43 protein-coding genes and 1 pseudogene are annotated in these 49,337 nt (G+C 70.8%); 41 read left to right on the forward strand and 3 right to left on the reverse strand.

The genetic code is table 11. The features are described from left to right. The 3 genes and pseudogenes from ACWFR4_RS34315 to rpsD all read left to right on the forward strand — a co-directional run. Positions 1-188 (forward strand): annotated as a pseudogene (locus tag ACWFR4_RS34315) (vitamin K epoxide reductase family protein); the annotation flags it as partial. Between the two features lie 69 nt (positions 189-257). Continuing rightward, entirely contained in the window at positions 258-1,634 is a 1,377-nt protein-coding gene (locus tag ACWFR4_RS34320) for a replication-associated recombination protein A (protein ID WP_453655970.1), read from the forward strand. 364 nt (positions 1,635-1,998) lie between these two features. After that, positions 1,999-2,613, forward strand: coding sequence for a 30S ribosomal protein S4 (gene rpsD / locus ACWFR4_RS34325; RefSeq protein ID WP_100597404.1), 615 nt, complete (start codon positions 1,999-2,001; stop codon positions 2,611-2,613). Positions 2,614-2,643: 30 nt separating this feature from the next. Here the strand turns inward: rpsD and ACWFR4_RS34330 are convergent, their stop codons facing one another. Beyond that, on the reverse strand, positions 2,644-4,848 hold the full coding sequence (locus ACWFR4_RS34330) for an ATP-binding protein (protein ID WP_453655971.1): 2,205 nt from the start codon (positions 4,846-4,848) through the stop codon (positions 2,644-2,646). Between the two features lie 147 nt (positions 4,849-4,995). Here ACWFR4_RS34330 and ACWFR4_RS34335 point away from each other — a divergent pair, with 147 nt between their 5' ends. The 13 genes from ACWFR4_RS34335 to nusB all read left to right on the forward strand — a co-directional run bounded on the left by ACWFR4_RS34335 (position 4,996) and on the right by nusB (position 17,932). After that, positions 4,996-5,457, forward strand: a complete 462-nt coding sequence (locus ACWFR4_RS34335; RefSeq protein ID WP_453655972.1) for a DUF948 domain-containing protein — start codon at positions 4,996-4,998, stop codon at positions 5,455-5,457. 7 nt (positions 5,458-5,464) lie between these two features. Continuing rightward, on the forward strand, positions 5,465-5,824 hold the full coding sequence (locus ACWFR4_RS34340) for a DUF6167 family protein (protein WP_116503396.1): 360 nt from the start codon (positions 5,465-5,467) through the stop codon (positions 5,822-5,824). Continuing rightward, positions 5,824-8,493, forward strand: a complete 2,670-nt coding sequence (gene alaS, locus ACWFR4_RS34345) for an alanine--tRNA ligase (RefSeq protein WP_453466321.1) — start codon at positions 5,824-5,826, stop codon at positions 8,491-8,493. Before ACWFR4_RS34340 ends, alaS begins: the two co-directional genes overlap by 1 nt. Next, positions 8,493-8,957, forward strand: coding sequence for a Holliday junction resolvase RuvX (gene ruvX / locus ACWFR4_RS34350; RefSeq protein ID WP_116503402.1), 465 nt, complete (start codon positions 8,493-8,495; stop codon positions 8,955-8,957). Before alaS ends, ruvX begins: the two co-directional genes overlap by 1 nt. Positions 8,958-9,080: 123 nt before the next feature. After that, positions 9,081-10,790, forward strand: a complete 1,710-nt coding sequence (gene mltG / locus ACWFR4_RS34355) for an endolytic transglycosylase MltG (protein ID WP_453466323.1) — start codon at positions 9,081-9,083, stop codon at positions 10,788-10,790. Continuing rightward, complete coding sequence (locus ACWFR4_RS34360; protein ID WP_453466324.1) at positions 10,790-11,614, forward strand: shikimate dehydrogenase; 825 nt, start codon at positions 10,790-10,792, stop codon at positions 11,612-11,614. The genes mltG and ACWFR4_RS34360 overlap by 1 nt, the downstream gene beginning before the upstream one ends. A gap of 144 nt (positions 11,615-11,758) precedes the next feature. Beyond that, positions 11,759-12,943, forward strand: coding sequence for a chorismate synthase (gene aroC, locus ACWFR4_RS34365; RefSeq protein ID WP_453466326.1), 1,185 nt, complete (start codon positions 11,759-11,761; stop codon positions 12,941-12,943). Then, the gene (locus ACWFR4_RS34370; RefSeq protein ID WP_453466328.1) at positions 12,940-13,455 is read left to right on the forward strand and encodes a shikimate kinase; all 516 of its coding nucleotides are present in this window, start codon (positions 12,940-12,942) and stop codon (positions 13,453-13,455) included. The genes aroC and ACWFR4_RS34370 overlap by 4 nt, the downstream gene beginning before the upstream one ends. Beyond that, entirely contained in the window at positions 13,452-14,546 is a 1,095-nt protein-coding gene (aroB, locus tag ACWFR4_RS34375) for a 3-dehydroquinate synthase (RefSeq protein WP_266668377.1), read from the forward strand. Before ACWFR4_RS34370 ends, aroB begins: the two co-directional genes overlap by 4 nt. A gap of 123 nt (positions 14,547-14,669) precedes the next feature. Further along, on the forward strand, positions 14,670-15,656 hold the full coding sequence (locus tag ACWFR4_RS34380; protein WP_453655973.1) for a Pro-rich N-terminal domain-containing protein: 987 nt from the start codon (positions 14,670-14,672) through the stop codon (positions 15,654-15,656). 102 nt (positions 15,657-15,758) lie between these two features. Continuing rightward, positions 15,759-16,877, forward strand: coding sequence for an aminopeptidase P family protein (locus ACWFR4_RS34385; protein ID WP_453466332.1), 1,119 nt, complete (start codon positions 15,759-15,761; stop codon positions 16,875-16,877). Between the two features lie 51 nt (positions 16,878-16,928). After that, positions 16,929-17,495, forward strand: a complete 567-nt coding sequence (gene efp, locus ACWFR4_RS34390; protein WP_266566568.1) for an elongation factor P — start codon at positions 16,929-16,931, stop codon at positions 17,493-17,495. 2 nt (positions 17,496-17,497) lie between these two features. Further along, on the forward strand, positions 17,498-17,932 hold the full coding sequence (nusB, locus tag ACWFR4_RS34395) for a transcription antitermination factor NusB (RefSeq protein ID WP_100597416.1): 435 nt from the start codon (positions 17,498-17,500) through the stop codon (positions 17,930-17,932). A gap of 207 nt (positions 17,933-18,139) precedes the next feature. Here the strand turns inward: nusB and bldD are convergent, their stop codons facing one another. Then, positions 18,140-18,640 (reverse strand): transcriptional regulator BldD, encoded by a 501-nt coding sequence (gene bldD, locus ACWFR4_RS34400; protein ID WP_100597417.1) that lies wholly within the window; start codon positions 18,638-18,640, stop codon positions 18,140-18,142. A 243-nt stretch (positions 18,641-18,883) separates the two neighbouring features. Between bldD and pyrR the strand changes: the two genes are divergently transcribed. The 14 genes from pyrR (at position 18,884) to ACWFR4_RS34470 (ending at position 35,788) form a co-directional block, all read left to right on the forward strand. After that, complete coding sequence (pyrR, locus tag ACWFR4_RS34405; RefSeq protein WP_116503417.1) at positions 18,884-19,459, forward strand: bifunctional pyr operon transcriptional regulator/uracil phosphoribosyltransferase PyrR; 576 nt, start codon at positions 18,884-18,886, stop codon at positions 19,457-19,459. An 81-nt stretch (positions 19,460-19,540) separates the two neighbouring features. Continuing rightward, positions 19,541-20,518, forward strand: coding sequence for an aspartate carbamoyltransferase catalytic subunit (locus tag ACWFR4_RS34410; RefSeq protein ID WP_100597419.1), 978 nt, complete (start codon positions 19,541-19,543; stop codon positions 20,516-20,518). A 5-nt stretch (positions 20,519-20,523) separates the two neighbouring features. Next, positions 20,524-21,810, forward strand: coding sequence for a dihydroorotase (locus ACWFR4_RS34415; protein ID WP_453468151.1), 1,287 nt, complete (start codon positions 20,524-20,526; stop codon positions 21,808-21,810). Beyond that, on the forward strand, positions 21,807-22,436 hold the full coding sequence (locus tag ACWFR4_RS34420) for a PH-like domain-containing protein (protein WP_453468152.1): 630 nt from the start codon (positions 21,807-21,809) through the stop codon (positions 22,434-22,436). The genes ACWFR4_RS34415 and ACWFR4_RS34420 overlap by 4 nt, the downstream gene beginning before the upstream one ends. After that, positions 22,433-23,575, forward strand: coding sequence for a glutamine-hydrolyzing carbamoyl-phosphate synthase small subunit (gene carA / locus ACWFR4_RS34425; protein ID WP_453468153.1), 1,143 nt, complete (start codon positions 22,433-22,435; stop codon positions 23,573-23,575). The genes ACWFR4_RS34420 and carA overlap by 4 nt, the downstream gene beginning before the upstream one ends. Further along, on the forward strand, positions 23,568-26,876 hold the full coding sequence (carB, locus tag ACWFR4_RS34430) for a carbamoyl-phosphate synthase large subunit (protein WP_453468154.1): 3,309 nt from the start codon (positions 23,568-23,570) through the stop codon (positions 26,874-26,876). The genes carA and carB overlap by 8 nt, the downstream gene beginning before the upstream one ends. 57 nt (positions 26,877-26,933) lie before the next feature. Then, positions 26,934-28,043: a quinone-dependent dihydroorotate dehydrogenase gene (locus tag ACWFR4_RS34435; RefSeq protein ID WP_453468155.1), complete on the forward strand. Its 1,110-nt coding sequence runs from the start codon at positions 26,934-26,936 to the stop codon at positions 28,041-28,043. Next, a complete protein-coding gene (gene pyrF, locus ACWFR4_RS34440; protein ID WP_453468156.1) occupies positions 28,040-28,885 on the forward strand; it encodes an orotidine-5'-phosphate decarboxylase in 846 nt (281 codons plus the stop codon). The genes ACWFR4_RS34435 and pyrF overlap by 4 nt, the downstream gene beginning before the upstream one ends. 481 nt (positions 28,886-29,366) lie before the next feature. Beyond that, entirely contained in the window at positions 29,367-29,690 is a 324-nt protein-coding gene (locus ACWFR4_RS34445; protein ID WP_026246651.1) for an integration host factor, read from the forward strand. A gap of 58 nt (positions 29,691-29,748) precedes the next feature. After that, complete coding sequence (gene gmk / locus ACWFR4_RS34450; protein WP_116503433.1) at positions 29,749-30,306, forward strand: guanylate kinase; 558 nt, start codon at positions 29,749-29,751, stop codon at positions 30,304-30,306. Positions 30,307-30,397: 91 nt separating this feature from the next. After that, positions 30,398-30,670 (forward strand): DNA-directed RNA polymerase subunit omega, encoded by a 273-nt coding sequence (rpoZ, locus tag ACWFR4_RS34455; RefSeq protein WP_005319902.1) that lies wholly within the window; start codon positions 30,398-30,400, stop codon positions 30,668-30,670. A gap of 111 nt (positions 30,671-30,781) precedes the next feature. Further along, the gene (coaBC, locus tag ACWFR4_RS34460) at positions 30,782-32,032 is read left to right on the forward strand and encodes a bifunctional phosphopantothenoylcysteine decarboxylase/phosphopantothenate--cysteine ligase CoaBC (protein ID WP_453655974.1); all 1,251 of its coding nucleotides are present in this window, start codon (positions 30,782-30,784) and stop codon (positions 32,030-32,032) included. Between the two features lie 249 nt (positions 32,033-32,281). Next, positions 32,282-33,490: a methionine adenosyltransferase gene (gene metK, locus ACWFR4_RS34465; protein ID WP_453466533.1), complete on the forward strand. Its 1,209-nt coding sequence runs from the start codon at positions 32,282-32,284 to the stop codon at positions 33,488-33,490. Positions 33,491-33,637: 147 nt separating this feature from the next. Continuing rightward, on the forward strand, positions 33,638-35,788 hold the full coding sequence (locus ACWFR4_RS34470) for a primosomal protein N' (RefSeq protein WP_453466531.1): 2,151 nt from the start codon (positions 33,638-33,640) through the stop codon (positions 35,786-35,788). 137 nt (positions 35,789-35,925) lie between these two features. Here the strand turns inward: ACWFR4_RS34470 and ACWFR4_RS34475 are convergent, their stop codons facing one another. Continuing rightward, on the reverse strand, positions 35,926-36,465 hold the full coding sequence (locus ACWFR4_RS34475) for a hypothetical protein (protein WP_116503442.1): 540 nt from the start codon (positions 36,463-36,465) through the stop codon (positions 35,926-35,928). A gap of 260 nt (positions 36,466-36,725) precedes the next feature. Between ACWFR4_RS34475 and fmt the strand changes: the two genes are divergently transcribed. The 11 genes from fmt (at position 36,726) to ACWFR4_RS34530 (ending at position 49,226) form a co-directional block, all read left to right on the forward strand. Beyond that, positions 36,726-37,670: a methionyl-tRNA formyltransferase gene (fmt, locus tag ACWFR4_RS34480; protein WP_453466530.1), complete on the forward strand. Its 945-nt coding sequence runs from the start codon at positions 36,726-36,728 to the stop codon at positions 37,668-37,670. Between the two features lie 34 nt (positions 37,671-37,704). Continuing rightward, the gene (locus ACWFR4_RS34485) at positions 37,705-39,171 is read left to right on the forward strand and encodes an RsmB/NOP family class I SAM-dependent RNA methyltransferase (protein ID WP_453466528.1); all 1,467 of its coding nucleotides are present in this window, start codon (positions 37,705-37,707) and stop codon (positions 39,169-39,171) included. A gap of 629 nt (positions 39,172-39,800) precedes the next feature. After that, the gene (rpe, locus tag ACWFR4_RS34490) at positions 39,801-40,487 is read left to right on the forward strand and encodes a ribulose-phosphate 3-epimerase (protein ID WP_453466526.1); all 687 of its coding nucleotides are present in this window, start codon (positions 39,801-39,803) and stop codon (positions 40,485-40,487) included. Between the two features lie 78 nt (positions 40,488-40,565). After that, positions 40,566-41,609, forward strand: a complete 1,044-nt coding sequence (locus ACWFR4_RS34495; RefSeq protein WP_326776733.1) for a sugar-binding transcriptional regulator — start codon at positions 40,566-40,568, stop codon at positions 41,607-41,609. A 69-nt stretch (positions 41,610-41,678) separates the two neighbouring features. Continuing rightward, complete coding sequence (locus ACWFR4_RS34500; protein ID WP_453466524.1) at positions 41,679-42,107, forward strand: ribonuclease domain-containing protein; 429 nt, start codon at positions 41,679-41,681, stop codon at positions 42,105-42,107. After that, a complete protein-coding gene (locus ACWFR4_RS34505; protein ID WP_453466522.1) occupies positions 42,104-42,460 on the forward strand; it encodes a barstar family protein in 357 nt (118 codons plus the stop codon). The genes ACWFR4_RS34500 and ACWFR4_RS34505 overlap by 4 nt, the downstream gene beginning before the upstream one ends. A 109-nt stretch (positions 42,461-42,569) precedes the next feature. Beyond that, positions 42,570-44,012: a GuaB1 family IMP dehydrogenase-related protein gene (locus ACWFR4_RS34510; protein WP_453466520.1), complete on the forward strand. Its 1,443-nt coding sequence runs from the start codon at positions 42,570-42,572 to the stop codon at positions 44,010-44,012. Positions 44,013-44,325: 313 nt separating this feature from the next. Next, the gene (locus ACWFR4_RS34515; protein WP_453466519.1) at positions 44,326-45,798 is read left to right on the forward strand and encodes an amino acid permease; all 1,473 of its coding nucleotides are present in this window, start codon (positions 44,326-44,328) and stop codon (positions 45,796-45,798) included. A 10-nt stretch (positions 45,799-45,808) separates the two neighbouring features. Continuing rightward, complete coding sequence (locus ACWFR4_RS34520; protein WP_100597439.1) at positions 45,809-46,261, forward strand: Lrp/AsnC family transcriptional regulator; 453 nt, start codon at positions 45,809-45,811, stop codon at positions 46,259-46,261. Between the two features lie 389 nt (positions 46,262-46,650). After that, positions 46,651-47,448: a carbon-nitrogen hydrolase family protein gene (locus ACWFR4_RS34525; protein WP_453469383.1), complete on the forward strand. Its 798-nt coding sequence runs from the start codon at positions 46,651-46,653 to the stop codon at positions 47,446-47,448. 59 nt (positions 47,449-47,507) lie between these two features. After that, positions 47,508-49,226, forward strand: a complete 1,719-nt coding sequence (locus ACWFR4_RS34530) for a flavin monoamine oxidase family protein (protein ID WP_382482359.1) — start codon at positions 47,508-47,510, stop codon at positions 49,224-49,226. Positions 49,227-49,337 lie beyond the last annotated feature (111 nt).

A 49,337-nucleotide genomic window follows, 5' to 3' on the forward strand; every position in this document is an offset into this window, starting at 1 on the left:
TGGCGTGGGTCGCCACGATCGTCATGTTCTGGTACGTGACCTCGTTCAACGTGCGCAACGGGTTCCTGCCCGCGCCGACGTGGCTGCGGTCGTTCCTCGGTGAGTTCACGTGGGTCCTGCCCGTGCTGCACGTCGGGATCATCGGGATGCTGATCCTGACCCGCTGGTGGGACTTCTGGACCGGCTGAGCCGCGGTCGGGGCCCCTGCTTCACGGGGCCGGGCGGGATTGTCAGTGGGGTGACATAGGGTTTTCGACGTGGAGCCCGACCTGTTCACCGCCGCAGCCGAAGACCGCCAGGAAAAGGACCCGTCCAGCAGTCCCCTGGCCGTCCGGATGCGCCCGCGCACCCTCGACGAAGTCGTCGGCCAGCAGCATCTGCTGAAGCCCGGCTCACCGCTGCGCCGCCTCGTGGGGGAGGGCGATCGAGCCCACGGCGGGTACAGCCCCGCCGGGCCCTCGTCGGTGATCCTCTGGGGCCCGCCCGGCATCGGCAAGACGACCCTCGCGTACGTCGTCTCCAAGGCCACGAACAAGCGCTTCGTGGAGCTCTCCGCGATCACCGCGGGCGTCAAGGAAGTGCGGGCCGTCATCGACGGCGCCCGCCGGGCACTCGGCGGCCACGGCAAGGAGACCGTCCTCTTCCTCGACGAGATCCACCGCTTCAGCAAGGCCCAGCAGGACTCTCTGCTGCCGGCCGTCGAGAACCGCTGGGTCACGCTCATCGCGGCGACCACCGAGAACCCGTACTTCTCGATCATCTCCCCGCTCCTGTCCCGCTCCCTGCTTCTCACCCTCGAATCCCTCAAGGACGACGATCTGCGCTCCCTGCTCCGGCGGGCCCTCATCGAGGAGCGCGGTCTCGGCGGCGCGGTCACGCTCCCCGAGGAGGCCGAGGGCCACCTGCTGCGCATCGCGGGCGGCGACGCGCGCCGGGCCCTCACGGCGCTGGAGGCGGGCGCGGGCTCGGCCCTCGCCAAGCAGGAGAAGGAGATCACCCTCCAGACCCTGGAGGAGTCCGTCGACCGCGCCGCGGTCAAGTACGACCGGGACGGCGACCAGCACTACGACGTCGCGAGCGCCCTGATCAAGTCCATCCGCGGCTCGGACGTGGACGCAGCCCTGCACTATCTGGCCCGCATGATCGAGGCCGGCGAGGACCCCCGCTTCATCGCCCGCCGTCTGATGATCTCCGCGAGCGAGGACATCGGCCTCGCCGACCCGACGGCGCTGCCCACGGCCGTCGCGGCGGCCCAGGCTGTCGCGATGATCGGCTTCCCGGAGGCGGCGCTCACCCTCAGCCACGCCACGATCGCCCTCGCCCTCGCCCCGAAGTCGAACTCTGCGACGACGGCGATCGGCGCCGCCATGGAGGACGTCCGCAAGGGCCTCGCGGGCCCCGTCCCGCCCCATCTGCGTGACGGCCACTACAAGGGCGCGGCCAAGCTCGGCCATGCGCAGGGATACGTGTATCCGCACGACGTCCCCGGAGGAATCGCCGCCCAGCAGTACGCGCCGGACGCGGTCAAGGGCAAGCGCTACTACCAGCCCACCCGGTACGGCGCGGAGGCCCGGTACGCGGACGTGGCCGAGCGCGTCCGCGAGCGCCTCACCGGCGAGCAGCCGGGCAGCTGACGCCCCGCGTGACCCCGGTCCGCAGCACTCCTCGCCACCCTGTAAACTTCCCGAAGCGCTGCGTCTCGCGTCCGGCCCCGGCCGGCACCACCAGAGCGGGACATGCAGCCGGAACCCCGACGCCGCAAGGCATGGGGATCCAGGAGCGTCGCGCACCGTCGATAGGTGTCGCGGGCAGCCCACCACCATCCCGGACCCCCGGGAAGCGGCCGGTGGGCCACTCGCGTGCTGCACGTATGTGCCCAGACCAGGGAGCGGCTGCCTGCCCCGTCCGAAGGACAAGGCGGGTTTCCCCGGCTGCGGATGCGACCTCCCTTAACCCTGGTGAAGCCGTATCCACACAGAACAATGAGGTGTTTGGTTCATGACGAACCAGTCCCGCCCCAAGGTCAAGAAGTCGCGTGCCCTCGGTATCGCGCTGACCCCGAAGGCCGTCAAGTACTTCGAGGCCCGCCCCTACCCGCCGGGCGAGCACGGCCGCGGCCGCAAGCAGAACTCGGACTACAAGGTCCGTCTGCTCGAGAAGCAGCGTCTGCGCGCGCAGTACGACGTGTCCGAGCGCCAGCTCGTCCGCGCCTACGAGCGTGCCGCCAAGACGCAGCTCAAGACCGGTGAGGCCCTGGTCATCGAGCTGGAGCGTCGTCTCGACGCCCTGGTTCTGCGTTCGGGCATCGCCCGCACGATCTACCAGGCCCGCCAGATGGTCGTTCACGGCCACATCGAGGTCAACGGTGGCAAGGTCGACAAGCCGTCGTACCGTGTCCGTCCCGACGACGTCGTGATGGTCCGCGAGCGCAGCCGCGAGAAGCCGCTGTTCCAGGTCGCGCGTGAGGGTGGCTTCGCCCCCGACGGCGAGATCCCGCGTTACCTCCAGGTCAACCTGAAGGCCCTGGCCTTCCGTCTGGACCGTGACCCGAACCGCAAGGAAATCCCCGTGATCTGCGACGAGCAGCTCGTCGTCGAGTACTACGCCCGCTGATCATCCGGCGGACGTAGCACTTCCTGCGTTTCAGCCCGTCGTCTCCCCGCCCTGCACGGACGGGGAGGCGGCGGGTTCGCGCGTTTCCGGGGCCGGATGCGCGGTACGCGGCCCCGGCACCACCGTCGGCCGCGATGCGGTGTCCCGTCCGAGCGCCCGCTGAACGGCCTCCCCGGGCTCCAGGCGCGCCCCGGCCGCCACGAACGACTCGAACCGCGCGTCGCCGAGGATGGCCCGGGCGTCCGACGCACACCGCTCGTGCGGCGCGTTGTAGTGCGCCGAGCCGAACAGCGGCAGCCCCACGGACGGCCAGATCCGGCCCGCAGCGCCCTGCAGCAGCGCCGCCTCGCCCGCGTCCCCCTCCGTCACGGTGACGAGCGCCAGTAGCTCGATCGTCAGGACCGTGCCCAGCAGGTCGTGGAACGTGTCCCCGATGACGAGGCACTCGCGCAGCAGCTGCCGCGCCCGCACCAGATCGCCGCTGGTCCACTCCGCGTACGCCAGGACGTACAGCGCGTACGCCAGCGTCCACCGCTCGCCGTGGTCCTCGCAGACCAGCCGCACGTCCTCGCACAGCTCGACCGCCGCGGCCAGATCCCCCTGGAACGCCACGGCCATCGCCAGCTCGACCTGGCCCATCAGCACGCTGCTGTTCAGCTCACCGATCTCCCGGTACCCGGCGAGCGCCGTCCGCAGCAGCTCCTCGGCGCGCGGCAGATCATCCGTGACCAGCGCCAGACAGCCCCTGCGATGCACCGCGTACGCGACCGCCGTGCCGTCGCCGATACGTTCCGCCTCGTCGCGGCACTCCTGGAGCGCGGCCAGCGCGGGCACCGTGTCTCCCTGGAGGATCGCCACATAGCCGAGCACCCACAGGGCCTTCAGGCGGGACCGGGCGTAGTCGCCGTCCTCGGTCCCCGCGTCGAGCTCCACGCTGCGCTCCAGCCAGTGCCGCCCCTCCGACAGATGGCCGCAGCCCGCCCAGTAGAACCACAGCGTGCCCGCGAGGTACTGCCCCAGATGCGTCTCGCCCGGCTCCGTCAGACAGAACTCCAGCGCGGCCCGCAGATTCGCCAGCTCCGCCCCGATCTGCGCCGCCACCTGCGCCTGCCGCGGCGAGAACCAGTCCAGCTCGCACCACGTGGCGAGACCCATGTACCAGTCGCGGTGCCTGCGCCGCATGCGTGCGGTGTCGCCCGACACCTCCAGCCAGTCCGCGCCGTACGTTCTGACCGTGTCGAGCATCCGGTAGCGCACCACGGAGTCCGCCTCCTCGCGGACCACCACGGACTGCGCGATCAGCTCGGAGAGCACATCGAGGACCGCGTCGGCGTGCAGCCCGTCCCCGCTGCAGATGTACTCCGCCGCGTCCAGGTCGAACTGCCCGGAGAACACCGACAGCCGCGCCCACAGCAGCCGCTCCTGCGCCGTGCACAGCTCATGGCTCCAGCCGATCGCCGTCCGCAGAGTCTGATGCCGCGGCAGCGCCCCGCGCGTGGCGCCCGTCAGCAGCCTGAACCGGTCGTCTAGCCGGCCGAGCAGGTCCGCCGGCGACAGCGCCCGCAGCCGTCCCGCCGCCAGTTCCACCGCGAGCGGCAGACAGTCGAGCCGCCGGCACACCTCGACGACGTCCGTACGGTTCCCTTCGTCCAGGGCGAAGCCCGGCAGCAGCGCGGCGGCCCGGTCTGCGAAGAGCTCGACCGCGTCCGCCGTGCCGAGCGGCGCCAGCGGGAAGACGCGTTCCCCTTCGACCGACAGCGGCCTGCGCCCCACCGCGAGGATCCGCAGATCCGGCGCCGCGCCGAGCAGTTCGGTCACGAGCGAGGCGCACGCGTCGACGAGATGCTCGAACCCGTCGATGACGAGCAGGAGTTGGCGCTGCCCGAGATGGTCGAGAAGGACCTCGCGCTGCGGGCGGCTCGTGTGGTCGGTCAGTTCGAGGGCCGTGGCGAGCGCGTACTCGACCAGGTTCGGCTCGCGCACCGTGGCGAGGTCCACCCGCCGGACGGCGTCGCAGCCCAGGTCCCCCGCGGCCAGGGCGGCCGCTCTCGTGGCGAAGCGGGACTTGCCGACTCCGCCGGCACCGGTCACGGTGACCAGGCGAGCCGCCTCAAGAGCCCGCGTGAGCTCCGCGAGTTCGGCGGCCCGGCCGACGAAGCGGTTGAGCTCGAGGGGGAGGTCGCCGGGCGGGGTGGAACCCTCGGGCCTGTCGGCAGGGCGCAGTTCGCGTCGCATCAGGTACGGAGCGTACTCATTCGTAAGCAGTCCGTACAATCGGTACGCGTAACTCCGCCCGCGGCGAGCGGTAATCCGGTACGGAGCGCGGACCCCGGCGCGATAGGCTCGGGGGACGACTTTTCGATGTTCAGGAAGCGGTGCTAAGTGTCCGGTGGAGAGGTGGCCGGGATCCTGGTGGCCGTCTTCTGGGCGATCCTGGTCTCCTTCCTCGCGGTGGCTCTGGCGAGGCTGGCCCAGACGCTCAGGGCGACCACCAAGCTCGTGGCGGATGTGACCGAGCAGGCGGTCCCGCTGCTTGCCGACGCCTCCGCGGCCGTGCGCTCCGCGCAGACGCAGATCGACCGGGTCGACGCCATCGCATCGGACGTCCAGGAAGTCACGTCGAACGCGTCGGCGCTGTCCTCCACCGTCGCCTCCACCTTCGGTGGCCCGCTCGTCAAGGTGGCCGCCTTCGGCTACGGCGTGCGCCGGGCGATCGGTCGCAAGTCCACGGGTGCCTCCGCAGCCGACGCGCCCGCCAAGCCGTCCCGCCGTACCGTGATCGTGGGCCGCACCGTCCCGTCGGCGCGGCGCAGCAAGCGGGACGCCCGGAATAAGAGGGACTGACGCAGCGATGTTCCGCCGTACGTTCTGGTTCACCGCGGGCGCAGCCGCCGGCGTATGGGCCACCACCAAGGTCAACCGCAAGCTGAAGAAGCTGACGCCGGAGAGCCTCGCCGCGCAGGCCGCGAACAAGGCGATCGAGGCCGGGCACCGTCTCAAGGACTTCGCCCTCGACGTCCGCGACGGCATGGCCGAGCGGGAGGCCGAACTCGACGACGCACTGGGCCTCAACGCCCCGGTGGACGCCGAACTCCCCGCGCAGCGCCGCTTCGCCGTCATCGAGAACCACGTGAAGAACAACCACGTGAAGAACAACCCCAAGTACCTCGAGAACACGACGTACTCGTACAACCGGAATGAGGACCACTGATGGAGTCGGCTGAAATCCGCCGCCGCTGGCTGAGCTTCTTCGAGGAGCGTGGCCACAAGGTCGTGCCCTCGGCGTCGCTCATCGCGGACGACCCGACTCTGCTGTTGGTCAATGCGGGCATGGTCCCGTTCAAGCCGTACTTCCTCGGCGAGGTCAAGCCGCCCGCCCCGCGCGCCACATCGGTGCAGAAGTGCGTGCGTACGCCGGACATCGAAGAGGTCGGCAAGACGACCCGCCACGGCACGTTCTTCCAGATGTGCGGCAACTTCTCCTTCGGCGACTACTTCAAGGAAGGCGCCATCAAGTACGCCTGGGAGCTGCTCACCAGCTCTGTGGCGGACGGTGGTTACGGCCTCGACCCGGAGAAGCTCTGGATCACGGTCTACCTCGATGACGACGAGGCCGAGCGCATCTGGCACGACGTCGTCGGCGTTCCCAAGGAGCGCATCCAGCGCCTGGGCAAGAAGGACAACTTCTGGTCCATGGGCGTCCCCGGCCCCTGCGGCCCGTGTTCCGAGATCAACTACGACCGCGGCCCCGAGTTCGGTGTCGAGGGCGGCCCGGCCGTCAACGACGAGCGGTACGTGGAGATCTGGAACCTGGTCTTCATGCAGTACGAGCGCGGCGCCGGCATCGGCAAGGAGGACTTCGAAATCCTCGGCGACCTGCCGTCGCAGAACATCGACACGGGTCTCGGCCTCGAGCGCCTCGCCATGATCCTGCAGGGCGTACAGAACATGTACGAGACGGACACCCTGCGCGTCGTCATGGACAAGGCCACCGAGCTCACCGGTGTCCAGTACGGCGAGAAGCACGACACCGACGTGTCGATGCGCGTCGTCTCCGACCACATCCGCACGTCCGTGATGCTCATCGGTGACGGCGTGACCCCCGGCAACGAGGGCCGTGGCTACGTCCTGCGCCGCATCATGCGCCGCGCCATCCGCAACATGCGCCTCATGGGCGCCACCGGTCCGGTCGTCAAGGACCTCGTCGACGTCGTGATCGACACGATGGGCCAGCAGTACCCGGAGCTCATCACCGACCGCAAGCGCATCGAGACCGTCGCCCTCGCCGAAGAGGCCGCCTTCCTCAAGGCGCTCAAGGGCGGCACGAACATCCTCGACACCGCCGTCATCGACACCAAGGCCGCGGGCGGCACGGTCCTCGCCGGCGACAAGGCGTTCCTGCTCCACGACACCTGGGGCTTCCCGATCGACCTCACCCTGGAGATGGCCGCAGAGCAGGGCCTGTCCGTGGACGAGGACGGCTTCCGGCGCCTGATGAAGGAGCAGCGGGAGCGCGCCAAGGCCGACGCCCAGGCCAAGAAGACCGGCCACGCCAACGTCGGCGTCTACCGCGAGATCGCGGACGCCGCCGGTGCCACGGACTTCATCGGCTACACGTCGACCGACAGCGAGTCCACGATCGTCGGCCTGCTGGTCAACGGCGTCTCCTCCCCGGCCGCCTCCGAGGGCGACGAGGTCGAGGTCGTCCTCGACCGCACCCCCTTCTACGCCGAGGGCGGCGGCCAGATCGGCGACACCGGCCGCATCAAGCTGGACAGCGGCGCGGTGATCGAGGTCCGCGACTGCCAGAAGCCGGTCCCCGGCGTCTACGTCCACAAGGGCGTCGTCCAGGTCGGCGAGGTCACCGTCGGCGCCCCGGCCCAGGCCGTCATCGACGTGTCGCGCCGCCGCTCCATCGCCCGCGCCCACTCCGCCACGCACCTCACGCACCAGGCGCTGCGCGACGCCCTCGGCCCGACGGCCGCCCAGGCCGGTTCGGAGAACCAGCCCGGCCGCTTCCGCTTCGACTTCGGTTCGCCGTCCGCCGTGCCCACGGCCGTGATGACGGACGTCGAGCAGAAGATCAACGAGGTCCTCTCGCGCGAACTCGACGTGCAGGCCGAGGTCATGTCGATCGACGACGCCAAGAAGCAGGGCGCCATCGCCGAGTTCGGCGAGAAGTACGGCGAGCGCGTCCGCGTCGTCACCATCGGCGACTTCTCCAAGGAGCTCTGCGGCGGCACGCATGTGCACAACACCGCCCAGCTCGGCCTGGTGAAGCTGCTCGGCGAGTCCTCCATCGGCTCGGGCGTGCGCCGTATCGAGGCCCTCGTGGGAGTCGACGCGTACAACTTCCTCGCCCGCGAGCACACGGTCGTCGCCCAGCTCCAGGAGCTGGTCAAGGGCCGCTCCGAGGAACTGCCGGAGAAGATCTCGGCGATGCTCGGCAAGCTCAAGGACGCCGAGAAGGAGATCGAGAAGTTCCGCGCGGAGAAGGTCCTCCAGGCCGCCGCCGGTCTCGCCGCCGGCGCCACCGACGTGCGCGGGGTCGCCCTGGTCACCGGCCAGGTCCCGGACGGCACCGGCGCCGACGACCTGCGCAAGCTGGTCCTCGACGTGCGCGGCCGCATCCAGGGCGGACGCCCCGCCGTGGTGGCCCTGTTCACGACGGTCAACGGCAAGCCACTGACGGTCATCGCCACGAACGAGGCCGCTCGTGAGCGCGGCCTGAAGGCCGGTGACCTGGTCCGCACGGCCGCCAAGACCCTCGGCGGCGGCGGTGGCGGCAAGCCGGACGTCGCCCAGGGGGGCGGCCAGAACCCGGCCGCCATCGGTGACGCCGTGGCCTCCGTCGAGCGACTCGTCGCGGAAACCGCCTGATGCGACGCGGCCGACGGCTCGCGATCGACGTCGGGGACGCCCGGATCGGGGTCGCCTCGTGCGACCCCGACGGGATCCTCGCCACCCCGGTGGAGACCGTGCCGGGACGCGATGTCCCGGCCGCCCACCGGCGGTTGCGGCAACTCGTGGAGGAGTACGAGCCGATCGAGGTCGTCGTCGGACTCCCTCGCTCCCTCAAGGGGGGCGAGGGGCCGGCCGCGGTCAAGGTCCGCGCGTTCGCTCAGGAGCTGGCCGGCGGGATCGCTCCCGTCGGTGTGCGGCTCGTGGACGAGAGGATGACCACAGTGACGGCCAGCCAGGGGCTGCGCGCCTCGGGCGTGAAGTCCAAAAAGGGCCGGTCTGTCATCGACCAGGCGGCCGCGGTCATCATTCTCCAGCAGGCACTGGAGTCCGAACGGGCGTCAGGTAAAGCTCCGGGCGAGGGCGTCGAAGTGGGCATCTGATCGCGATACGGTAACGTTCCGCGCGACCGGCGGCGTTCGAACAGCTGCCGCACAGCATCAAGAGGCGGAACGGTTGCCCTGCCACCCAGACGCGGCCGCCGCCTCGAGGCTTGTAGGGGATCGATGACTGAGTATGGCCGGGGCCCGGGCTCCGAACCGTGGCACCCCGAGGACCCGCTGTACGGGGACCAGGGGTGGGGGCAGCAGTCCGCCGACGGCCAGCCTGCCTACGGCGGCCAGGGGCAGTACCACCCTCAGCAGCAGCCGCAGCAGCATCCCCACCAGCAGCAGCCGCAGCAGTACGGCGACGAGTGGGGCACCGGTCAGCACGACCAGTACGGCCGGCAGCAGTACGGGGGCGGCCAGCAGTACGGCGGTCAGCAGCAGCACGGCGGCCAGGCGCAGGGTGGCGCTCAGCAGCAGTACGGCGGTCAGCAGCAGGGTGGCGGCTGGGAGACGGGTCAGCACGGTCATGTCCCGTACAACGCCGACCCGGTGGACCCGTACGGCGGTCAGCAGCAGCCTGTCGCGTACGGCGGTGAGCAGCCGGATCTCTACGGCACCCCCGACGCGTACCCGCCGCCGGAGCCGCCCGGCCGGCGCGGGGCCGCCGCGGAGCCGGAAACGAACTGGGACCCGGGCCCCGACCAGGGTGAGCACGCGTTCTTCGCCGGTGGCGGCGATGACGACGGCGACGACTACGACGACCCGCGCGACCGGGGCAGCCGGCGCGGCCGCGGCGGCAAGAAGCCGAAGAAGCGGCGCAGCGGATGCGCCTGCCTGGTCCTCACCGTGATCTTCGTGGGCGGTGTCGGCGGTGTCGGCTATTTCGGGTATCAGTTCTATCAGAACCGTTTCGGATCGGCGCCGGATTACGCGGGGTCCGGTAATGGCGAATCCGTTTCCGTGGACATTCCCAAGGGCGCGGGCGGCTATGTCATCGGCCAGCGTCTGAAGGAAGCGGGCGTCATCAAGAGCGTGGACGCCTTCGTTGCGGCGCAGGAGCAGAATCCGCGGGGCAAGTTCATTCAGGAAGGCGGATATAACCTCGAGAAGGAAATGTCGGCCCAAAGCGCGGTCGAGATGATGCTCAGCCCGAGCAGCCGGAACAACCTGATCATTGCTGAGGGCCGCCGGAACGTGTGGGTCTACGAGCAGATCGACAGGCGGCTCGGCGTCGCCAAGGGGACCACGCAAGAGGTCGCGAAGAAGGACTACAAGAAGCTCGGACTGCCCTCCTGGGCCATGAACGAGCCGAATGTGAAGGACCCCTTGGAAGGGTTCCTCTACCCGTCCAGCTACGGCGTCGCCAAGGGCGGAAAGCCCGAGACGGTCCTGAAGCAGATGGTGTCGCGGGCGACCGAGAAGTACGAGGCCTACGGCGTCGAGAAGAAGGCCAAGAGCCTTGGCCTCGACAGCCCGTGGCAGCTGATCACGGTGGCGAGTCTCGCGCAGGCCGAGGGCACGAGCCACGACGACTTCCGCAAAATGGCAGAGGTCGTCTACAACCGCCTCAAGCCCGGCAACGTTCAGACGAACGGAATGCTGGAGTTCGACTCCACATACAACTACGTCAAGAACCAGAGCAAGATCGACCTGAGCCTCACCGCGCTGCGCAAGTACGACAACCGCTACAACACGTACTACTACAAGGGCCTGCCGCCGGGGCCGATCGGAAACCCGGGTGAGGAAGCTCTGAAGGGCGCCGTCGACCCGACCGGCGACGGTTGGTACTACTTCATCTCGATGGACGGCAAGACCAGCGAGTTCACCAAGACGAACGCGGAACACCAGAAGCTGGTCGACAAGTGGAACGCGTCGAGGAAGAACTGATGCCGGCAATCAGAAGGGCGGCCGTACTCGGGTCGCCCATCGCCCACTCCCTTTCCCCGGTGCTGCACCGCGCCGCCTACGAGGAATTGGGCCTGACGGACTGGTCCTACGACCGCTTCGAGGTCGACGAGGTCGCCCTGCCCGACTTCCTGGCCGGGCTCGGCCCTGAGTGGGCGGGCCTCTCGCTGACCATGCCGCTGAAGCGTGCGGTGATCCCGCTGCTCGACACGATCAGTGACACGGCCGCCTCCGTCGAGGCCGTCAACACCGTCGTCCTCACCGAGGACGGGCACAAGGTCGGCGACAACACCGACATCCCCGGCATGGTCGCCGCCCTCGCCGAGCGCGGCATCGACAAGGTCGAGTCCGCCGCGATCCTGGGCGCGGGCGCCACCGCCTCCTCCGCGCTCGCCGCCCTGTCGCGGATCTGCGCCGGCGAGATCGTCGCGTACGTACGCAGCGACGCCCGCGCCGCCGAGATGCGGGAGTGGGGCGAGCGGCTCGACGTGGACGTGAAGATCGGGAAGTGGTCGGACGCGGCGCGTGCCTTCACCGCGCCGCTGGTCGTCGCCACGACGCCCGCCGGGACCACGGACGCCCTCGCCTCCGACATCCCCGAACGGCCCGGCACCCTCTTCGACGTCCTCTACGACCCCTGGCCGACACAGCTCGCGGCCCGCTGGTCCGGGTACGGCGGAGCGGTCGTCAGCGGGCTCGACCTGCTGGTGCACCAGGCCGTCCTCCAGGTCGAGCAGATGACGGGGCGCGCCCCGGCGCCGCTCGGTGCGATGCGCCGGGCGGGGGAGCGGGCGCTCGCCGGCTGACCCGGGCCGCGTCCGTCCAGGCGTCCGTCTGATGGACCGGGGGCCGGGTCGGGTGCGCGGACGTGGGAGGATCAGGGGTGGCGGGCCAGGGCCGCGCACCCGGCCGCGCCATCGCAGTTCGAGGCGCGAGCAAGAGGAGCACCGTTGAGCAGGTTGCGCTGGCTGACCGCGGGGGAGTCCCACGGACCCGCACTTGTCGCGACGCTGGAGGGACTTCCCGCCGGCGTGCCGATCACCACGGAGATGGTGGCGGACCACCTGGCCCGGCGGCGGCTCGGCTATGGACGCGGCGCGCGGATGAAGTTCGAGCGCGACGAGGTGACCTTCCTCGGCGGCGTGCGCCACGGCCTCACCATGGGCTCGCCGGTCGCGGTCATGGTGGGCAACACCGAGTGGCCCAAGTGGGAGCAGGTCATGTCGGCCGACCCGGTCGACCCCGAGATCCTCGCCGATCTGGCGCGCAACGCGCCGCTGACCCGGCCCCGACCCGGTCACGCCGACCTCGCAGGTATGCAGAAGTACGGCTTCGACGAGGCCCGGCCGATCCTGGAGCGCGCCTCCGCCCGTGAGACGGCGGCCCGCGTCGCGCTCGGCGCCATCGCCCGCTCCTACCTCAAGGAGACAGCCGGCATCGAGATCGTCAGCCACGTCACCGAGCTGGCGAGCGCCAAGGCGCCCTACGGCGTCTACCCGACCCCGGCCGACGTCGACAAGCTCGACGCCGACCCGGTGCGCTGCCTGGACGCGGACGCGTCGAAGGCGATGGTCGCGGAGATCGACCAGGCCCACAAGGACGGCGACACCCTCGGCGGCGTCGTCGAGGTCCTCGCCTACGGCGTGCCGGTGGGCCTCGGCTCGCACGTGCACTGGGACCGGCGTCTTGACGCCCGGCTCGCTGCGGCCCTCATGGGCATCCAGGCCATCAAGGGTGTCGAGGTCGGCGACGGCTTCGAGCTCGCGCGTGTGCCCGGTTCGAAGGCGCACGACGAGATCGTGACCACGGACGAGGGCATCAAGCGCACGTCGGGCCGCTCCGGCGGCACCGAGGGCGGCCTCACCACCGGTGAACTGCTGCGTGTGCGCGCCGCGATGAAGCCCATCGCGACCGTCCCGCGCGCGCTGGCCACCATCGACGTGGCGACCGGCGAGGCCGCGAAGGCCCACCACCAGCGCTCCGACGTGTGCGCGGTCCCGGCCGCCGGCATCGTCGCCGAAGCCATGGTCGCGCTCGTGCTCGCCGACGCTGTCGCGGAGAAGTTCGGCGGCGACAGCGTCCCCGAGACCCGGCGCAACGTGCAGTCGTACCTCGACCACCTCCAGATCCGGTGACCGGCCCGCTGGTCGTGCTCGTCGGCCCGATGGGCGTCGGCAAGTCCACGGTGGGGGAGCTGCTCGCCGAGTGGCTGGGCTGCCCCTACCGGGACACCGACGCGGACATCGTGGCCGCTCAGGGCCGCCCCATCGCGGACATCTTCGTGGATGAGGGCGAGCCCCACTTCCGCGAACTCGAGCGGCAGGCCGTGCACGCGGCCGTCGCCGAGCACACCGGTGTGCTCGCACTCGGCGGCGGAGCGATCCTCGACGAGTCGACGCGCGCGCTGCTCGCACCGCACCCCGTCGTCTATCTGTCGATGGACGTCGAGGAGGCGGTCAAGCGGACCGGTCTCAACACGGCCCGTCCGCTGCTCGCCGTCAACCCGCGCCGCCAGTGGCGCGAGCTGATGGAGGCCCGCCGCCATCTGTACACCGAAGTCGCCCGCGTCGTCGTACCCACTGACGACCGCACCCCCGAAGAGGTCGCCCGCGCGGTCCTCGACGCCCTGGAGTTGAAGAAGGCATGACCGAGCAGCAGGTGACCCGGATCCAGGTCGGAGGCACGGCGGGCACCGACCCGTACGAGGTCCTCGTCGGACGTCAGCTCCTCGGCGAACTCGGCGGTCTGATCGGAGAGTCCGCCCAGCGCGTCGCGATCATCCACCCCGAGGCGCTCGCCGAGACCGGTGAGGCGCTGCGCGGCGACCTCGCCGACCAGGGCTTCGAGGTCGTCGCCATTCAGGTGCCCAACGCCGAGGAGGCCAAGACCGCCGAGGTCGCCGCCTACTGCTGGAAGGCGCTCGGCCAGTCCGGCTTCACCCGCACCGACGTCATCGTCGGCGTGGGCGGCGGTGCCACCACGGACCTCGCCGGGTTCGTGGCCGCGACCTGGCTGCGCGGGGTGCGCTGGATCGCCGTGCCGACCACCGTGCTCGGCATGGTGGACGCGGCCGTCGGCGGCAAGACCGGGATCAACACCGCCGAGGGCAAGAACCTCGTGGGGTCCTTCCACCCGCCGGCCGGAGTGCTCTGTGACCTCGCGGCCCTCGACTCACTGCCGGTCAACGACTTCGTGTCCGGCCTCGCGGAGATCATCAAGGCCGGCTTCATCGCCGACCCGGCGATCCTCGACCTGATCGAGTCCGACCCCGAGGCGGCGCGCTCCCCGCAGGGCCCGCACACCGCCGAGCTCATCGAGCGCTCCATCAAGGTCAAGGCCGAGGTCGTCTCCGGCGACCTCAAGGAGTCGGGCCTGCGCGAGATCCTCAACTACGGGCACACCCTCGCGCACGCCATCGAGAAGAACGAGCGCTACAAGTGGCGGCACGGCGCCGCCGTCTCCGTCGGCATGCACTTCGCCGCCGAACTCGGCCGTCTCGCCGGACGCCTGGACGACGCGACCGCCGACCGGCACCGCACCGTCCTCGAGTCGGTCGGGCTGCCCCTGAGCTACCGCTACGACCAGTGGCCCAAGCTCCTGGAGAACATGAAGGTCGACAAGAAGTCCCGCGGCAACCTGCTGCGGTTCATCGTCCTCGACGGCCTCGCCAAGCCGACGGTCCTCGAAGGACCCGACCCGGCCGTGCTCCTCGCGGCGTACGGCGAAGTGGCCGAATAGCTCCCGTCTTCGGGCACTTCGCGACGTCCCCGGCCGTTCACACAACGGCGGCCGGGGAAGGTACCGTTCGGTAGCGCCTTGTTCGCCGGCGCCAGTTGCCTGTACGAGACGGAGTCGCACCGGATGCAGCACGCCGTGGGTTCGCCGCTGCCGCCGCCCCCTCAGCCGGGGCACGGACCGGCCGCCGGCTGGTCCCAGGCCGCGCATCACCCGGGCGCCCACCCGGGCCCCGGACCGGCGGGTCCGCCACCGTCTGCCCCGGGCTTCGCGGGCCCACCCGGCCCCTCGGGCCCGGCCCCGCACGCACCCGCCCCGCACGCACCCGCGCCGCACGCTCCGGCGCCCGCCCCGCACCAACCCGTGCCGCATCCTCAGGCCCCGCACAGCCCGCCGCCGCAGGGTCAGCCCCCGCACCCGGGCATCCCTCAGCACGCCCACCAGCAGTCCCCTCAGCCGCCCTCGCGGGACACCACGGGCCATGTGCAGCTCCCGCCCGGCGGCCCCGTCGCCATGCCCAGCCCGCCGCCCGCGGCCGGCACCGCCGACGCCACCGCCACGACGCTCGCCGTCCTGCTCATCGGCCCCGCCGGCGCGGGCAAGACGAGCGTCGCCAAGTACTGGGCCGACCAGCGCCGCGTTCCCACGGCCCACATCAGCCTCGACGACGTACGCGAGTGGGTGCGCTCCGGCTTCGCCGACCCGCAGTCGGGGTGGAACGACCACTCCGAGGCCCAGTACCGCCTCGCCCGCCGCACCTGCGGGTTCGCCGCGCGCAACTTCCTGGCCAACGGCATCTCGTGCATCCTCGACGACGCCGTCTTCCCGGACCGCCCGGTCGTGGGTCTCGGCGGCTGGAAGCGGCACGTGGGCCCCGGCCTGCTGCCCGTGGTGCTGCTCCCCGGCCTGGAGATCGTCCTCGAGCGCAACGCTGAGCGCAGCGGGAACCGCCGCCTCACGGACGAGGAGGTCGCCCGCATCCACGGCCGCATGGCCGGCTGGTACGGCTCGGGCCTGCCCATCATCGACAACTCCCAGATGGACGTGCCCACCACGGCCCGCGTCCTGGACGACGTACTCGCCCGCTCGATCGCGAGCCCGCCCCAGTGGTAGCGGGCCCCCGGCCGGCCGTACAGCCCCCTGGACCGGCCTCCTCGCCGCCCGTCCGGACGCGCTGACCGGGCCGCGTCTCCCCACCGCTCGTACGCTCGATTCATGTCAGAGGTGTACGCGGCCCGTAGGGACCGGCTGAGGGAGCGCGCTGCGGCGGGCGGCAGTGCGGCCGTCCTCGTCTCGCGCCCCGCCAACGTTCGCTATCTCGCGGGTGCGGCGCCGCACGGCGCCGTACTCCTGCTGGGGAAGGGCCCCGACGCCGAAGGTGACGTCCTGATGTGCCGGATGCCGCCCAGCGAGCAGCCCGCCGAGGGACGGCCCGACGAGTCGCTGCGCATCCAGGTGCTCGATGCGCCCGGCGGGGACCCCGCCGTCGCGGCCGCCGGCGTCGCGCTCTCCCTGGGGGCGGATTCGCTCGCCGTGGAGGAACACCATCTGACTGTGGCCAGGCACCGGGCGCTCGGCTCCGTGGCGCCCCGGCTGCGCCTCGCCGACCTGGGTGGCGCCGTGGAGCAGCTGAGGCTCGTCAAGGACGAGGACGAGATCTCCTGCCTGCGCATCGCCGCCGAGATCGGCGATCAGGCCCTCGGCGAACTGCTCGAATCGATCCTCGTCGGCCGCACCGAACGCCATCTCGCCCTGGAGCTGGAGCGCCGTCTGGTCGACCACGGCGCCGACGGCCCCGCCTTCCCGACCTCGGTCGGCACCGGACCGAACTCGGGCCGCGGCGCCCACCGCCCCACCGATCGTCGCGTCGAAGAGGGCGACTTCCTCTCGGTCTGCCTCGGCGCCGCCTACCGCGGATACCGCTGCGAGATCGGCCGTACGTTCGTCATCGGCACCTCGCCCGCGGACTGGCAGATCGACCTGTACGACCTGGTCTTCGCAGCCCAGAGGGCAGGCCGGGAGAGCCTGGCACCCGGCGCCGAGTGCCGTGAGGTGGACCGCGCGGCACGCCATGTACTGGACTCCGCGGGGTACGCGGACGGCCTCTCACAGCTCACCGGACACGGTGTCGGACTCGAAATCGACGAGGAGCCGCAGTTGGCCCCCGCAGCCATGGGTAAACTGGACCTTTGTGTGCCGGTCACCGTCGAACCGGGGGTCCACCTCCCGGGCCGGGGCGGTGTCCGGATCGATGACACGCTCGTCGTGCGCCCCGAGGCGGACGGCGGACCCGAGCTACTCACCATTACGACCAAGGAGCTGCTCGCGCTGTAACGGCGCGCGCCCCCGGGGTCGTCCATCGTCAGTCCAGGAGATTCCGCAACCGTGGCTTCCACGAACGACCTCAAGAACGGCCTGGTGCTCAAGCTCGACGGGGGCCAGCTCTGGTCCGTCGTCGAGTTCCAGCACGTCAAGCCCGGCAAGGGCCCTGCCTTTGTGCGCACCAAGCTCAAGAACGTGCTCTCCGGGAAGGTCGTCGACAAGACCTTCAACGCCGGCGTCAAGGTCGAGACGGCCACGATCGACAAGCGCGACATGCAGTTCTCGTACATGGACGGCGAGTACTTCGTCTTCATGGACATGCAGACGTACGACCAGCTCATGGTCGACCGCAAGTCTGTCGGTGACGCCGCCAACTTCCTGATCGAGGGCTTCACCGCCTCCGTCGCGCAGCACGAGGGCGAGGTGCTCTTCGTCGAGCTGCCGGCCGCCGTCGAGCTTGTCGTCCAGGAGACCGAGCCGGGCGTCCAGGGCGACCGCTCCACCGGTGGGACCAAGCCCGCCACGCTGGAGACCGGCCACCAGATCCAGGTGCCGCTCTTCATCACGACCGGCGAGAAGATCAAGGTCGACACCCGCACGAGCGACTACCTCGGCCGGGTGAACAGCTAACCGTGGCTGCTCGCAACACGGCCCGCAAGCGCGCCTTCCAGATCCTTTTCGAGGCAGACCAGCGCGGAGTCGACGTCCAGACGGTCCTCGCGGACTGGATCCGGCACTCCCGGTCCGACACCCGGCAGCCGCCGGTCAGCGAGTACACGATGGAGCTGGTCGAGGGATACGCGCGCAAGACCGCGCGTATCGACGAGCTCATCTCGCAGTACGCCGTCGGGTGGACCCTGGACAGGATGCCGGTCGTCGACCGCAACATCCTGCGCCTGGGCGCCTACGAGCTCGTCTGGGTCGACGACACCCCGGACGCCGTGGTGCTCGACGAGGCTGTGCAGCTCGCCAAGGAGTTCTCCACGGACGACTCCCCGGCCTTCGTCAACGGGCTTCTGGGCCGCTTCAAGGACCTGAAGCCGACGCTGCGCCGCGACGAGGCGTAGCAGGCGGACAGCGACAGCCGTCAGGCCCGGAGCGGAACACTGTTCAGTGTTCCGCTCCGGGCCTGATGCTTTTCCGGGACTCCGGGACTCCGGGGCGCGGGCGGCTGAGGGACACGGGGCTGCAGGGCACAAGAACGCCGGAGGGGCGGGCCGCGAAAACGCGGACCCGCCCCTCCGGCGTGACGTTTCTGCCGACTTTCTGACTGTTCAGAGGTCGTCGTGAGCGACAGCGCGACGCGCGTCGGCGTCCAGGACGCCCCAGCTGATGAGCTGCTCGGTGAGGACCGAGGGCGACTGGTCGTAAATCACGGCGAGGGTGCGCAGATCGTCCTGGCGGATCGACAGCACCTTGCCGTTGTAGTCACCGCGCTGGGACTGGATCGTCGCCGCGTAGCGCTGCAGGGGGCCCGCCTTCTCCGGCGGGACATGGGCCAGGCGCTCCAGGTCGAGAACGAGCTTCGGCGGGGGCTCGGCCGCACCGCCCGGCGTGGTGCCCGGCAGGAGCTCCTGCACCGGCACCCCGTAGAAGTCCGCCAGCTCGGCGAGGCGCTGCACGGTCACGGCACGGTCGCCGCGCTCGTACGAACCGACCACGACCGCCTTCCAGCGTCCCTGGGACTTCTCCTCGACACCGTGGAGGGAAAGGCCCTGCTGGGTGCGGATGGCGCGGAGCTTGGCCCCGAGCTGTTTGGCGTATTCGCTGGACATATAGCTCCCGGACGCTGTATCAACGTGCGGCTCCGCCGCGTGGCTGGTAACTCACTGTGAGGTTACGCAGCGTTACTTGGCTGCGTCAAGCCGAGTGGTCCGTTACCGACCTTCCCTCGGAACGGCGTGTCTCGCACCTCCAGGGGGGTGATCAGTGGCGTTGCGGGCCTGGTACCGTGGATGGCGCAAATCCGACGTCCTTTAAGGTCCGTCCCGTGAGGCGGAGAAGGGGGTCCGTTTTTTATGGACATCAGCAGTTCCGATGAGGCACGCCCCGTACTCGAGGGCCCCGACATCGCGCGGGTACTGACCCGCATCGCTCACGAGATCGTCGAGCGCGCCAAGGGCGCCGAAGACGTCGTGCTCCTGGGCATTCCCACCCGCGGCGTCTTCCTGGCCCGCCGGCTCGCGGACAAGCTCGAAGAGATCACCGGACAGAAGATCCCGGTCGGCTCCCTCGACATCACCATGTACCGCGACGACCTGCGCATGCACCCGCCGCGTGCGCTGGCCCGCACGGAGATCCCCGCCGACGGCATCGACGGCCGCCTCGTCGTCCTGGTCGACGACGTGCTCTTCTCCGGCCGCACCATCCGCGCCGCACTCGACGCCCTGAACGACATCGGGCGCCCCCGCGCCGTGCAGCTCGCGGTCCTCGTCGACCGCGGCCACCGCGAACTCCCCATTCGAGCCGACTACGTCGGCAAGAACCTCCCCACGTCGCTGCGGGAGACGGTCAAGGTCCAGCTCGCCGAGGAGGACGGACGCGACTCCGTGCTGCTCGGCGCCAAGCGGACCGCTCCGGCCGGCGAGCAGTAGCCACCCTCAGCCCGACCCTGAGGGTGCTGCCGCGCGCCTGTATGCCCGAATACTCCTGAACTTTCCTACGGAGCCTCCCCGATGATGCGACACCTCATCTCGGCCGCCGACCTCACCCGCGACGACGCCGTCCTCATCCTCGACACCGCCGAGGAGATGGCCCGGGTCGCCGACCGGCCGATCAAGAAGCTGCCCGCCCTGCGCGGCCGGACGATCTGCAACCTCTTCTTCGAGGACTCGACCCGTACCCGGATCTCCTTCGAGGCCGCCGAGAAGCGCCTCTCCGCGGACGTCATCAACTTCGCCGCCAAGGGATCCAGCGTCTCCAAGGGCGAGTCCCTCAAGGACACCGCCCAGACCCTTGAGGCGATGGGCGTCGACGCCGTCGTCATCCGGCACGGTGCCTCCGGCGCGCCCTACCGCCTCGCCACCTCGGGCTGGATCGACGCCCCGGTCATCAACGCGGGCGACGGCACCCATCAGCACCCCACACAGGCGCTCCTCGACGCGTTCACGATGCGCCGCCGCCTCGTCGGCCGCGACGCCGGACTCGGCAAGGACCTCGAGGGCAAGCGCATCACGCTCGTCGGGGACGTCCTGCACAGCCGCGTGGCCCGCTCGAACGTCGACCTGCTGCACACCCTCGGCGCCGAGGTCACCCTCGTCGCCCCGCCCACCCTCGTCCCGGTCGGCGTCGAGACCTGGCCCTGCGAGGTGTCGTACGACCTCGACAGCACCCTGCCGAAGTCAGACGCCGTCATGATGCTGCGCGTCCAGCGCGAGCGGATGAACGCCGCCTTCTTCCCGACCGAGCGCGAGTACTCGCGGCGCTACGGCCTGGACGGCGACCGCATGGCGAAGATGCCCGAGCACGCCATCGTGATGCACCCGGGCCCGATGGTCCGCGGCATGGAGATCACCGCTGAGGTCGCCGACTCCGACCGCTGCACGGTCATCGAGCAGGTCGCCAACGGCGTCTCCATCCGCATGGCCGTCCTGTACCTGCTTCTGGGCGGCAACGAGCCCGCCGTCACCCACACCCGTACCGAGGAGAAGTAAGAACCATGAGCAAGATCCTTATCCGTGGTGCGAAGGTGCTCGGCGGCGAGCAGCAGGACGTCCTGATCGACGGCTCCGTCATCGAGGCGGTCGGCACCGGCCTGTCCGCCGAGGGCGCCGAGATCGTCGAGGCCGACGGCAAGGTCCTCCTGCCGGGCCTCGTCGACCTGCACACCCACCTGCGCGAGCCGGGCCGCGAGGACTCCGAGACCGTTCTCACCGGCACCCGGGCCGCCGCCTCCGGTGGCTACACCGCCGTGTTCGCGATGGCCAACACCTTCCCCGTCGCCGACACCGCCGGCGTCGTCGAGCAGGTCTACCGGCTCGGCCAGGAGTCCGGCTACTGCGACGTGCAGCCCATCGGAGCCGTCACCGTCGGCCTGGAGGGCAAGAAGCTCGCCGAGCTCGGCGCCATGCACGAGTCCGCCGCCGGCGTCACCGTCTTCTCCGACGACGGCAAGTGCGTGGACGACGCGGTGATCATGCGCCGCGCCCTGGAGTACGTGAAGGCCTTCGGCGGCGTCGTCGCCCAGCACGCGCAGGAGCCCCGCCTGACCGAGGGCGCCCAGATGAACGAGGGCATCGTCTCGGCCGAGCTCGGGCTCGGCGGCTGGCCCGCCGTCGCCGAGGAGTCGATCATCGCCCGCGATGTGCTGCTCGCCGAGCACGTCGGCTCCCGCGTGCACATCTGCCACCTCTCCACGGCCGGCAGCGTCGAGATCGTGCGCTGGGCCAAGTCCCGCGGCATCGACGTGACCGCCGAGGTCACCCCGCACCACCTGCTCCTCACCGACGAGATGGCGCGCACGTACAACCCCGTCTACAAGGTCAACCCGCCGCTGCGCACCGAGCGCGACGTCATGGCCCTGCGCGAGGCGCTCGCCGACGGCACGATCGACATCGTCGCCACCGACCACGCCCCGCACCCGCACGAGGACAAGGACTGCGAGTGGGCCGCGGCCGCCATGGGCATGGTCGGGCTCGAGACCGCCCTGTCCGTCGTGCAGCAGACGATGGTCGAGACCGGGCTGCTCGACTGGGCCGGCGTGGCCGACCGCATGTCCGTCAAGCCCGCGCAGATCGGCGGGGCCAACGGCCACGGCCGGCCCGTCTCGGCAGGTGAGCCCGCGAACCTCGTCCTGGTCGACGCCGATTACCGTGGAGCCGTGGACCCCGCCGGCTTCGCCTCGCGCAGCCGCAACACGCCCTACGAGGGGCGTGAGCTCCCCGGGCGCGTCACGCACACGTGGCTGCGGGGCAAGGCCACGCTCGTCGACGGGAAGCTCGCGTGACACGACTGACGCAACCACTGGCAGTGCTCGCCGCCGAACAGAAGTCGGCGGACGTGACGGACTGGCCCGACCGGATCGGCTGGATCGTCGGACTGCTCCTCTTCATCACGCTCGTCTACTGGCTGATGCGCCAGGGGTGGAAGTGGCGCGGCACCCTCCAGGGCGACCTGCCGCCGCTCCCCGCCGCGCCGTCCGCGCCGGGTCCGGCCAGACTTGAGCTGAGCGGCCGGTACCACGGCTCCACGACCGCGGGGCAGTGGCTCGACCGCATCGTGGCGCACGGTCTCGGCACCCGCAGCCGCGTCGAGCTCACGCTCACGGACGCGGGTCTGGACGTCGTACGCCCCGGAGCCACGGACTTCTTCATCCCCGTCGCACAGCTGCGCGAGGCCCGGCTCGACAAGGGCATCGCCGGCAAGGTCCTCACGGAGGGCGGTCTCCTGATCGTCACCTGGGGGCACGGCGACAAGCTGATCGACTCCGGCTTCCGCTCCGACCACGCGGCGGAGCAGGCCGAGTGGGTCGAGACCCTCAACAACATGATCGACACGAACAGCACAAGCAGTACAAGCAACACAAGCAGCACGAGCAGCACGACCATCACGACGGAAGGCACCGCACGATGACGACCTCCACCCGGGGAGCCGCCAACGCTCCCGCCGTACTCGTCCTGGAGGACGGCCGCATCTTCCGCGGCCGCGCCTACGGGGCCGTGGGGGAGACCTTCGGTGAGGCGGTGTTCAACACCGGCATGACCGGTTACCAGGAGACGCTGACCGACCCGTCGTACCACCGCCAGGTCGTCGTGATGACCGCCCCGCACGTCGGCAACACCGGCGTGAACGACGAGGACCCCGAGTCGAAGCAGATCTGGGTCGCGGGTTACGTCGTGCGGGACCCCGCGCGCGTGCCCTCCAACTGGCGCTCGCAGCGCTCCCTCGACGAGGAGCTGCGCAAGCAGGGCGTCGTCGGCATCAGCGGCATCGACACCCGCGCCCTCACCCGCCACCTGCGCGAGCGCGGCGCCATGCGCGTCGGCATCTTCTCCGGCAACGCGCTGCCCGACGTCGGCACGATGCTCGCCGAGGTGCGCCAGGCGCCCGAGATGAAGGGCGCGAACCTCGCCGCCGAGGTCGCCACCAAGGAGACGTACGTCGTCCCCGCGATCGGTGAGAAGCGCTTCACCGTCGCCGCCGTCGACCTCGGCATCAAGGGCATGACCCCGCACCGGATGGCCGAGCGCGGCATCGAGGTGCACGTGCTGCCCGCGACGGCCACGGCCGAGGACATCTACGCCGTCCAGCCCGACGGCGTGTTCTTCTCCAACGGCCCGGGCGACCCGGCCACCGCCGACGGCCCCGTCGCGGTCATGCGGGAGGTCCTCTCCCGGAAGACCCCGCTGTTCGGCATCTGCTTCGGCAACCAGATCCTCGGCCGCGCCCTCGGCTTCGGCACCTACAAGCTGAAGTACGGCCACCGCGGCATCAACCAGCCGGTGCAGGACCGCACGACCGGCAAGGTCGAGGTCACCGCGCACAACCACGGATTCGCCGTCGACGCACCGCTCGACAAGGTCTCCGACACCCCCTTCGGCCGCGCCGAGGTCTCCCACGTCTGCCTGAACGACCAGGTCGTCGAGGGGCTCCACCTCCTCGACCAGCCGGCCTTCAGCGTCCAGTACCACCCCGAGGCAGCGGCGGGCCCGCACGACGCGGCCTACCTGTTCGATCGTTTCATCTCGCTCCTGGAGGGCCAGCGTGCCTAAGCGCACCGATATCCAGTCCGTCCTGGTCATCGGTTCCGGACCGATCGTCATCGGCCAGGCCGCCGAGTTCGATTACTCGGGCACCCAGGCCTGCCGCATCCTGCGCGCCGAGGGCCTGCGGGTCATCCTCGTGAACTCCAACCCGGCGACGATCATGACCGACCCGGAGATCGCCGACGCCACGTACGTCGAGCCGATCACCCCCGAGTTCGTCGAGAAGATCATCGCCAAGGAGCGCCCCGACGCGCTCCTGCCCACCCTCGGTGGCCAGACCGCGCTCAACACCGCGATCTCCATGCATGAGAACGGCGTCCTCGAGAAGTACGGCGTCGAGCTCATCGGCGCCAACGTCGAGGCCATCAACAAGGGCGAGGACCGCGACCTCTTCAAGGGCGTCGTCGAGGCCGTCAAGGCCAAGATCGGACACGGCGAGTCCGCCCGCTCGGTCATCTGCCACACCATGGACGACGTCATCAAGGGCGTCGACACGCTCGGCGGCTACCCCGTCGTCGTCCGCCCCTCCTTCACGATGGGCGGCGCGGGCTCCGGCTTCGCGCACGACGAGGAGGAGCTGCGCCGCATCGCCGGCCAGGGCCTGACCCTGTCTCCCACCACCGAGGTGCTCCTGGAGGAGTCCATCCTCGGCTGGAAGGAGTACGAGCTCGAGCTGATGCGCGACAAGAACGACAACGTCGTGGTCGTCTGCTCCATCGAGAACTTCGACCCGATGGGCGTCCACACGGGTGACTCGATCACCGTCGCCCCCGCGATGACGCTCACCGACCGCGAGTACCAGCGCCTGCGCGACATCGGCATCGCGATCATCCGCGAGGTCGGCGTCGACACCGGCGGCTGCAACATCCAGTTCGCGATCGACCCGGCCGACGGCCGGATCATCGTCATCGAGATGAACCCGCGCGTCTCCCGCTCCTCGGCGCTCGCGTCGAAGGCCACCGGCTTCCCGATCGCCAAGATCGCCGCCAAGCTGGCCGTCGGCTACACGCTCGACGAGATCCCGAACGACATCACCGAGAAGACGCCGGCCTCCTTCGAGCCGACGCTCGACTACGTGGTCGTGAAGGCCCCGCGGTTCGCCTTCGAGAAGTTCCCGTCCGCCGACTCCACCCTCACCACCACCATGAAGTCGGTGGGCGAGGCCATGGCGATCGGCCGCAACTTCACCGAGGCCCTCCAGAAGGCGCTGCGCTCCCTGGAGAAGAAGGGCAGCCAGTTCACCTTCGTCGGCGAGCCCGGCGACAAGGCCGAGCTCCTGGCCGAGGCCGTCCGTCCGACCGACGGCCGTATCAACACCGTCATGCAGGCCATCCGTGCCGGCGCCACGCAGGAAGAGGTCTTCGAGTACACGAAGATCGACCCCTGGTTCGTCGACCAGCTCTTCCTCATCAAGGAGCTCGCCGACGGGCTGGCCGCCGCCGAGCGCCTCGACGTCGACCTGATCGCCGAGGCCAAGCGGCACGGCTTCTCCGACGCGCAGATCGCCGAGATCCGAGGCCTGCGCGAGGACGTCGTCCGCGAGGTCAGGCACGCGCTCGGCGTCCGCCCGGTCTACAAGACGGTCGACACCTGCGCCGCCGAGTTCGCCGCGAAGACCCCGTACTTCTACTCCTCGTACGACGAGGAGACCGAGGTCGCGCCGCGCACCAAGCCCGCGGTGATCATCCTGGGCTCCGGTCCGAACCGCATCGGCCAGGGCATCGAGTTCGACTACTCCTGCGTCCACGCCTCCTTCGCGCTGAGCGACGCCGGCTACGAGACCGTGATGGTCAACTGCAACCCGGAGACCGTGTCCACGGACTACGACACCTCCGACCGCCTGTACTTCGAGCCGCTGACGCTCGAGGACGTCCTGGAGATCGTCCACGCGGAGTCCCTCGCGGGCCCGATCGCGGGCGTCGTCGTCCAGCTCGGCGGCCAGACCCCGCTCGGCCTGTCGCAGGCACTCAAGGACAACGGCGTACCGGTCGTGGGCACCCCGCCCGAGGCCATCCACGCCGCCGAGGACCGCGGCGCCTTCGGCCGCGTCCTCGCCGAGGCCGGACTGCCCGCGCCCAAGCACGGCACGGCGACCACCTTCTCCGAGGCCAAGGCCATCGCCGACGAGATCGGCTACCCGGTCCTCGTACGCCCGTCGTACGTCCTCGGCGGCCGCGGCATGGAGATCGTGTACGACGAGACCCGCCTCGCCTCGTACATCGAGGAGTCCACGGAGATCTCCCCGTCCCGCCCCGTCCTCGTCGACCGCTTCCTCGACGACGCGATCGAGATCGACGTGGACGCGCTCTACGACGGTGAAGAGCTCTACCTCGGCGGCGTCATGGAGCACATCGAGGAGGCCGGTATCCACTCCGGCGACTCGGCGTGCGCCCTGCCCCCGATCACGCTGGGCGGCTTCGACATCAAGCGCCTGCGCGCCTCGACCGAGGCCATCGCCAAGGGCGTCGGCGTCCGCGGCCTGATCAACATCCAGTTCGCCATGGCCGGCGACATCCTGTACGTCCTCGAGGCGAACCCGCGTGCCTCGCGCACCGTCCCCTTCACCTCGAAGGCGACCGCGGTGCCGCTCGCCAAGGCCGCCGCACGCATCTCGCTCGGCGCGACCGTGGCCGAGCTGCGCGCGGAGGGCCTGCTCCCCAAGACCGGCGACGGCGGCACCCTGCCGCTGGACGCGCCGATCTCCGTCAAGGAGGCCGTGATGCCGTGGAGCCGCTTCCGCGACGTCCACGGACGCGGCGTGGACACCGTCCTCGGTCCGGAGATGCGCTCCACCGGCGAGGTCATGGGCATCGACTCGGTCTTCGGCACGGCGTACGCCAAGTCGCAGGCCGGCGCGTACGGCCCGCTGCCGACGAAGGGCCGCGCGTTCATCTCGGTCGCCAACCGGGACAAGCGCACGATGATCTTCCCGGCGCGCGAGCTCGTCGCGCACGGCTTCGAGCTGCTCGCCACGTCCGGCACCGCCGAGGTGCTGCGCCGCAACGGCATCAACGCCACGGTCGTGCGCAAGCTCAGCGAGGGCGAGGGCCCGAACGGCGAGAAGACGATCGTCCAGCTCATCCACGACGGCCAGGTCGACCTCATCGTCAACACCCCGTACGGCACGGGCGGCCGCCTCGACGGCTACGAGATCCGTACCGCGGCGGTGGCGCGCAGCGTCCCGTGCCTGACCACGGTGCAGGCCCTCGCGGCCGCCGTACAGGGCATCGACGCCCTCAACCACGGTGACGTGGGCGTCCGTTCACTCCAGGAACACGCGGAACACCTGACCGCGGCCCGCGACTAGCAGCCCACTGAGGGGGACATCGGAAACGGTGTCCCCCTCCGTGTGAGGACACCCACGATGTACAAACTCTTCTTCAACCTCGTCTTCAAGCGCATGGACCCGGAGAAGGCCCACTACCTGGCCTTCCGCTGGATCCGCCTCGCGGCCCGCGTCCCCGTGCTCCGCACGTTCGTCGCGGCCGTCCTCGCGCCCCGCCACAAGGAGCTGCGCACGGAGGCCCTCGGCCTGCGCATGCACGGCCCCTTCGGGCTCGCCGCCGGCTTCGACAAGAACGCCGTCGCGATCGACGGCATGACGATGCTCGGCTTCGACCACATCGAGATCGGCACCGTCACGGGCGAGCCGCAGCCCGGCAACCCCAAGAAGCGCCTGTTCCGCCTCGTGCCGGACCGCGCGCTGATCAACCGCATGGGCTTCAACAACGAGGGCTCCGCGGCCGTGGCGGAGCGCCTGGCGGCCCGCAGGCCCGCGTTCAACGCCACGGTCGGCGTGAACATCGGCAAGACCAAGGTCGTGGCCGAGGAGGAGGCGGCCGGCGACTACGTGAAGTCGACCGAGCGGCTCGCCGCCCATGCCGACTACCTCGTCGTGAACGTCTCCTCGCCGAACACCCCCGGCCTGCGCAACCTCCAGGCCACCGAGGCGCTGCGCCCGCTCCTGACCGCCGTGCGCGAGGCCGCCGACCGCACCGTCACCTCGCGCCGTGTCCCCCTCCTGGTGAAGATCGCCCCGGACCTGGCCGACGCGGACGTCGACGCCGTTGCCGACCTGGCGGTGGAGCTCGGCCTCGACGGGATCATCGCCACGAACACCACCATCGCGCGCGACGACCTCGGTCTGACCTCCGACCCGTCCCTCGTGAAGGAGACCGGCGGTCTGTCCGGCGCGCCCCTCAAGGCACGCTCCCTGGAGGTCCTCAGGCGCCTCTACGCGCGCGTGGGCGACCGGATCACCCTGGTGGGCGTGGGCGGCATCGAGAACGCCGAGGACGCCTGGCAGCGCATCCTCGCCGGCGCCACCCTCGTTCAGGGCTACAGCGCCTTCGTCTACGAGGGCCCCTTCTACGCCCGCGCTATTCACAAGGGCCTCGCCGCCCGCCTGAACACCTCGCCGTACGCCACCCTCGCCGACGCGGTCGGCGCCGACGTGAAGAAGGCCCACGCATGACGGTTCTCGAACCCTTCGGCGCCCGTCTGCGCCGTGCCATGGACGAGCGTGGCCCCCTGTGCGTCGGCATCGACCCGCACGCGGCGCTGCTGTCGGCGTGGGGCCTGAACGACGACATCGACGGCTTGGAGCGCTTCACGCGGATCTCGGTCGAGGCGCTCGCCGACACCGTCGCCGTCGTCAAGCCGCAGTCGGCGTTCTTCGAGCGCTTCGGCTCGCGCGGCGTCGCCGTCCTGGAGCGCGCCGTCGCGGACCTGCGCGCCGCCGGCACGCTCGTCGTCATGGACGCCAAGCGCGGCGACATCGGCTCCACCATGGCCGCGTACGCGGAGACCTTCCTGCACAAGGACTCCCCGCTCTTCTCGGACGCCCTGACCGTCTCGCCGTACCTCGGCTACGGGTCTCTGAAGCCAGCCGTCGACCTGGCCCGCGAGTCCGGCGCCGGGCTCTTCGTCCTCGCCCTCACCTCGAACCCGGAGGGCGGCGAGGTCCAGCACGCCGTACGCGCCGACGGGCGCAACGTGGGCGCGACGATGCTCGCCCACCTCGCCGAGGAGAACGCCGGTGAGACGCCCATGGGCTCGTTCGGCGCCGTCGTCGGGGCGACGCTGGGAGACCTGTCCTCGTACGACCTGGACATCAACGGTCCGCTCCTCGCCCCGGGTATCGGCGCCCAGGGCGCGACCCCGGCGGATCTGCCCGGCGTCTTCGGCGCAGCCGCGTGCAACGTCGTCCCGAACGTCAGTCGCGCCGTCCTGAAGGCCGGCCCCTCGGTCGCCGCCCTGCGCGAGGCGTCGGTTCGCTTCGCCGACGAGGTCCGTGCGGCGGTCGTCGCCGCCTGACCCGGTTCGAACGCCAGAAGGCCCCCGCACGCGCGTGCGGGGGCCTTCTGTATGCCCGTGAGGCATCCGGAATGCGGGCATCAGGTCACGGATTCGCAGCTGTTCTTGGTGCTGAGAGGTACTGAGAGGCGCTGCCGAGGTGCGAAAACGGTCCTCGCGGGGGCCCTCGAGAGCCTCCTTGACCATTCCGTGATGTTTCAGCGGGGCCTCGGGGAGGGGCTCGCGTCCGGATCCGGGCAGAAATCCGGGGTCATATGTCTGTAATGTCTGGCTCGACGGAGGCTGACCAGGACTTTTCGTCCGTTCTCGCTGACTCGGGCGGTCCTGGCCGCTAGTCTCCGTCGAGTGGGGGCACCTCCCACGCTCTCAAGGCAGTGGGGGAGAAACGGGCGAGCGCTTTGCTCGTTGCTCCCCAGGTGAGGGGCGACTAGGTTCCTCACCGGTCCGTATCCGACAGTTCGACATCCGAGGTGACGTAGGCGTGGCTCTTCCGCCCCTTACCCCTGAACAGCGCGCAGCCGCGCTCGAAAAGGCCGCCGCGGCTCGCCGGGAGCGGGCCGAGGTCAAGAATCGACTCAAGCACTCCGGCGCCTCCTTGCACGAGGTCATCAAGCAGGGTCAGGAGAACGACGTCATCGGCAAGATGAAGGTCTCCGCCCTCCTTGAGTCCCTCCCGGGCGTGGGCAAGGTCCGCGCCAAGCAGATCATGGAGCGGCTCGGAATTTCCGAGAGCCGCCGCGTGCGCGGACTCGGTTCCAACCAGATCGCGTCCCTGGAGCGCGAGTTCGGCAGCACCGGCGCCTAGTCCTCCGTGCCCGGACCGACTGGTCCGGGCACGCGGGGATAGCTGGAATAATCGCTGCATGAGTGAACGTCCGCGGCTGACCGTGCTCTCCGGCCCCTCCGGGGTCGGCAAGAGCACGGTCGTCGCTCATATGCGCAAGGAACACCCCGAGGTCTGGCTGTCGGTTTCGGCCACCACCCGCAAGCCCCGGCCCGGCGAGAAGCACGGTGTCCACTACTTCTTCGTCACCGACGAGGAAATGGACAAGCTGATCGCCAACGGCGAGCTGCTGGAGTGGGCCGAGTTCGCGGGCAACCGGTACGGGACCCCGCGCCGGGCCGTCCTGGACCGTCTCGAGTCGGGCGAACCCGTCCTCCTCGAGATCGATCTCCAGGGCGCCAGGCTCGTCCGCGAGTCGATGCCGGAGGCCCAGCTGGTCTTCCTCGCCCCGCCGAGCTGGGAGGAGCTGGTCCGCCGGCTCACCGGCCGGGGGACCGAGGCCCCCGAGGTGATCGAGCGCAGACTCGCGGCCGCCAAGATCGAACTCGCCGCCGAGGCGGAGTTCGATACGACCCTTGTCAACACCTCCGTCGAGGACGTGGCTCGCGAGCTGCTAGCCTTGATGAGAGTTGTTTGATCTTCGATCTATTTGTGATCTCGAATTCCGCCGGAGCGATCCCGCGTTTTCCTGATCACATGTGATCTTCAATCCCATCGGAAGGCAGAGAGTGTCCTCTTCCATTACCGCGCCCGAGGGCATCATCAACCCGCCGATTGATGAGCTGCTCGAGGCGACCGACTCGAAGTACAGCCTCGTGATCTACGCCGCCAAGCGCGCGCGCCAGATCAACGCGTACTACTCGCAGCTCGGTGAGGGCCTGCTCGAGTACGTCGGCCCGCTGGTGGACACCCACGTCCACGAGAAGCCGCTCTCGATCGCGCTCCGCGAGATCAACGCGGGGCTGCTGACGTCGGAGGCCATCGAGGGCCCGGCTCAGTAATCAATCAGTTTTCTTCACCACAGGCCCGGCAGCGCGACTGTCGGGCCTGTGGTGTGTCATGGAGTCGTACGTTCCCGAGTGCGGGAATCCGAGTGCGGGGAGGCACGGACGGTGGACAAGCCCAAGGTCGTTCTGGGGGTCAGTGGCGGAATCGCCGCCTACAAGGCGTGCGAGCTCCTGCGCCGGCTGACCGAGTCGGGACATGACGTACGCGTCGTGCCGACGGAGTCCGCCCTGCACTTCGTGGGCGAGGCGACCTGGTCGGCGCTGTCCGGCAACCCCGTCTCGACCGAGGTGTGGGAGTCTGTCCACGAGGTCCCGCACGTCCGCATCGGGCAGCACGCCGACCTCGTGATCGTCGCGCCCGCCACCGCCGACATGCTCGCCAAGGCCGCGCACGGCCTGGCCGACGACCTCCTCACGAACACGCTCCTGACCGCCCGCTGTCCGGTCGTCTTCGCCCCCGCCATGCACACGGAGATGTGGGAGCACCCGGCGACGCGGGAGAACGTGGCCACGCTCCGCCGCCGCGGCGCACTCGTCATCGAGCCCGCCGTCGGCCGCCTCACCGGAGTCGACACGGGCAAGGGACGCTTCCCCGACCCGGTGGAGGTCTTCGAATTCGTACGCCGGGTTCTCGCGCGCGGCGATCAGGCGACCGTCCAGGACCTCACCGGACGCCACGTCGTCATCAGCGCCGGCGGCACCCGCGAGCCCCTCGACCCGGTCCGCTTCCTCGGCAACCGCTCCTCGGGTAAGCAGGGGTATGCCCTCGCGCGCACGGCGGTCGCCCGCGGCGCCCGCGTCACCCTCCTCGCGGCGAACGCGGCGCTGCCCGACCCGGCCGGTGTCGACGTCGTCCACGTCGGGACGGCCGTGCAGCTGCGCGAGGCCGTCCTCGAGGTGGCGCCGGAGGCGGACGCGGTGGTCATGGCGGCCGCGGTGGCCGACTTCCGGCCCGAGACGTACGCCACAGGAAAGATCAAGAAGAAGGACGGGCAGGAGCCGGAGCCCATCGTCCTGGTCCGTAATCCGGACATCCTCGCCGAGCTCTCGGCGGACCGGCCGCGCCCCGGGCAGATTGTCGTCGGATTCGCCGCCGAGACGGACGACGTCCTCGCCAACGGCCGCAAGAAACTGGCCCGCAAGGGCTGTGACCTGCTCGTCGTCAACGAGGTGGGGGAGCGCAAGACCTTCGGCTCCGAGGAGAACGAGGCTGTCCTGCTCGGCGCGGACGGCAGTGAGACCCCGGTCCCGTACGGCCCGAAGGAAGTGCTCTCCGACACGATCTGGGACGAGGTCGTCCGGCTGCTGCCCATCGGCGCCGCGCGGGCCCAGGAGCGGATCTACGACGGTGAGTGAATGCCACTTTCGCTCCAGCGGAGGCCCCGAATCGCATGAAACCATTACAATTCGGACAGCTGCACCTCTTCCTAAGAGCGATCGTCGTACCGCAGAATGCAGTGCCGCTGGTCACAGCGCTCCCAAGTGGCGAGACGCGTGGTCCGACGGCCGAGAGTGACCGATAAACTGGTCACGGACGACGCCGGGCGCAGCTCCCGGCCGTCCGCAAATGATCAGCCAGCAGCCGCTGCAACCACAGGGAGCGTTGTGTCCCGTCGCCTGTTCACCTCGGAGTCCGTGACCGAGGGTCACCCCGACAAGATCGCTGACCAGATCAGCGACACCATTCTCGATGCGCTTCTGCGGGAGGACCCGACCTCCCGGGTCGCCGTGGAGACGCTCATCACCACGGGCCTCGTGCACGTCGCCGGTGAGGTCACGACCAAGGCGTACGCGCCGATCGCGCAGCTCGTGCGCGAGAAGATCCTCGAGATCGGTTACGACTCCTCGAAGAAGGGCTTCGACGGCGCCTCCTGCGGCGTGTCGGTGTCCATCGGTTCGCAGTCCCCCGACATCGCCCAGGGCGTCGACACGGCCTACGAGTCGCGTGTCGAGGGTGACGAGGACGAGCTCGACAAGCAGGGCGCGGGTGACCAGGGCCTGATGTTCGGCTACGCGTGCGACGAGACGCCCGAGCTGATGCCGCTCCCGATCCACCTCGCGCACCGCCTCTCGCGGCGCCTGTCCGAGGTCCGCAAGAACGGGACGATCCCGTACCTGCGCCCCGACGGCAAGACCCAGGTCACCATCGAGTACGACGGCGACAAGGCCGTCCGCCTCGACACGGTCGTGGTCTCCTCCCAGCACGCGTCGGACATCGACCTCGAGTCGCTGCTCGCCCCCGACATCCGCGAGTTCGTCGTGGAGCACGTCCTGGGCCAGCTCATCGAGGACGGCATCAAGCTGGACACCGAGGGCTACCGCCTTCTGGTGAACCCGACCGGCCGCTTCGAGATCGGCGGCCCGATGGGCGACGCCGGCCTGACCGGTCGCAAGATCATCATCGACACGTACGGCGGAATGGCCCGCCACGGCGGCGGCGCCTTCTCCGGCAAGGACCCGTCCAAGGTCGACCGCTCGGCCGCGTACGCGATGCGCTGGGTCGCCAAGAACATCGTCGCGGCCGGCCTCGCCACCCGCTGCGAGGTCCAGGTCGCGTACGCGATCGGCAAGGCCGAACCCGTGGGCCTGTTCGTCGAGACGTTCGGCACGGCCGCGGTGGACACGGAGAAGATCGAGCACGCGATCGGCGAGGTCTTCGACCTCCGCCCCGCCGCGATCATCCGCGACCTCGACCTGCTCCGCCCGATCTACGCGCAGACCGCCGCGTACGGCCACTTCGGCCGCGAGCTCCCCGACTTCACGTGGGAGCGCACGGACCGCGTGGACGCGCTGCGCAAGGCCGCGGGCCTCTAAGCGAAACCGCACGGCGGACGACGCCTGACCGCACGGCGGACGACGCCTGTACGTGAACGGCCCCGGACCGGTTCGGTCCGGGGCCGTCGCGCGTCCTCGCCCCCATCGCGGCGGCCGCTGTCAGTGCGGTCTGGTAGGAATTTGGCTGTGAGCAGCGAGAACGGGCAGGGCGACGGCGGCGGTGAGGGTGCGCCGCCCGAGCAGCTTGCGCTGATTCGGGAGACCGTGCGGCAGGCCAAGGTGCCGCGGGCCAAGCCGCGTACGTGGCGGGGGGCCGCCCTCGCCAAGGAGCTGCCCGTGGCGCGGGTGCTCGTGGACAAGGGAGTGCTGCATCTCGACCGGTACTTCGACTACGCGGTGCCCGAGGAGCTCGACGCCGACGCGCAGCCGGGGGTCCGGGTGCGCGTGCGGTTCGGCGCCGGGAAGCACTCCGTGCGGGACGGGCGCCGCGAGGGGGGCGGTCTGATCGACGGGTTCGTCGTCGCGCGGGTCGCCGCGTCCGAGTACCAGGGGCCGCTCGCCGCCCTCGCACAGGTCGTATCGCCCGAGCCCGTGCTCGGGGAGGAGCTGCTCGGTCTCACCCGCGCCGTCGCCGACCGGTACGCGGGAAGCCTCGCCGACGTGCTCCAGCTGGCCGTCCCGCCGCGGAACGCACGCGCGGAGAAGAAGCCGTCGCCCGAGCCGCTCCCGCCTCCGCCGGCGCCGGACGCGGGCAGCTGGCGGCGGTACGAGCGCGGGGCCGGATTCCTGGAGGCTCTCGCGTCGGGCGGCGCGCCACGGGCCGTGTGGACCGCGTTGCCCGGACCCGAGTGGGCCGACGAAGTGGCGCGCGCCGTCGCCGCGACCCTCTCCTCCGGGCGCGGGGCCCTGGTCGTCGTGCCCGACGGGCGGGCGGTCGCGCGGGTCGACGCAGCGCTGGGCGCCGTACTCGGCGAGGGACGGCATGCCGTGCTGACCGCCGACGCGGGTCCCGAGAAGCGGTACCGCGAGTGGCTCGGGGTGCGGCGTGGGTCGGTACGGGCGGTCGTGGGCACCCGGGCCGCGATGTTCGCCCCCGTGCGGGATTTGGGTCTCGTGGTCATCTGGGACGACGGGGACTCCAGCCACGCCGAGCCGCACGCTCCGCAGCCGCATGCGCGCGATGTGCTGCTGTTGCGGGCCGCGCACGACAAGTGTGCTTTTCTGCTGGGGAGTTGGAGCTGCACGGTCGAGGCCGCGCAGCTCGTCGAGAGCGGTTGGGCCGCACCCCTCGTCGCGGGGCGCGAGCAGGTGCGGGGTGCCGCACCCCTCGTACGGACGGTGGGGGACGGGGATCTCGCGCGCGACGAGGCGGCGCGGGCCGCGCGGCTGCCCTCGCTCGCGTGGCAGGTGGTGCGGGAAGGGCTGAAGAGCGGGCCGGTTCTCGTGCAGGTGCCGCGGCGCGGCTACGTACCGCGGCTCGCGTGCGAGCGGTGCCGCGAGCCCGCGCGCTGCCGCCACTGCGCCGGGCCACTGGAGGCGAGTGAGGGGACGTCCAGCCTGAAGTGCGGCTGGTGCGGCCAGGAGGAGAGCGCCTGGCACTGCCAGGAGTGCGGAGGGTTCCGGCTGCGGGCGCAGGTCGTGGGGGCGCGCAGGACGGCGGAGGAGCTGGGGCGTGCGTTTCCGGCGGTGCCGGTGCGCACGTCCGGGCGGGAGCAGGTCCTCGACACGGTGCCGGGGGCGCCGGCCCTGGTGGTGAGTACGCCGGGCGCGGAGCCGGTGGCCGAAGGCGGGTACGCGGCCGCGCTGTTGCTCGACGGATGGGCGATGCTGGGCCGCCCCGATCTGCGCGCGGGGGAGGACGCGCTGCGCCGCTGGATCGCGGCGGCCTCGCTGGTCAGACCACAGGGGGCGGGCGGCACGGTGGTGATCGTGGCCGAGCCGACACTGCGTCCCGTGCAGGCGTTGGTGCGGTGGGATCCGGTGGGGCACGCCGTGCGCGAGCTCTCCGAGCGGGCTGAGCTCGGCTTCCCGCCGGTGTCGAGGATGGCGGCGGTCTCGGGCGCGCCCGAGGCGCTCGCCGGGTTCCTGGCGGCGGTGGAACTGCCCGGTGACGCCGAGGTGTTGGGCCCTGTCCCGGTGCCGGACGCGGCGCCGGGACCGTCACGCCGCCCCGGGGCCCCGCCGCCTGGGGAGCACTGGGAGCGCGTCCTGGTCAGGGTCCCGCCCGGCAGCGGCGCGGCACTCGCGTCGGCGCTGAAACACGCGCAGGCGGCCCGGATGGCCCGCGGCGGCACGGAGCCGGTACGTGTGCGGGTGGATCCGCCGGACATCGGCTGACGTGGTGTGCGGGCTGGCGCGCCCGGAGGGCCGGTGGCAATCGGCCTGACCCGGGTGCCGCCCCGAAAGAACGCGCTGCGCACCCCAATACACCTCCGCCTCCCCGCACTTGACACGCGGGAAGGCGGTGAGTGAGGTCAGCCGTTGCGCGGGCCGGGGAAGGCCGTCGGGCGGGGGTCCTCGCGGAGTGCCTGACTGCCCGCTGTCGGCTGCGTGGGCATGGAGCGGGCGGCGGGGACGGACGGGATCGTCGCCGTGCCGATGGGGACGGGGGGCCGTGTCCCCACGGTCTCCGTGGCGCGCTCGGCGTCGGCCGCCGCCTGCGCCGCGGCCCTGCGGGCCCCGTACCGGCGGTGTACGGCCTGCTTCGTCACCCCGAGCGCGGAGCCCACGGCGTCCCACGAGAAGCCCAGCGAGCGGTCGAAGTCGACGGCGGCGGTCACCAGGGTCTCGACGCTGTCGCGCAGCTCCTGGGCCAGGCGGACGGTCGGGGCGGGAGCGCGCCCGTAGACGACGAAGCCCGCGGAGGGGCCGGAGCGGCGCGGGCGGTAGACGTTGCCGAGCTGGGCGGTGAGGGTGCGCAGTGCGTCCACCTGCCGGCGGACCCGCTCGATGTCCCGTACCAGGAGGTGCAGGCTGGCCCGTGCCTGGGCGTCGTGGGTTGCGTGGTCGGCCATGAACAAGCCTCTCGAAACCGGCGTTGAAACGGATCGGGCCGCATCTGTGGCCCTTGGTTGGTCAACTCTTCCTTGACCAACGCGCCAGTTGGTGAGGGGTCACGCTGGAGGGGCGTATGCGCATATGCGCAGGGCGCGCGTCGCTGCGTACGCCCCCATGGACGGGCGGCCCCGAATAACGGAGGGAACGGGTCCGTGGAACGGCCATAGACTGGTGTGCTGCCCGTCAAGTCCCTGCCCCGAGAGGCCGAAAGACACCTATGAAGCTCGTCTTCGCAGGCACCCCCGAGGTCGCCGTTCCCGCTCTGGACGCCCTGATCGACTCCGGCCGTCACGAGGTCGCCGCGGTCGTCACCCGGCCGGACGCTCCCGCGGGCCGCGGTCGCAGGCTCGTCGCCAGTCCGGTCGCCGAGCGCGCGGAGGAGGCGGGGATCGAGGTCCTCAAGCCCGCGAAGCCGCGCGACGAGGCGTTCCTGGCCCGGCTGCGCGAGATCGCGCCCGACTGCTGCCCGGTCGTCGCCTACGGCGCGCTGCTGCCGAAGGTCGCCCTCGACGTCCCCGCGCGCGGCTGGGTCAACCTGCACTTCTCGCTGCTGCCCGCCTGGCGCGGCGCCGCCCCCGTGCAGCACGCGATCATGGCCGGCGACGAGATCACCGGTGCGTCCACGTTCCTGATCGAGGAGGGGCTCGACTCCGGGCCGCTCTACGGGACGGTGACGGAGATGGTGCGTCCCACCGACACGAGCGGCGACCTGCTCACCCGGCTGGCGTTCGCGGGCGCCGGACTGCTCTCCGCGACCATGGACGGCATCGAGGACGGCTCCCTGAAGGCCCTCCCGCAGCCCGCCGACGGCATCACCGTCGCGCCGAAGATCACCGTCGAGAACGCGCACGTCGACTGGGCGGCGCCCGCCCTGCGCGTCGACCGCGTCGTCCGCGGCTGCACGCCCGCGCCCGGCGCCTGGACCGTCTTCCGGGACGAGCGACTCAAGCTCATCCAGGCCGTCCCGGTCCCGGACCGCACCGATCTCGCGCCCGGCGAGCTCGCCGTCGGCAAGAAGAACCTGTACGTGGGGACCGGCTCGTACGCGGTGGAGCTGCTGTGGGTGCAGGCCCAGGGCAAGAAGCCGATGGCCGCGGCCGACTGGGCGCGCGGGGTGCGGATCGCCCCGGGCGAGCGCCTGGGCGGGACCGACGTAGGCTGAATGGGTTCGAGCCGATACCAGCAGCGGAGCACCTTTGAACGACCAGCCCGGCCGGCGTCCCCAGAAGTCGGGTAAGCCCGGCACCCCCGGGAAGCAGGGAAAGCCGTACCGCCGCCCTCAGAAGGACCCGGTCCGCCACCTCGCCTTCGAGGCGCTGCGGGCCGTGGACGAGCGCGATGCGTATGCGAACCTCGTGCTCCCGCCGCTGCTGCGCAAGGCCCGCGAGAAGGAGGGGCCCGAAAAGTTCGACGCCCGTGACGCGGCGCTCGCCACGGAGCTGGTGTACGGGACGCTGCGCCGGCAGGGCACGTACGACGCGATCGTCGCCGCCTGTATCGACCGGCCGCTTCGGGAGGTCGACCCGCCGGTTCTCGATGTGCTGAACATGGGCGTCCACCAGCTGCTCGGCACGCGGATCCCCACGCACGCCGCGGTGTCGGCCTCCGTGGAGCTGGCGCGGGTCGTGCTGGGTGACGGGCGCGCCAAGTTCGTGAACGCCGTGCTCCGTAAGGTCGCGCAGGACGACCTCGACGGGTGGGTGGAGAAGGTCGCGCCCCCGTACGACGAGGACGCCGAGGACCATCTCGCCGTGGTGCATTCGCATCCGCGATGGATCGTGTCGGCGCTGTGGGACTCGCTCGGCGGCGGCCGGGCGGGCATCGAGGACCTGCTGGAGGCCGACAACGAGCGGCCCGAGGTCACGCTCGTGGCGCGGCCGGGCCGGACGACCGCGGACGTCGTCCTGGACGAGGTCGGCGAGGAGTCGGCGTTGCCGGGGCGCTGGTCGCCGTACGCCGTGCGGCTCACCGAGGGCGGTGAGCCCGGCTCGCTCGACCCCGTGCGGACCGGCCGGGCCGGTGTCCAGGACGAGGGCAGCCAGCTCGTGGCGATCGCCCTCGCGAACGCGCCCCTGGAGGGCCGGGACGAGAAGTGGCTCGACGGCTGCGCCGGCCCCGGCGGCAAGGCGGCCATGCTCGCAGGACTCGCCTCCGAACGGGGCGCGGCCCTGCTCGCCGCCGAGAAGCAGCCCCACCGCGCCCGCCTCGTGGCGAACGCGCTCGCGGGGAACCCGGGCCCGTACCAGGTCATCGCGGCCGACGGCACCCGCCCGCCGTGGGGTCCCGGTACGTTCGACCGCGTCCTCATGGACGTGCCCTGCACCGGTCTCGGAGCGCTGCGCCGCAGGCCCGAGGCGCGCTGGCGGCGGCGCCCCGAGGACCTGGAGGGCTTCGCGCCGCTCCAGCGCTCGCTCCTGACCACCGCCCTCGATTCCGTACGGGTGGGAGGCGTCGTCGGCTACGCGACCTGCTCGCCGCACCTCGCCGAGACCCGCGCCGTCGTGGACGACGTCATGAAGCACCACCCCGGCGCCGAACTCATCGACGCGCGCCCCCTACTGCCCGGCGTACCGGCGCTCGGGGACGGCCCCGACATCCAGCTCTGGCCGCATCTGCACGGCACGGACGCGATGTATCTGGCGCTGATCCGGCGCACCGCGTGACACCGACGCACGGCTGACCGTCGGTCCCGCGCGCCGTCCGGTGCCGGGGCCGGCGGTTTGTGCGGTGGTGGGCGCTGAGGCATCTGCGTGGCCCGCGCCGCCGCCGGGACCGGCCTGTCGAAGACCGGGCCGCGGGTCCGGGGCCCCGGACCCCATGGGAGTGCAGGGCCTTGATCTGTCATACGCCCTCGGTGATCCGCGTGCGGTCCCGGGCCGTGGGCCCCGCACTCGCGCGGAGATCGCGTAGATCATGACCGCGGGGACGGTTCTCGGGACTGAAGTCCTCGGAGATGTCGAGGACTTGCGTGGATTCGGCGGAGCCGGGCGGCCAGGACGAGGCGTCGTCGTCCTGTGTGTCCGAGAGCTTCTGCGCGGGGGCGCGGCCACCACGAGGGCGATGAGTCGCAGGGCGACCACCAGCCACTTGGCGCACCGCCCGCAGACCGGCCGGGCCACCGAGCGACCTCGGGCCGACTTCGGTACGTCCGCCATGGCGGTCCTCCGGCTGCCCGCACGGTGCTTTCCCCGGGGCGCTCAGCATGGCACGGGGGCCAGGGCGCGGCATCCGGGGAGCGAGACAGGTCTGGACCGGGGGGAGCAACCGGCGCCGGGCATGGCAGTCTTGGGTCATGGCCGTGCAGATCAACCCCAGCATCCTGTCCGCGGACTTCGCCAGCCTTGCCGAGGAGGCAAAGGCCGTCGAGGGCGCCGACTGGCTCCATGTCGACGTCATGGACAACCACTTCGTCCCGAACCTGACCCTCGGGGTGCCGATCGTGGAGTCCCTGGCGCGGGCTACGGACATCCCGCTGGACTGCCATCTGATGATCGAGGACGCCGATCGCTGGGCGCCGCAGTACGTCGAGGCGGGCGCCGGGTCCGTCACGTTCCACGCGGAGGCCGCGGCCGCCCCCATCCGGCTGGCCCGCGAGATCCGCGCCAAGGGCGCCCGCGCCTCCATGGCGCTCAAGCCGGCGACCCCGATCGAGCCGTACGAGGACCTGCTCCCCGAGCTCGACATGCTGCTGATCATGACGGTCGAGCCGGGCTTCGGCGGGCAGGCCTTCCTGGACATCATGCTGCCGAAGATCCGCCGCACCCGTGAGCTGATCAGCAAGCACGGCCTCGAACTCTGGCTCCAGGTCGACGGCGGCGTCTCGGCCTCCACCATCGAGCGCTGCGCGGAGGCGGGCGCCGATGTCTTCGTCGCCGGTTCCGCCGTCTACGGCGCCGCCGACCCCGCCCAGGCGGTACGTGCACTACGCACGCAGGCGGAGACGGTGTCGGCCGCCGCGGCCTGGGCATGCGGCCACTGAGCCACGGGAACGTGAACGCCGCCCATCAGGGCAGATCAAGTCCGCCACATCTGCAAGGATGAACGGCGAGTCCAGGTTGTGAACAGCAGTGAGGAGATCGCCGTGTCGGCACTGTCGCCGGGTCGCTCAGCGATGCGGATGGGACCCGCGGAGCTGGTGCAGGCGGCGGCCATGGCCCGCCGCTTCTACCTCGAGGGCAAATCCAAGATCCAGATCGCCGAGGAGTTCGGCGTGAGCCGCTTCAAGGTGGCCAGGGTCCTGGAGACCGCGCTCGAACGGGATCTCGTACGCATCGAGATCCGCGTACCGGCCGAGCTCGACGCGGAGCGCTCCGACGCGCTGCGCGCCCGCTACGGCCTGCGGCACGCCGTGGTGGTCGAGTCCCCGGCCGAGGCCGAGGAGTCGCCCGACCCCGAGAACCTCGGCGAGGTCGCGGCCGACCTCCTGGGCGAGCTGGTTTCCGAGGGCGATGTGCTCGGCCTGGCGTGGGGCCGCTCGACCATCCACATGGCGGCCGCGCTCGACCGGCTGCCGCCCTGCACGGTCGTGCAGCTCACGGGCGTGTACGACGCCGGGACCGCCGAGCGCGGGTCCGTCGAGGCCGTGCGGCGCGCCGCCCAGGTCTCCGGCGGCGAGGCACACCCGATCTACGCGCCGATGCTCCTGCCCGACCCGGCCACCGCGGCCGCGCTGCGCAGCCAGACGGGCATCGCCCGCGCCTTCGAGTACTTCGACAAGGTCACGGTCGCCTGCGTCTCCATCGGCTCCTGGGAGCCGGGCATCTCCACCGTCCACGACATGCTCAGCGACGAGGAGCGGGCCCACTACGCCTCGCTCGGCGTCGCCGCCGAGATGTCCGCGCACCTCTTCGACGCCGAGGGCCGCCGGGTCGGCCGAGACCTGGGCGAGCGGTGCATCACGGTCGAGGCGGACCGCCTGCGGCGGATACCGGAGGTCGTCGCCATCGCGGGCGGTCAGCGCAAGGCCGCCGCGATCGACGCGGTGCTCAGGTCGGGGCTGGTCACCAGCCTCGTCACGGACACGGCCGCCGCGGACTTCCTCCTCACCGCGGGCCCCACGCCGAAGCCGGCGCTGAACCGGGCGGACCCCGACGGGGTCTAGGCCCCCCTGGGCGCGGTACTCGCGTCGCGTACCGCGCTCACCGGAGGCGGCTGTGGCAGCATCGGCGGCATGCTGCCGCGGCCTCTCACCCGCCTCCCCACTCTCCTCCTGGGGAGTTTCCTCGTCGCCCTCGCCCTGCTGGTCACCGGGTGCTCCGCCCAGGACACGCAACAGGACACACCGGCCGCCCCGGGCCGCTCCACGCCCGACTGGGCGCGGGGCATGCCCACGGTCCCCGAGTCCGGGCTCCCCGCCGAGGCCCGTACGACCCTGACCCTCATCGACAAGGGCGGGCCGTTCCCGTACGCCAAGGACGGCACCGTCTTCGGAAACTTCGAACGGGAGCTGCCCCGGCAGAGCCGCGGCTACTACCACGAGTACACCGTCCCCACCCCCGGCGAGCGTGACCGCGGCGCCCGGCGCATCGTCATGGGGCAGAGCCACGAGACGTACTACACCGATGACCATTACAAGTCGTTCAAGGCGGTGCTGAGATGACCGGAGGTCCCGACAGGATTCGCGTCCTCGACCTCGAAGGCGTCAAGGACAAGGCCGGGTTCATGGACCGGTGCGTGCGCGACCTGGAGCTGCCGGACTGGTTCGGCCGCAACTGGGACGCGCTGTTCGACGTCCTGACCGATGTCTCCTTCTGGCCCGACGGCAGTGAGCAGGCGCTGCTCCTGTCCGTCGTGGGCTGGCGGCCCTACGCCAGTGCCAGGCCCGAGGACTGGGAGACCGCGCTCGACGTGTTCACCGACGCGGTCGACCGCAGGCGTGGCCGGAACCCGAGGCTGGTGATCGCACTGACCCTTGGAGGATCCGACCACACCCCCTCTCGGCCGCCTGTGTAATCGTCCGTGGGCATGTGGTAGCGGTGGCATGTGACACTGAAGTACGTGCTTTTCCCCCACGGGCTGACCTGCCCGGGGGCCACCTCTGATCGACTGGGATGAGCAGCACGTGCGTTTCCTCAACGACATCCAGCCTGCGTACGACCTGACCTACGACGACGTCTTCATGGTGCCGAGCCGCAGCGCCGTGGGTTCCCGTCAGGCAGTCGACCTGGCGTCCCCCGACGGCACCGGCACCACGATTCCGCTGGTCGTCGCCAACATGACCGCGATCGCCGGGCGCCGCATGGCCGAGACCGTCGCCCGCCGCGGGGGCCTCGTCGTCATCCCGCAGGACATCCCGATCGAGGTGGTCACCGAGGTCATCTCCTGGGTGAAGACCCGCCACCTGGTCCTCGACACCCCCATCGTCCTCGCCCCGCACCAGACCGTCGCCGACGCGCTCGCCCTGCTGAACAAGCGCGCGCACAACGCCGGTGTCGTGGTGGACGAGGAGCAGCGGCCCGTCGGCGTCGTCACGGACGCCGACCTGACCGGCGTCGACCGGTTCACGCAGCTGACCGAGGTCATGTCCAAGGACCTGCTCCTGCTCGACGCGGACATCGACCCGCGAGACGCCTTCAACAAGCTGGACCACGCCAACCGCCGTTACGCCCCCGCCGTGGGCGCCGACGGCCGCCTCGCGGGCATCCTGACCCGCACGGGCGCCCTGCGCGCGACGCTCTACACCCCGGCCACCGACGGCAACGGCAAGCTCCGCATCGCCGCCGCCGTCGGCATCAACGGCGACGTGGCGGGCAAGGCCAAGCAGCTCCTCGACGCCGGCGCGGACACCATCGTGGTCGACACCGCGCACGGTCACCAGGAGTCGATGATCTCCGCGATCAAGGCCGTCCGCGGCCTCGACCCGCAGGTGCCCATCGTCGCGGGCAACATCGTCGCCGCCGAGGGTGTCAAGGACCTCATCGAGGCCGGCGCCGACATCATCAAGGTCGGCGTGGGCCCCGGCGCCATGTGCACCACGCGCATGATGACCGGCGTCGGCCGGCCGCAGTTCTCCGCCGTTCTGGAGTGTGCCGCCGAGGCGAAGAAGTACGGCAAGCACGTCTGGGCCGACGGTGGCGTCCGGCACCCGCGCGACGTCGCCATGGCGCTCGCCGCCGGCGCGTCGAACGTCATGATCGGTTCCTGGTTCGCGGGCACGTACGAGTCCCCGGGCGACCTGCAGCAGGACGCCGACGGGCGCCTGTACAAGGAGTCGTTCGGCATGGCGTCGTCGCGTGCCGTGAAGAACCGCACGAGCGACGAGTCCGCCTACGACCGCGCCCGCAAGGCGCTGTTCGAGGAGGGCATCTCCACCTCGCGCATGTTCCTCGACCCGCAGCGTCCGGGCGTCGAGGACTTGATCGACTCGGTCATCGCGGGCGTCCGCTCCTCCTGCACCTACGCGGGTGCCAGCTCCCTCGCGGAGTTCGAGGAGAAGGCCGTCGTGGGCATCCAGTCGGCCGCCGGTTACGCGGAAGGCAAGCCGCTGCACGCCAGCTGGAGCTAGTCGCTCCACCGCAGGACCCGGCCCCGCGCCCCCGTTTTCGAGGGCGCGGGGTTTCGCTTTTTCCGGAAAAGAACGCAACGGACGAAACGGACCGCGCAACGTTCGTCCGCACCCGCGCGCACCACGCAACGTTCATGCATGTACACGCAAGGTTGCTGCATTACAGCTGGGAAGAGAAACCCTTTAGAGTCAGGCGCTGTACGTGGCGTGGCGGGGACGGCCTGCTCGGCGGTCCCCGGTCTGGTGTGGGCTGTCGCTGCTTGCCGTTCCCGGCGCGCGCCCACCTGACCGGCAGCGATGAAGGAGCCAGCCCGTGCTCGACCACGGCGCACCACCGCGCACCCGAACAACCGAGACCCTCACCCCGGGACTCGGCGCCAGGCTGATGCGGCGCAAGCCGGTGGAAGCCCTGGTCGCGGAGGGTGGCCAGGGCGAAGGCGGCAGTCTGCGCCGCTCGCTCGGCATGTGGCAGCTGACCATGATCAGCATCGGTGCCACGCTCGGTACCGGCATCTTCGTGGTGCTCGGCGAGGCCGTCCCGAAGGCGGGCCCCGCGGTCACCCTGTCGTTCGTGATCGCCGGCCTCACGGCCCTCTTCTCGGCGCTCTCGTACGCCGAACTGGCCGGGACCATACCGGTCGCTGGCTCCTCCTACTCGTATGCGTACGCAACGATGGGTGAGCTGATCGCCTGGATCTGCGGCTGGTGCCTGGTCCTCGAGTACGGCGTCTCGGTCGCGGCGGTCGCCGTCGGCTGGGGCGAGTACCTGAACGAGCTCCTGAACGGCACGATCGGCGTCACGATCCCCGACGCCCTGTCCGCGCCCCCCGGCGACGGCGGCATCTTCAACCTGCCGGCGCTGATCGTCGTCCTCCTGGCGATGGCGTTCCTGCTCGGCGGCGCCCGTGAGTCCGCCCGCGCCAACACGATCATGGTCGTCGTCAAGATCGTGGCGCTGCTGCTGTTCTGCGCCATCGGCATCAAGGGCTTCCAGTCCGGCAACTACGAGCACTTCATGCCGCTCGGCATGGCCGGAGTGAGCGCGGCCGGCGCGACGCTCTTCTTCTCGTACATCGGTTTCGACGCCGCCTCCACGGCCGGCGAGGAGGCCAAGAACGCGCAGCGCGACCTGCCGCGCGCCATCATGCTCTCCCTCGTCATCGTCACCGCGCTGTACGTGCTCGTCGCGGCCGTCGCCGTGGGCGCCAAGCCGTGGAAGCAGTTCAACGACTCCGAGGCCGCGCTCGCCGGGATCATGAAGGACGTCACCGGGCAGTCGTTCTGGGCGACGCTGCTCGCCGCCGGTGCCGTCATCGCCATCGCGTCCGTCGTCCTGACCGTGCTCTACGGCCAGACCCGCATCCTGTTCGCGATGTCCCGCGACGGCCTTGTGCCCAAGGTGTTCTCGAAGGTGCACCCCAAGACGGGGGCGCCGCGCGCCAACACCGTGATCGTCTCGCTGTTCTGCGGCATCCTCGCCGCCGCGATCCCGCTCGGCCAGCTCGCCGACGCGACCAGCATCGGCACGCTCTTCGCGTTCGCCCTGGTCAACATCGCGGTCGTGGTCCTGCGCCGCACGCGCCCCGACATGCCGCGCACCTTCCGGGTGCCGCTCTCGCCGATTCTGCCGGCGCTCGGCTTCGGGTTCTGCGTGTGGATGATGGGCAGCCTGTCCACCGTCACCTGGGTGGTCTTCGGCGTGTGGATGGCCGTCGGCCTCGTGTTCTACTTCCTTTACGGGGCCCGTCGCTCCCGACTCGCCTCCGCGCCTGCCCAAGAGAAGTGAACCACCTGCCTTGCTGAACGATCTCGACGAACGCATCGTGCACGCCCTCGCCGAGGACGCCCGCCGCTCCTACGCCGACATCGGCCAGCTGGTCGGCCTGTCCGCGCCCGCCGTCAAGCGGCGCGTGGACCGGCTGCGGGCCACCGGAGCCATCACGGGCTTCACGGTCAGGGTCGACCCGGCCGCGCTCGGCTGGGAGACCGAGGGGTTCATCGAGATGTACTGCCGCCGCAACACCTCGCCCGAGGCCATCAAGCGCGGCCTCGAGCGCTATCCCGAGGTCGCGTCCGCGTCCACCGTCACCGGTGACGCGGACGCGATCGTCCAGGTCTTCGCCTCGGACATGCGGCACTTCGAGCGGGTCCTGGAACGGATCGCGGGGGAGCCGTTCGTGGAGCGGACCAAGTCGGTGCTCGTCCTGTCGCCGCTGATGCGGCGCTACACATCGGGCTCGCCCGCGTAACGCCTCACTTCGCGGGATGCACCGAAGGCGCCACGGCAGCACCGTGAAGTCGCCGGTGCCCTGCTCGACCGTCTCGAAGGTGCCGCCGAGCCCAGGCTCCGCGGCACCTTTGTCTTTTCCGTGTCGGGACTCAACCAGGTGCAGCCCAGGATCCCCACCGGCACGTCGGGCCACGGTCGGCTTCCCCCTCCGCCGTGCGGCGGAGGCCGCCCCGTACGGACGGCGACCGACGCCTCACCCGGACGCGCAACAAATCGCCGCCGCCGGCCCATCAGGCGCAACGGATCGTACGAGAAGACGCAACAGTCCCGTCTTGTCCCGCCGGTCCGCGGAAACGTACCGTCTTATCCGATCCCCCTCCCCCTTTTCGCACGCTTCCTAGGACGCCCATGCCGCCGCTGCGCACCGCCCTGCTCCAGAGCTCCGGCCGCCCCGGGTCCGTCGCCGAGAACCTCAAGGTGCTCGACGAGGCCGCGGGCCGCGCCGCCGCGACCGGAGCCCGGCTCCTGGCGGCCCCCGAGATGTTCCTGACCGGTTACGCGATCGGCGACGACGTGGCCCGCCTCGCCGAGCCCGCCGACGGACCCTCCGCGCAGGCCGTCGCCGAGATCGCGGCCCGGCACGGCGTCGCGGTGGCCTACGGCTACCCGGAGCGCGACGGGGAGCTGGTGTTCAACTCGGCCCAGCTGATCGCCCCCGACGGCACCCGCCTCGCGAACTACCGCAAGACCCACCTCTTCGGCTGCTTCGAGCGCGACTCGTTCACGCCCGGCGACCAGGCCGTCGTCCAGGCCGAGCTCGACGGCGTCCGCATCGGCCTCATGATCTGTTACGACGTCGAGTTCCCGGAGAACGTGCGCGCGCACGCCCTCGCCGGCACCGACCTGCTGCTCGTACCGACGGCCCAGATGCACCCGTACCAGTTCGTCGCCGAATCGGTCGTGCCCGTGCGGGCCTTCGAGAACCAGATGTACGTCGCGTACGTCAACCGGGTCGGCCAGGAAGGGGAGTTCGAGTTCGTCGGGCTCTCCACGCTCGCCGGGCCCGACGGGGTCGCCAGGGCGCGCGCCGGCCGTGGTGACGAGCTGATCTGTGCCGACGTGGACCCCGCCTTCCTGGCCGCGTCCCGCGACGCCAACCCGTACCTCAGCGACCGCCGCCCCGGCCTGTACACGCCGCTGATCTGAGCCCCGCGCCGCCGCCCCGAACCTTCAGTACCTCAGTTCCCGCAAGGAGTCCGTACCCCATGACGTCCACGGTGCCCAACGCCGTCCAGCACACCGACGCGCAGCCCCCCATCACGATGTTCGGGCCGGACTTCCCGTACGCGTACGACGACTTCCTCGCGCACCCCGCGGGCCTCGGTCAGATACCGGCGACCGAGCACGGCACCGAGGTCGCGGTCATCGGCGGTGGCCTCTCCGGGATCGTCGCCGCGTACGAGCTGATGAAGATGGGCCTCAAGCCCGTCGTGTACGAGGCGGACGAGATCGGCGGCCGGCTGCGCACGGTCGGCTTCGAGGGCACCCCCGCCGAGGCAGCCGGGCTGACCGCGGAGATGGGCGCGATGCGCTTCCCGCCGTCGTCGACCGCGCTCCAGCACTACATCGACCTGGTCGGCCTCGAGACGCGGCCCTTCCCCAACCCGCTCGCCCCCGAGACCCCGTCGACCGTCGTCGACCTCAAGGGCGAGTCCCACTACGCCAACACCGTCGACGACCTGCCGCAGGTCTACCGCGACGTCATGAACGCGTGGAACGCCTGCCTCGAAGAGGGCGCCGACTTCTCCGACATGAACCGCGCGATGCGCGAGCGCGACGTGCCGCGCATCCGCGAGATCTGGTCGAAGCTCGTCGACAAGCTCGACAACCAGACGTTCTACGGGTTCCTCTGCGACTCCGAGTCCTTCAAGTCCTTCCGGCACCGCGAGATCTTCGGCCAGGTCGGCTTCGGCACCGGCGGCTGGGACACCGACTTCCCGAACTCCATCCTGGAGATCCTGCGCGTCGTCTACACCGAGGCCGACGACCACCACCGCGGCATCGTCGGCGGCTCCCAGCAGCTGCCGCTGCGCCTGTGGGAGCGCGAGCCGGAGAAGATCGTCCACTGGGCGTACGGCACCTCGCTCGCCGAGCTGCACGACAGCCGGAAGCCGCGCCCGGCCGTGACCCGGCTGCACCGCACGGCGGGCAACCACATCACGGTCACCGACGCGTCGGGTGACATCCGCACCTACCAGGCGGCGATCTTCACCGCGCAGTCCTGGATGCTGCTGTCCAAGGTCGCGTGCGACGACTCGCTCTTCCCGATCGACCACTGGACGGCGATCGAGCGCACGCACTACATGGAGAGCTCGAAGCTCTTCGTCCCCGTGGACCGGCCGTTCTGGCTGGACAAGGCCGTCGACGACAGGGGAAATCCGACGGGGCGGGACACGATGTCCATGACCCTCACCGACCGCATGACGCGCGGCACCTACCTGCTCGACGACGGCCCGGACAAGCCGGCCACCATCTGCCTGTCGTACACCTGGTGCGACGACAGCCTGAAGTGGCTGCCCCTGTCGGCGAACGAGCGCATGGAGGTCATGCTCAAGTCGCTCGGCGAGATCTATCCGAAGGTCGACATCCGGAAGCACATCATCGGCAACCCGGTGACCGTGTCCTGGGAGAACGAGCCCTACTTCATGGGCGCGTTCAAGGCGAACCTGCCGGGTCACTACCGCTACCAGCGCCGCCTGTTCACGCACTTCATGCAGGACCGCCTCCCCGAGGACAAGCGGGGCATCTTCCTCGCGGGCGACGACATCTCCTGGACGGCCGGCTGGGCCGAGGGCGCCGTGCAGACCGCGCTCAACGCGGTCTGGGGCGTCATGCACCAGCTGGGCGGCGCGACGGACGGCACCAACCCCGGCCCCGGTGACGTGTACGACGAGATCGCGCCGGTCGAGCTGCCCGAGGACTGACCGGCGTGGGGGGGGCGCGGGGCCCCCGCGGGCCCCCCGGCCCCGAACGCGCGCCCCCGCCCCCCGCGGGGACACCCCCCCCCGCCACACCCCGCGAAGAGGCGGGGCGGG

It is taken from the genome of Streptomyces sp. NPDC055140 (genome assembly GCF_053607285.1).

What these genes read in the sequence shown, in the direction of transcription:
- ACWFR4_RS34530 (WP_382482359.1), top strand. Translation starts at nt 47,508, where the DNA reads ATGACGTCCACGGTGCCCAACGCCGTCCAGCACACCGACGCGCAGCCC.
- bldD (WP_100597417.1), bottom strand. Translation starts at nt 18,640, where the DNA reads ATGTCCAGCGAATACGCCAAACAGCTCGGGGCCAAGCTCCGCGCCATC.
- ACWFR4_RS34435 (WP_453468155.1), top strand. Translation starts at nt 26,934, where the DNA reads ATGTACAAACTCTTCTTCAACCTCGTCTTCAAGCGCATGGACCCGGAG.
- mltG (WP_453466323.1), top strand. Translation starts at nt 9,081, where the DNA reads ATGACTGAGTATGGCCGGGGCCCGGGCTCCGAACCGTGGCACCCCGAG.
- aroB (WP_266668377.1), top strand. Translation starts at nt 13,452, where the DNA reads ATGACCGAGCAGCAGGTGACCCGGATCCAGGTCGGAGGCACGGCGGGC.
- fmt (WP_453466530.1), top strand. Translation starts at nt 36,726, where the DNA reads ATGAAGCTCGTCTTCGCAGGCACCCCCGAGGTCGCCGTTCCCGCTCTG.
- ACWFR4_RS34410 (WP_100597419.1), top strand. Translation starts at nt 19,541, where the DNA reads ATGATGCGACACCTCATCTCGGCCGCCGACCTCACCCGCGACGACGCC.
- carA (WP_453468153.1), top strand. Translation starts at nt 22,433, where the DNA reads ATGACGACCTCCACCCGGGGAGCCGCCAACGCTCCCGCCGTACTCGTC.
- rpsD (WP_100597404.1), top strand. Translation starts at nt 1,999, where the DNA reads ATGACGAACCAGTCCCGCCCCAAGGTCAAGAAGTCGCGTGCCCTCGGT.
- ACWFR4_RS34525 (WP_453469383.1), top strand. Translation starts at nt 46,651, where the DNA reads ATGCCGCCGCTGCGCACCGCCCTGCTCCAGAGCTCCGGCCGCCCCGGG.
- pyrF (WP_453468156.1), top strand. Translation starts at nt 28,040, where the DNA reads ATGACGGTTCTCGAACCCTTCGGCGCCCGTCTGCGCCGTGCCATGGAC.
- pyrR (WP_116503417.1), top strand. Translation starts at nt 18,884, where the DNA reads ATGGACATCAGCAGTTCCGATGAGGCACGCCCCGTACTCGAGGGCCCC.
- rpe (WP_453466526.1), top strand. Translation starts at nt 39,801, where the DNA reads ATGGCCGTGCAGATCAACCCCAGCATCCTGTCCGCGGACTTCGCCAGC.
- gmk (WP_116503433.1), top strand. Translation starts at nt 29,749, where the DNA reads ATGAGTGAACGTCCGCGGCTGACCGTGCTCTCCGGCCCCTCCGGGGTC.
- alaS (WP_453466321.1), top strand. Translation starts at nt 5,824, where the DNA reads ATGGAGTCGGCTGAAATCCGCCGCCGCTGGCTGAGCTTCTTCGAGGAG.
- ACWFR4_RS34385 (WP_453466332.1), top strand. Translation starts at nt 15,759, where the DNA reads ATGTCAGAGGTGTACGCGGCCCGTAGGGACCGGCTGAGGGAGCGCGCT.
- ACWFR4_RS34380 (WP_453655973.1), top strand. Translation starts at nt 14,670, where the DNA reads ATGCAGCACGCCGTGGGTTCGCCGCTGCCGCCGCCCCCTCAGCCGGGG.
- ACWFR4_RS34500 (WP_453466524.1), top strand. Translation starts at nt 41,679, where the DNA reads ATGCTGCCGCGGCCTCTCACCCGCCTCCCCACTCTCCTCCTGGGGAGT.
- ACWFR4_RS34340 (WP_116503396.1), top strand. Translation starts at nt 5,465, where the DNA reads ATGTTCCGCCGTACGTTCTGGTTCACCGCGGGCGCAGCCGCCGGCGTA.
- ACWFR4_RS34360 (WP_453466324.1), top strand. Translation starts at nt 10,790, where the DNA reads ATGCCGGCAATCAGAAGGGCGGCCGTACTCGGGTCGCCCATCGCCCAC.
- ruvX (WP_116503402.1), top strand. Translation starts at nt 8,493, where the DNA reads ATGCGACGCGGCCGACGGCTCGCGATCGACGTCGGGGACGCCCGGATC.
- ACWFR4_RS34415 (WP_453468151.1), top strand. Translation starts at nt 20,524, where the DNA reads ATGAGCAAGATCCTTATCCGTGGTGCGAAGGTGCTCGGCGGCGAGCAG.
- ACWFR4_RS34505 (WP_453466522.1), top strand. Translation starts at nt 42,104, where the DNA reads ATGACCGGAGGTCCCGACAGGATTCGCGTCCTCGACCTCGAAGGCGTC.
- ACWFR4_RS34475 (WP_116503442.1), bottom strand. Translation starts at nt 36,465, where the DNA reads ATGGCCGACCACGCAACCCACGACGCCCAGGCACGGGCCAGCCTGCAC.
- ACWFR4_RS34330 (WP_453655971.1), bottom strand. Translation starts at nt 4,848, where the DNA reads ATGCGACGCGAACTGCGCCCTGCCGACAGGCCCGAGGGTTCCACCCCG.